The organism is Serratia montpellierensis (genome assembly GCF_020858655.1).
In the GTDB taxonomy this organism is placed as follows: Bacteria; Pseudomonadota; Gammaproteobacteria; order Enterobacterales; family Enterobacteriaceae; genus Serratia; species Serratia montpellierensis.
The window spans coordinates 244410-301290 of record NZ_VOSN01000018.1 but is presented as its reverse complement, the minus strand read 5'-3'; the positions used below and the strand labels follow the sequence as shown (position 1 = coordinate 301290).

Here is a 56881-nt window from a genome sequence, read left to right as displayed (position 1 = left end):
CAGGATCGCTTCGATCACCGCCACCATGTCCACATCGCCCTGCAGGTGCGCCCCCTCGTGGAAGCTTTTCGGGTTCTCCTCGCGGCAGGTGGCGCGCAGGTGGGTAAAGTGAATGCGATCGCCGAAGGTTTCAATCATCCGCACCAGATCGTTGTCGGCGCGCACGCCGTATGAACCGGTGCACAGGGTGAAACCGTTATAAATGCTGTCGACGGTCTGCTTCAGCCACTGCATGTCTTCAATCGTGGAGACGATGCGCGGCAGGCCGAGGATCGGCCGCGGCGGATCGTCCGGGTGCACCGCCAGCCGGATGCCGGCCTCTTCCGCCACCGGCACGATGGCACGCAGAAAGACCGCCATGTTTTCGCGCAGTTGCGCCTTATCGATGCCGTCATATTCCGCCAAGCGGCGGCGGAACTGCTCCAGCGTGTAGCCCTCTTCCGCTCCCGGCAGCCCGGCGATGATATTGCCGGTCAGCGTGGCCTTCTCCTCCTCGCTCATGGCGGCGAAATAGGCCGCCGCCTGGCTGCGCTCTTGCGGCGTATAGTCCGCCTCAGCGCCGGCGCGCTGCAGGATATGCAGCTCGAACGCGGCGAAGGCGATCTGATCGAAACGCAGCGCCTTGGCGCCGTCCGGCAGCAAATAGGCCAGATCGGTACGCGTCCAGTCGAGGATCGGCATGAAGTTGTAGCAGACGGTATCGATGCCGCAGGCCGCCAGGTTGCGCAGCGTCTGCTGGTAATGGGCGATATGCCGCTGCCAGTCCCCGCTGTGGGTTTTGATCTCCTCATGCACCGGCACGCTCTCCACCACCGACCACACCAGCCCCTTTTCCGCCAATAGCGCCTGCCGCGCGCGGATTTCGTCGATCGGCCAGACTTCGCCGTTCGCGATATGATGCAGCGCCGTCACGACTCCGGTCGCCCCAGCCTGACGCACATCATCCAAAGAAACCGGATCGTTCGGGCCATACCAACGCCATGTTTGTTCCATGTTTTGTCCTTATGCCTGTCTCGCACCGCGATGCTGTTATACCAGTTTAATTTAGATGTCAGTTATCTTTAAGGTACTCTTTCGCCCTGCGCTGTCAAAACCGAACCCCTCATTGGTTGATCCACTTCACGATTCTGGCTTATTTTGGACTGACCAATTCCTTTGGCTGGCCGACATCCTTACACTGGTCGCAGTTTTTTATCACCGGTGCCACCCTGCCTGCGCGGCGGAAAACTGGTCTGCTAACTTGGCGCAAGTGGCCCGCCAGCTGTCTTACCCGTTTTGGAGATGAGATGAAAACGATCGCCAACACCCCGCTGCCGAGCACCGTCCGGCAGCCGGACTATGACCGCCGGGCCCTGCGCAGCCGCATCGTGCACCTTGGCTTCGGCGCGTTTCACCGCGCGCATCAGGCGCTGCTGACCGATCGGGTGCTGAACGCCCACGGCGGCGATTGGGGCATTTGCGAAATCAGTCTTTCCGGCGGCGTGCCGCTGTTTGAGGCGCTACGGCAGCAGGATCATCTGTACAGCGTGCTGGAGAAAGGCGCAGACGGCCATCAGGCCATCGTGGTCGGTGCGGTGCATGAAAGCCTGCATCGCAAGCTCGAAGGCATTGCCGCGGTGCTGGAGAAACTGGCCGAGCCGCAGGTGGCGATCGTCTCGATGACCATCACCGAAAAAGGCTATTGCATCGAGCCCGGCAGCGGACGGCTGGATCGACAGCATTCGGGGATCGTCGCCGATCTGGCGTGGCCGCACCAGCCGCAGACCGTGCCCGGCATTTTGGTGGAAGCGCTGCGGCTGCGGCGCGAACGCGGCCTGCCCGCCTTCTCCCTGCTCTCTTGCGACAATATTCCGGAGAACGGCCACGTGCTACGCCGGGCGGTGCTCGATCTGGCGCAGGTGCGGGATCCAGCGCTCGCCGACTGGATCGCCACCGCCGCCACCTTCCCCTGCACCATGGTGGATCGCATCGTGCCGGCCGCCACGCCGGCCACGCTGGATGAGATTGCCGCCGCGCTGGGCGGCGTGCGCGACGAATGCGCCATCGCCTGCGAACCCTTCATCCAATGGGTGGTGGAAGACAACTTCGCCGCCGGACGCCCAGCGTGGGAGCAGGCCGGCGTCCAACTGGTCAGCGATGTGCTGCCGTTTGAACACATGAAGCTGCGCATGCTGAACGGCAGCCACTCATTCCTGGCTTATCTCGGCTACCTGGGCGGCTACCGTTACATCAACGAGTGCATGGCGGATGAGCACTACCGCCGCGCAGCCCTGCGGTTGATGCTGGACGAACAGGCCCCGACGCTGAGCGTCACCGGCATCAGCCTGCCCGACTACGCCACACAGCTTATCGCACGCTTCAGCAACCCCGCGCTGCAACACCTCACCTGGCAGATCGCCATGGACGGCTCGCAGAAGCTGCCGCAGCGCCTGCTGGACGCCGTTCGCTGGCATCTGCGGCACGGCGGCGACTATAGCGGGCTGGCGCTGGGCGTGGCGGGCTGGATGCGTTACGTCGGCGGCGTCGATGACGCCGGTCAGCCGATCGACATTCGCGATCCGCTGGCAGACGTGCTGCAACAGACTATCGCCGCCACGCCGGACGATCGGCGGCGCGTAACGGCGCTGTTGGCGCTGAAATCGGTGTTCGGCGAAACGCTGGCGGCGCATGCGGCGTTTATAGAAACGGTGACGCAAGCCTATTTGTCGCTGCGCGATCGCGGGGCGCGTGAAACGGTGAAGGAGTGGGTGATGCGGTGAGGAGCCTGCAGGAGTGAGAATAACCATGCCGGCGTAACGTTACGCCGGCATGGCGGAACGACTTAACGATAAACGACCGTCATAACAGCAAGTTTTTTCTGTTGGTCTACCCACTTCATTTCGGTTGTGCCTAGATTTAGCGGAAGTTCTTTGCGTGTAGCATCAAAACCTGACAACGCTTGCTGGGCCTGATAACGCTGGCCGTTGCGGTAACATTGCGTATTCGCCTTAGAATCTGCAATCTTGACCGTGCAAGGACTTTCAACGATAGAACCGACGAAGCGAATTACCCCGCCGGCCACTCCTGCATGACTCACTGCCGTCCATGAAAACAACATTCCTACGATCAAAAATAACCGAAAGGTATTCATGGCAACCTCATTTTTAGTTAAGCCAATTTAACCATAGAGGATCTTGTTAGGAATAATCGCAAGGAAAGGGACAGGATTTGATCGTTAATCGCGTCATTAACAATGTAAAAACAAGCTACTAACAAAAGTTAACCGCATCTAATACAGGGTTTTATCTAAGAATTTTCTTGCAAAGAAAGGTGGATTTTACCGGTTGAAAAGCGCAGGGTGACGTGCAAAATTTGCGAGATAGAGCACAAATTAAATCGCCGCCCCGGCAGCCTAACTCATTTATTAAGCAAGTTAATTTTTGCACCAGGAATGATTAATGACCAAAACCAATTTGATTACCGGCTTTCTCGGCAGCGGTAAAACCACCACCATCCGCCATTTGCTGGCTCATAAGCCCGAACAGGAACGCTGGGCGGTATTGGTCAATGAATTCGGCGAAATAGGCATCGACGGCGCGCTGCTGGCGGACAGCGGCGCGGTGCTCAAAGAGATCCCCGGCGGCTGCATGTGCTGCGTCAACGGCCTGCCGATGCAGGTGGGCTTGAATATGCTGCTGCAGCAGGCCAAACCGGATCGGCTGCTGATTGAGCCGACCGGGCTCGGACACCCGAAGCAAATCCTGTCGCTGCTGACCCAGGAGAGCTATGCCGGCTGGATCGATCTGCAGGCCACGCTGTGCCTGCTGGATGCCCGCCAGCTCAGCCAACCCCGCTACCGCGACAACGAAAACTTCCGCGATCAGCTGGCCGCGGCCGACGTTATTCTGGCCAGCAAAAGCGATACCTATCAGCCGGAAGATCGATTGGCGCTGGAAGCCTGGAGGGCACAAGATCCGCTGCAGCGGCCCTGCTACGCCATCGAGCAAGGCGAGGCGGATGTCGCGTTGTTGTCACTTCCTCGCACGAATCGTGCAGAATTACCGGACGCGCAGCATCATCATGGTCAGGCGAAAACGCAGGGGCTGGCGGCGCTGCGATTGCCGGAGCACGCCCGCTGGCGGCGAGCGTTGAACGAGGGACAAGGTTTCACCAGCTGCGGCTGGATTTTTGACGCCGACACCCAGTTCGACACCGTCGGCTTTATGGAGTGGGTGCGGCTGGCGCCGGTCGAACGCGCCAAAGGCGTGGTACGCATCCCTGAAGGCACATTGCTGATCAATCGTCAGGGGCAGGATCTCAACATCGAAACCCGCCCGTTCGCGCCGCTCGATAGCCGGATTGAACTGATCCACAGCGAAAATACCGACTGGAACGCCCTGCAATCCGCCTTGTTTAAGATTCGTTTAAGTTAAACCCCGTACCGTTGCCCCCCCGGTTTCCGCAGGGCGGCCGGGTTTGGTTTCGTTTTCATTTTTCCAACAGGTTTATGTCATGACACGCCGCAATTTACCCTTCATTCTCTTCTTTAACTTACTGGGCGTTGCGCTGTTTCTGTCCTGGTTCTTGCCGGCCAATCACGGCGGCTGGTTTACCCTGGATTCGGCGATCTTCTTTTTCTTTAATCGCCATCTGGCCACCGACCCGGCATTTTTGCATCTGGTCGCCATCACCAATAACCGCGCGTTTGATGTCATTTCGCTGCTCGCCATGGGTCTGCTGTATCTGTACTTCTACCTGAAGCAGGACGCCGCCGGCCGACGCCGCCTGGTGATCACCGGCGTGGTGATGCTGCTGACCGCCGTGGTGCTGAACCAGTTTGGTCACCTGCTGCCGGTGAAACATCCGAGCCCAACCCTGACCTTCGACAATATCAATCGCGTCAGCGCATTGACCGGCATCCCCACCAAGGACGCCTCCGGCGACAGCTTCCCCGGCGACCACGGCATGATGCTGATTATTTTTTCCTGCTTTATGCTGCGCTATTTCGGCCGCGGCGCCTTCGCCATCGCCCTACTGATTACGCTGGTCTTCTCATTGCCACGCGTGATGATTGGCGCCCACTGGTTTACCGATATCGCCGTCGGCTCGCTGTCCGTGGTGCTGGTTGGCGCCAGTTGGGTGCTGATGACGCCATGCAGCGACTGGATTATTGAACGGTTGAATCGCCTGTTGCCCGGCAAGCACCGCGCCAGCCAACCATAACTTGTATCTATGACTCATACCGGGAGGCCCGCGTCTCCCGTGCTCTCCCCCCGCGCAGCGCGCAAAATGTCTCCGCCGTCCGTTAACGGTTTGCAACCTGATTTCACGCCAGATTCATACATCGGACAATTGGCGTTTTTTATATGAAGATTTACATTATGTTACATCACAAATTCATATAAAAAAGACGGGAAAAAGGCTCGCAATCCCCTATTTGTTCCGGTAATCTCAGATGCGTTTGTGCCTGGTTTAAGTCGAATCAGTATGGAATCCGATAAAAATGTGCGTTCCCGCACGTTTTCAGCGGTAACTGATTGTCGATGCAGCAGGTGCGGACTAGGCTCGTTCCGTTTGGCATTTTTCAGGTAGCGACTTTCGTCGTTAAGGACTTCAAGGGAAAACAACAACAATGGTCAAATCTCAACCGTTTCTGAGATATTTTTTGCGGGTAGTCCCTGCAATTGCCGCTGCGGTTATGCTGTCAGCGTGCAGCTCGACTCACACTTCGAACTTGAATAACGCACAAACTGAGATGCGTGCAGTTAATGACAAAGACGGTCTTTTACTGCAAGCCTCTCAGGATGAATTCGAAGCGATGGTCCGCAACGTTGACGTCAAGTCAAAGATTATGGATCAGTACGCGGACTGGAAAGGCGTTCGCTACCGCTTAGGCGGTGACACCAAGCGCGGCATCGATTGCTCGGCGTTTGTGCAGCGCACCTTCCGCGAACAATTCGGTATGGATTTACCGCGCTCTACCTATGAACAGGAAGATCTCGGCAAGAAAATCCAGCGCACTAAGCTGCGTGCCGGCGATTTGGTGCTGTTCCGCGCCGGCTCTACCGGGCGCCATGTCGGCATCTATTTAGGCAACGATCAGTTCGTTCACGCCTCCACCAGCAGTGGTGTCATGATTTCCAAGCTGACCGATAACTATTGGGACAAACGTTATCGAGAAGCGCGCCGGGTGCTGACCAGCGGCTGACGGCGCATCGCCTTGAAGATTCTGAATACCAAACGAGCGATAAGCGCCGCCTACGGGCGGCGTTTTTTTTGGCGGTCAAACAGGTGCCATCGAAATTGATCCCTGGGTTATCGTCACCTCTCCCCCTTAACTCCGCCGCACGCCATTATTTTGATAAACTGTTGGCAGGAAATCGCGCCGTCGAGGAAAAACTCGCCTATTATCGTCAGATGACGGTAACGGCACCCCGGCGTTATTTAAAACGTTTCCGCTTAAAATAAGCGCACTCTATTTATGTCGGCGACGCCGCGTATTTAAACGGCGCCGCCGGTTGGTACGGGATAAAAAGGCAAAAATGAAAAAAAAGCCCTTGGTACAATCCATTAACTGGCAGTGCGCCCCCCCTGACGCCCTGTTGCAGAGGACTCGGTTATGGGCTTGAAACGGGCTTTCGCCCGCAGCGTATCTCACCGACAGCGCAGCCTGGCTAAAAGCGGCGTCGCCGCTCTGGTATTTTTTACGCTATTCACCGCGGTCACGCTTTCTTTGATCAACCACCAGCGCACGCAATATCAACATAAAGTCGAAGCGCGTACGCAAAAGTTCACGCTGGGTTATATCTCACACCTGACTGCAGTGATGCAGCAAATGATGCCGCTGCTGGATAAGCCTTGCCTCTCCAGCCAGTCGGACATTACCTACCAGGCGGCCTTTACCAGCGGCGTGCGCACCTTCCTGTTAGTGAAGGAGGGCTATGCCTATTGCTCCTCCGCCACCGGCGACATGATGTTGCCGATGAAAAGCCTTTATCAGGAAATCGACTGGAATCTGCCCCTGGACCTGAAGCTGCAGCAGGGCACGCCGATCGTGCCAAACAAGCCGGCGGTTGCGGTTTGGCTGCGGCATCCCGGCAAGCAGGCGACCGGCATCCTCGCTACGCTGGACATCGATCTGATGCCCTATTTACTGTTCACCTCGCATGACGAACAGGCGCCGGGCATCGCCATCGTGATGGGCAACCGCGCCCTGACCACCTTTAGCCCGAACCTGATGCCGGTCGATCAGCTACCGAAAGGCAAAGCGGATACCCTGACGCTGCCCAATCTGCCGCTGTCCATCCTGTTCTACAACGAGAAGCTGACGCCCAACGATATTCGCCTGACGCTGCTGGGCAGCCTGGTGCTGTCATTGATGATCGGCGTACTCTGCTACTACATGCTGTTGCTGCGGCAAAGCCCGGAGCGCGCGCTGCTGCGCGGCATCAAGCGCAACGAGTTCTTTATCGAATACCAGCCGGTATTCCATACCGACAGCAACAGCATCGGCGGGCTGGAAGCGCTGATCCGCTGGCAGCATCCGCTCGAGGGCCGCATCCCGCCCGATGTTTTTATCCCCTACGCCGAAAGCAACGGGCTGATCGTGCCGCTTACCCGCCATCTGTTCAGGCTGATCGCCGAAGATGCACCGCAGCTCGCCAAAGCGCTGCCACGGGGAGGCAAAGTCGGTCTCAATATTTCCCCCGCCCACCTTAGCGCGCCGTCGTTCCATCAGGACGTGTATGAACTGTTGGCGCAGCTGCCGGGCGATTACTTTACGCTGGTGTTTGAAATCACCGAGCGCGGCATGGTGGAAGAAGAGAGCGCGCTGGCGGAGTTTGACTGGCTGCACAAACAGGGCATCGAGATCGCGGTAGACGATTTTGGCACCGGCCACAGCGCATTGATCTATCTTGAACGCTTCACCATGGATTATCTGAAGATCGATCGCGGCTTCGTCAATACCATCGGCCAGGACACGGTCACCGCGCCGGTGCTGGATGCGGTGATCTCGCTGGCGAAAAAGCTGAAAATGCTGACGGTGGCCGAAGGCGTCGAAACCGCCGAGCAGATGCAGTTCCTGCAAGAACACGGCGTCAACTTCATGCAGGGGTACTACTTCAGCAAGCCGCTGAGCATCGATGATTTCGTCGCCTACTGCAATGCTCATCAGGTCTTTGATTATCAGGCAAAAAAATAGTTAATCTTTAAGCATCTTTACCCTGCGCCCGCCCGAAGAATGTTATGCTGGGCGCAGGTTGTACTTTATTCCACAGCAGGAGCTTACCGTCCGATGTCCGTGCGCATTTTCGCTGCTCTGGTGCTCTCGGCACTGAGCTTCGGTCTGCAGGCCGAAGCCCTCAACGAAAGCTACGCTTTCGCCCTTCTCGGTGAACCGAAATACGCCACCGACTTCAGCCATTTCGACTACGTCAACCCGGCGGCGCCCAAGGGCGGAGACGTACGGTTGGCGGCCATCGGCACCTACGACAACTTCAACCGCTTCGCCACCCGCGGCGTGCCCGGCGAGCGCACGATGGAGCTGTACGATACGCTGTTCACCAACTCCGACGACGAACCCGGCAGCTATTACCCGTTGATTGCCGAATCGGCCCGTTTCCCGGCCGACATGCGCTGGATGGAATTGGATATCAACGCCCGCGCTCGCTTCCAGGACGGCAGCCCGATCACCGCCGCCGACGTGGCCTTCACCTTCAATAAATTCATGACCGAAGGCGTGCCGCAGTTTCGCTCCTATTACAAAGGCGTCACGGTCAAGGCCATTTCCCGGTTGACCGTGCGCATCGAACTGCCTAAGGCGAATCGGGATCAAATCCTCAGCCTGCTCAGCCTGCGCGTATTGCCGGAAAGCTTCTGGAAGAACCATAAGCTCAATGAACCGCTCAACACGCCGCCACTCGCCAGCGGCCCGTATAAAATCAGCGATTACCGCCTCGGTCAGTACATCACCTATCAGCGAGTACGCGACTACTGGGCCGCCAACCTGCCGGTGAATCGCGGCCGTTATAACTTCGACAGCATTCGCTACGATTATTACCTGGACGATAAAGTGGCGCTGGAAGCCTTCAAGGCCGGGGCTTACGATTTCCGCATCGAGCCGTCGCCCAAGAGCTGGGCCACCCAGTATCAGGGCGGCAACTTCGCGCGCAACTACATCATCAAGCAGGACGAGACCAACCAGGCGGCGCAGAATACCCGTTGGCTGGCGTTCAACCTGCAAAAACCGCTGTTCGCCGATCGTCGGGTACGGGAAGCGATCGGCCTGGCTTTCGACTTCAACTGGATGAACAAGGCGTTGTATTACAACGCCTATCAGCGCGCCGACAGCTATTTCCAAAACACCGCCTACGCCGCCCGTAGCTACCCGGACGCCGCCGAACTGGCCTTGCTGGCACCGCTCAAAGGCCAGGTGCCGCCGGAGGTGTTCACCAGCATCTACCAGCCGCCCTCCTCCGACGGCAGCGGCAACGATCGGCAAAATCTGCTGAAAGCGACCCAACTGCTGAAAGAAGCCGGTTGGGTGGTCAAAAATCAAAAGTTAGTCAACGCCAAAACCGGCCAGCCGTTCACCTTTGAATTGATGCTGCTGAGCGGCAGCAACTTCCAATATGTGCTGCCGTTCCGCCACAACCTGCAGCGGTTGGGCATCGAGATGCAAATCCGCGAGGTCGACGCCTCGCAATATACGCGCCGCATGCGCGAGCGCGATTTCGACATGATGTCGACGGTGTACATGGCGATGCCGTTCCCCAGCGCCGATCTGCAAATCCTGTGGGATTCGCAGTACATCGATTCCAGTTACAACACGGCCGGCGTCAAAGACCCGGCGGTCGACAGCCTGGTGAGACAAATCGCCGCCCATCAAGGCGACGAAAAAGCCCTGCTGCCGCTCGGCCGCGCGCTGGACCGGGTGCTGACCTGGAACAACTACATGCTGCCGATGTGGTACTCCAACCACGATCGCTACGCCTATTGGGACAAATTCTCCACGCCGCCAATCCGCCCGGCCTATGCGATTGGCTTCGACAACTGGTGGTACGACGTCAACAAGGCGGCGCGTTTACCGGCTCAGCGGCAATAAGGAGTCGGAATGGCAGCCTATCTGATACGCAGACTGTTACTGGTGATCCCCACGCTGTGGGCGATCATCACCATCAACTTTTTTATCGTGCAAATCGCCCCTGGCGGCCCGGTCGATCAGGCCATCGCCGCCATTGAGCTCGGGCACGGCAGCGGGTTTGGCAGCGGTGGTGTCGGCGAAGGCCTGGGCCATGCCCGGGCGGGCATCGCGGCAGGCGACGGCCAATATCGCGGTTCGCGCGGCCTGGATCCGGAGGTGATCGCCGAGATCACCCAACGTTACGGCTTCGACAAACCGCTGCACGAACGCTACTTCACCATGCTGTGGAACTATATGCGCTTCGACTTCGGCGACAGCCTGTTTCGCGGCGCTTCGGTGATGCAGCTGATCGGCCAGAGCCTGCCGGTCTCCATCACGCTGGGCCTTTGGAGCACGCTGATCATCTACCTGGTGTCGATCCCGCTCGGCATCCGCAAGGCCGTCCACAACGGCAGCGCGTTCGATACCTGGAGCAGCACGCTGATCATCATCGGCTACGCCATTCCGGCTTTCCTGTTCGCCATCCTGATGATCGTGCTGTTCGCCGGCGGCAGCTACCTCGACTGGTTCCCGCTGCGCGGCCTGGTGTCCAGCAACTTCGACACCCTCTCGTGGCCGGCGAAGATCGCCGACTATCTGTGGCACATCACTCTACCGGTGCTGGCGACGGTGATCGGCGGCTTCGCTACCCTGACCATGCTGACCAAGAACTCGTTCCTCGACGAGATCCGCAAGCAGTACGTCACCACCGCCCGCGCCAAGGGGTTGGATGAGAAAAAGATCCTGTACCGCCACGTGTTCCGCAACGCCATGCTGTTGGTGATCGCCGGTTTTCCGGCCACCTTTATCAGCATGTTCTTCACCGGCTCGCTGCTGATTGAGGTGATGTTCTCGCTCAACGGCCTGGGGCTGCTGGGCTACGACGCCACGCTGCAGCGCGACTACCCGGTGATGTTCGGCACGCTGTATATCTTCACCCTGATCGGCCTGCTGTTGAATATCCTCAGCGATATCACTTACACCCTGGTCGATCCGCGCATTGACTTCGAGGCCCGCCAATGAGCTGCCTTAGCCCGATCAACCAGGCGCGCTGGGCGCGTTTTCGCCGCAATCGCCGCGGCTACTGGTCGTTGTGGATCTTTTTGGTGCTGTTCACGCTGAGCCTGGCCGCCGATCTGATCGCCAACGACAAACCGCTGTTGGTGCGTTATGAAGGCCGCTTGTACCTGCCGTTTATGATTAACTACAGCGAAACCGCCTTCGGCGGCGAGCTGAACACCGAAGCCGACTATCAGGATCCGTTCGTCCAACGGCAGATCGAACGGCACGGCTGGGCGGTTTGGGCACCGATCCGTTTCAGCTACGACACCATCAACTTCGCCACCGAGGTGCCCTTCCCCTCGCCGCCTTCGCGCCACAACCTGCTCGGCACCGACAGCAACGGCGGCGACGTGCTCGCTCGTGTTCTGTACGGTTTTCGCATCTCGATGCTGTTCGGCCTGGCGTTGACGCTGTTTTCCAGCCTGATCGGCGTGTGCGTCGGCGCGACCCAGGGGTATTACGGCGGGCGTTTCGATCTGTGGGGGCAGCGCTTTATCGAAGTGTGGTCGGGCATGCCGACGCTGTTTCTGATCATTCTGCTGTCGAGCATCGTCCAACCCAATTTCTGGTGGCTGCTCGGCATCACCATCCTGTTCGGCTGGATGAGCCTGGTCGGCGTGGTGCGCGCCGAATTCCTGCGCACCCGCAATTTTGACTACATCCGCGCCGCGCGCGCCATGGGCGTGCCGGATCGGGTGATCATGTCCCGCCATATGCTGCCCAACGCCATGGTGGCGACGCTGACCTTCCTGCCGTTTATCCTCTGCGGCTCGATCACCACCCTGACGTCGCTCGACTTCCTCGGTTTCGGTCTGCCGATCGGTTCGCCATCGCTCGGCGAATTACTGCTGCAGGGCAAAAACAATCTGCAGGCGCCGTGGCTCGGCATCACCGCCTTCCTGGTCTTGGCGGTGCTGCTGTCGTTATTAATCTTTATCGGCGAAGCGGTGCGCGACGCCTTTGACCCCAGCAAGGCGCATTGATATGGCCACTCCTTTGCTCGCTATTCAGGATCTCAGCATCGCCTTCCGCCAGGGCGACACCGTCACGCCGGTGGTCAACGCACTCTCGCTGCAAATCGCGCCGGCGGAAACGCTGGCGCTGGTAGGAGAATCCGGCTCCGGCAAAAGCGTCACCGCCCTGTCGATACTGCGCCTGCTGCCCGCGCCGCCGGTGGTTTACCCTGCCGGCGATATCCTGTTCAACGGCGACTCGTTGCTGCATGCGCCGGAAGCGGCGCTGCGCAAGGTGCGCGGCAATCAGATCGCGATGATCTTTCAGGAACCGATGGTGTCGCTTAACCCGCTGCACACCATCGAAAAACAGCTGGCGGAAGTGCTGATGCTGCACCGCGGCCTGCGGCGCGATGCCGCGCGCGCAGAGATCGTCGAATGCCTGGAGCGCGTCGGCATCCGTCAGGCCAAGAGCCGGCTGCAGGATTACCCGCATCAGCTGTCCGGCGGCGAACGCCAGCGGGTGATGATCGCCATGGCGGTGCTGACCCGCCCGAAACTGCTGATCGCCGACGAGCCCACCACCGCGCTCGACGTCACTATCCAGGCGCAGATCTTGACGCTGCTGCAAGAACTGAAGCAAGAGATGGGCATGGGGCTGCTGTTTATCACCCATAACCTGAATATCGTGCGCCGCCTGGCGGATAACGTGGCGGTAATGCGTCAGGGGCGCTGCGTAGAGCAAAACGCCCGCGCGCAGCTGTTCAGTCGGCCGCAACATCCTTACACGCAGCAGCTGCTGGCCGCCGAGGACGTCGGTGAACCGCTGCCGCTGCCTGCCGCAGCCAACGGGCGCCCCGGCGACGAGCGGCCGCTGCTCAAGGTGGAAAATCTGCAGGTGCGCTTCCCCATTCGCCGCGGCCTGCTGCGCCGCACGGTGGATTATCACTATGCCTTGAAATCATTGAGTTTCGAGCTGCGCGCCGGGGAAAGCGTGGGGCTGGTGGGGGAATCCGGCTCGGGCAAAAGCACCACCGGGCTGGCGCTCCTGCGCCTGCTGGCCTCACAGGGCGCCATCTGGTTCGACGGCGAACCGCTGCACCCGCTCACGATGAAGCAGATGCTGCCCTACCGCAGCCGGATGCAAATCGTCTTCCAGGATCCCTATTCCGCCCTGAACCCGCGCCTGAACGTACAGCAAATCATCGCCGAAGGGCTGGAAGTGCACCAGCGGCTTAGCGCCGAGCAACGGGAACAGCGCGTGATCGCGGTGTTGCAGGAAGTCGGCCTGGATCCGCAGCTGCGCCACCGCTATCCCACCGAGTTTTCCGGCGGGCAACGCCAGCGTATCGCCATCGCGCGCGCGCTGATCCTGCAGCCGCAGCTGCTGATCCTCGACGAGCCGACCTCTTCGCTGGATAAATCGGTGCAGGCGCAGATCCTGACGCTGCTGAAATCGCTGCAGCAACGCCACCGGCTGGCTTATCTGTTCATCAGCCATGACCTGCAGGTGGTGCGTTCGCTATGCCACCAGGTCATCGTGTTGCGACAGGGAGAAGTGGTTGAACAGGGAGACTGCCGGGCGATCTTCGCGGCGCCCGCCGCCGACTATACCCGTCAACTGCTGCAGTTGGCGGATTAGCGGCGAATTCTAGAAGGGGTACTGCGCGCTGAGCGGTTCGGCGATTGCGGCGCCGACGTTTTTCAGGCGGCACATGGTGGCGCTCTCGTCGCTGCGCTGCACGAACAGGCAAGGCTCGCCTTCCCATTCGACGATCGCGCAATCGACCTGAATCTCCTGCAGCGACAGATTGAGCTGTTGCATTACCTGCCAGGCCTCGGCCCCTTCATGGCTGAGTAACTTCAGCCCAATCAGGTTGTTATCTTCGTCTATTCCGTTAAACGGAATCGGTTCAACCTTCACGCCGGTGAAACCAGATAGCCAACGATAACTTTGCGGCAAGCGATGCACTACCGAAAGTTGGATACTCTCCACATGAAATCCCTAGATTGAAAAGGTGAAACACTTTTACCTGACAGGGTTACTAAGTTATAGCCGCTGACTCCCGACTCTGCCGCGCACAAATGTTATTTAAATGTAAATTTTGCCGCTAGCCATTAACTTGACCCCGTGCTTGCCGATGCCGTGCCATTTTTTGGCGCGCCGTGCGGTGTTATTTCACGGCATTTTGCGACTCAGCTCGCATTTTTGCGTTATATGTAACCCTTTCCCGCAGCGATCTCAACTCTTTTTTCTTGCAATGCGACTACTTTTCCGTCGCCATATTTTTACAATGAAGAAACATTTAGCCCACCACGTTAGCGCAGCCTCCCCTGCTAATGCCTTGATTTACATCAATCCTAATCCAAACCCTCCGCAGCGCTCAGCCGGCAGAACGCTGCGCCTCCCGAGGAATATTAGGCGATGCGGCGGTGGAATTTTTTAACAAAAAACACACAGAGGGGAAAACGGCCAGTTGATTAGCTTGCGTATATTTAGCAACAAAATTTCTATTGCCAGTTGCACCCTGAAATGGCAAGGCGCAACCCCATGACGATGCGGGGCGACACGCCCCGAATCGGGAGAACGTCAGGCCGCGCGATTGCGCGGCCGGCTGGCGTAAAAATAAAATAGCACCGCCACGATGCTGCACAGCGCCATTGAGGTGACCATGGGCCACGCGCTTTTGCCCGGCGCCATCGACAGGACCGCCCCCACCAGCGCGCCGATGCTGAAGCGCAACGTGCCGGCCAGGGAAGACGCAGTGCCCGCCATATGTGGGAAATCATCCAGGATCACCGCCATGGCGTTGGAGGAGATCATCGCGATGCACCCCAAATAGACCGCAACACCGATCACCAGCGCCCAGAAGCCCAGGCCGACGGCGCTCACCGCCACCAGCCACAGCCCCATTGCCAGCTGCACCAGCAGCCCCAGTTTGAACATCTTGACCGCACCGAACCGCCGCACGTTGCGGCTGTTGATCAGCGTCGTCAGGAACAGAAAGACGATGTTCAGCGCAAAATAGTAGCCGAAGTGCTGCGGCGAAACGTGGTTCAGTTCGATGTAGACGAACGGCCCGGCGCTGAGGAACGAAAACATGCCCGCAAACGAGAAGGCGCTGGCCAGCATGTAGCTCAGCACCCGTTTGTGGCGGAACAGCGAACCGAAGTTGCCCAGCGTGGTGCGCAGGTGGAACCGCTGTCGCCGCTCTTTCGGCAGCGTCTCCTTGATGAACAGGGCCACCAGCAGTGAACCGATCAGCGCCGCGGCGCCCATGGTCCAAAAGATGGCGTGCCAGCTGAACCACAGCAGCAACGCACCGCCGATCATCGGCGCCAGCAGCGGCGCGATGGTCATCACCAGAATGACGAACGACATCATGCGCGAGAACTCATCCTTGGTGAACATATCGCGCATCAGGGCATTGATCACCACGCTGGCGGCCGCCGCCGCCAGGCCGTGCAGGAAACGCAGTCCGATCAGCTGATCGATCGATTGCGCCATGGCGCAGGCGCAGCCGGCGATGGCGAAGATCAGCGTTCCCCACAGGATCACCGGCTTGCGGCCGATGCTGTCCGACATCGGCCCATAGAACAGCTGCCCGAAGGCAAAGCCGAGCATATAGGCGCTGAGGGTCATCTGCACGCTGCCGGACTCGACGCCAAACTGGGCGGCGATCACCGGCATGCTGGGCAGGTACATGTCGATGGCCAACGGCATCAACATGGACAGCAGGCCCAGAATGAAAATCAAACCGAGATGAGAGGTTCGGTTCTGTTGCACGTTCCACGACTCCTTAATCGGCCGCAATCAATGATCGGTTTTCAGTCCTGCAGGTGCGGCGCGCCCACGCTGGCGATCTCTTCTTCGGTCAATGGGCGGTATTCGCCCGGCGCCAGATCGTCATCCAGCACGATGGCGCCGATGCGCTCACGGTGCAACTCGATCACCCGGTTGCCGACGGCAGCGAACATCCGCTTCACCTGGTGGTAGCGCCCTTCGCTGAGGGTCAGGCGCACCAGGCGCTCGTCAACCTGCTCCAGTGTCGCCGGGCGCGTCAGGTCTTTCTCGTTGTGCAGTTGCACCCCTTCGGCGAAACGCTGCGCGGTGTCTTCCGCCAACGGATGCTCCAGCGTCACCAGATAGGTTTTCTCGCAGTGGTGGCGCGGCGACGTGACGCGGTGCGACCACTGGCCGTCGTCGGTCATCAACACCAGCCCGGTGGTGTCGATATCCAGCCGCCCGGCGGCGTGCAGCTTGTACGCGACCGGCTCATCGAGAAAATACAGCACCGTCGGATGATCGGGGTCATCGGTAGAGCAAACGTAGCCCTGCGGTTTGTTGAGCATGAAATAGCGCGGGCCGTTCTGCTGCTGCAGCGGATTGCCGTCGAACGCCACTTCTTGCTCCGGGATCAGTTTGATCGCCCCGCTCTTCACTACCTCACCGTCCACGGTGACGCGTTTAGCCCGAAGTTCGCGCGCAACCAACGCACGGCTAATGCCTAACTGCTGAGATAAAAACTTGTCCAATCGCATGGGATCTGCTTTGCCTGTCGTTGTTATGATCGCATTGATCGTATTGCCAAAATATGACGCCCGCCGTTGCACCGGGTGCAAATGGCAGGTTCAGGGGGGGAATCGCGTGGGGGAACAGCGATTGCTGTCACACGAGTATAGCGGCACAACGCGTTGCCCGACAGAGGTAATTTTCACGCTCCTCGCACCGCGCGCGCGCAGAAGGCATAATAATAGAAATTTTTCGGCTGTCCGAGGAGCAGAGTGTCACGGTTTCTGTGGGAACCGAGGTGACACAACCGCTTCCCGACGGCCCATCTCAACCCACGGCGTTCATTTATGGCCTTTACCCTACGCCCCTACCAACTGGAAGCGGTCGAAGCCACCATCAACCATTTCCGGCGGCATCCCGAACCGGCACTGATCGTGCTGCCGACCGGCGCCGGCAAAAGCCTGGTGATCGCCGAACTGGCGAAGCGCGCCCGCGGGCGGGTGCTGGTGTTGGCGCACGTCAAGGAACTGGTGGCGCAAAACCACGCCAAGTACTGCGCCTACGGCCTGGAAGCGGACATCTTCGCCGCCGGCCTGCAGCAGAAAGAGAGCGCCGGCAAGGTGGTGTTCGGCAGCGTGCAGTCGGTGGCGCGCAACCTGCCGCTGTTCGACGGCGCCTTTTCGCTGCTGATCGTCGATGAATGCCACCGCATCAGCGACGACGACGACAGCCAGTACCAGCAAATCATCCAGCATTTGCAGAAAACCAACCCGCAGCTGCGGCTGCTGGGGCTGACCGCCACGCCCTATCGCCTGGGCAAGGGCTGGATTTATCAGTATCACTACCACGGCTTCACCCGCGGCGACGGCGCCAGCCTGTTTCGCGACTGCATCTACGAGCTGCCGCTGCGCTATATGATTAAGAACGGCTTCCTGGTGCCGCCTGAGCGACTGGATATGCCGATCGTGCAGTACGATTTCAGCCGGCTGGAAGCCAGAAGCAACGGCCTGTTCAGCGAAGCGGATCTGAACCGTGAGCTGAAGCGGCAAAACCGCGTCACGCCGCATATCATCAGCCAGATCGTGGAATACGCAGAGGATCGCAAAGGCGTGATGATCTTCGCCGCCACCGTGGAGCACGCCCGCGAGATCCACGGCCTGTTGCCGAACGGCGAAGCCGCGCTGGTCAGCGCCGAAACGCCGCCCGCCGAGCGCGATGCGCTGATCGACGCGTTCAAACAGCAGCGGCTGCGCTATCTGGTCAACGTCGCGGTATTGACCACCGGCTTCGATGCGCCGCACGTCGATCTGATCGCTATCCTGCGCCCGACCGAGTCCGTCAGCCTGTATCAGCAGATCGTCGGGCGCGGGCTGCGGCTGGCGCCCGGCAAGGAGGATTGCCTGATCCTCGACTACGCCGGCAACCCGCACGACCTGTTTACGCCGGAGGTCGGCGTCAGCAAGCCGCACGGCGACAGCCAGCCGGTGCAGGTGTTCTGCCCGGCCTGCGGCTTCGCCAACCTGTTCTGGGGCAAGTGCACCGAAAATGGCGACATCATCGAGCACTACGGCCGCCGCTGTCAGGGCTGGCTGGAGGACGACGACGGCCACCGCGAGCAGTGCGATTACCGCTTCCGGTTCAAGAGCTGCCCGCACTGCGGCGCGGAGAACGATATCGCCGCGCGCCGCTGCCATCAGTGCCAGGAAGTGCTGGTCGATCCCGACGACATGCTGAAGGCGGCGCTGAAGCTGAAAGACGCGCTGGTGCTGCGCTGCGGCGGCATGGAACTGCAGAGCGGCCGCGATGACAAGGGCGAATGGCTGAAGGCCACCTATTACGACGAGGACGGCACCAGCACCAGCGAGCGCTTCCGCCTGCAGACGCCGGCGCAGCGCAAAGCGTTCGAAATGCTGTTCCTGCGCCCGCATCAGCGCGCGCCAGGCGTGCCGTTCGCCTGGCACACCGCCGCCGACGTGCTGGCGCAACAGCAGGCGCTACGCCATCCGGATTTCGTGGTGGCACGCAAACGCGGGCAGTTTTGGCAGGTGCGCGAGAAAGTGTTCGATTATCAAGGCCGTTTCCGCCGCGCCAATCAATTGGCCTGAGCGAGCGGCCCCCAATCTGGGCAGGTTTTCGTTGCCCTGCGGGCGGCTTTCCGTTAAAATGCCGCGCGCTTTACCTGGGTCAGCCCAGCGTTAAAGCGGGTTTCCGAACTTGCTACTTGGGTCGCCTGTAGCAGGGTAAATTTTCTTTTAAGAGAAAAAACAATGTTCACTATCAATGTAGAAGTACGTAAAGATCAGGGTAAAGGTGCGAGCCGCCGCCTGCGTGCAGCAAACAAATTCCCAGCTATCGTTTACGGTGGCAAAGAAGCTGCAGTTTCCATCGAATTGGACCATGATTCTGTTAAGAACATGGAAGCTAAACCAGAATTCTACAGCGAAGCAGTAACTCTGGTTATCGACGGTAAAGAAACCAAAGTTAAGGTTCAGGCTGTACAGCGTCACCCGTTCAAGCCAAAACTGGCTCACATCGACTTCGTTCGCGTTTAATCGCTACGTTTTCGAACCTTTCGGGACGCCGAAATAAAGAACGCCGCAATTGCGGCGTTTTTTATTGTCTGCACTTCGGCACGCTTACTTGCCGCTGCCGGTCCGGCGCTGCAGCTGATCGCGCAAGTTCGGCGGCGTGCCTTTGATGGTCAGCGTGTCGGTGGCTGCATCCCAGAAAATGCGCTCGCCCAGCAGCATGGCGTCGAAGTTCAGGCTGATGCCGCCGCCGCTGCCGGCGAATTTGGTCAGCTGACGCAGCGTGCCGCGATCCGCCGGGAAGCTCTCTTCCAGCTCATACCCTTGCTCGCTGGAGAACTGCATGAAGTCTTTCTCGCCGACCGGCGACAGCTCCTGCGACAGCGCCTGCAGTTCAATCTCTTCGCCCGCCTGCAGCTGTTCGTTGCAGTAGCTGTACACCTGCTGGCGCACCGACTGGCGCTCGTTCTTGTCCAGCTGCGCATCGGCGCAATAGTCGTCTACCGCCTGCAGCAGCCCGCGGTTTTGCGCCTTGGTGTCCAACCCTTCGGACGCCGCCAGGAAGTCCATGAAGAAGTCGGCGACCTTGCGGCCCACGCGCCCGCGCAGGAAGGTCAGGTAGCGGGTCGATTCCGGGTTGGTTTCCCACTCGGTCAGATCGATGCGCGCAACGATATCGGCGTTGTTGATGTCCAGATAGTGCGTGGTGTTGATATCCAGCTCTTCGTTGACGCGCATGCTGTTACGGCTGTTCAACACCGCGATCAGCAGGTACTCCACCGCCAGATAGCGGTATTGGCCGAACAGTACCACGCCGCCTTCGGCGAACGGATACTTCGCCAGTTCGTCGCGCAGGCGACCGGTGGCCGCGCGGCTGAAGGCCAGAAAGTCTTTATCGTCCTTGCGGCAGGTGCGCAGCGCTTCCGCCAGTTCGCTGCCTTCGTTGAACAGGCCTAAGGCCTTGCTCTTGGCGCTGTAGACGCGATGCAGTTCCGCCATCATTTCTTCCACCGCCGAGTTGGTGGGAAGCAAGGAATCGCGCAGCACCACGTCCAGCGTTTGCTCGTCGCGTTTCACCAACTGGTGCAGAGCAATCTGGTCGATATCCAGACTCATGGTAAATCCTCCTGTTCTTTAGGCGCGTATTCAAACACTGAAGGCCCCGCCCTGCAATACTAAAAAACCGCGGGAAACCGCAAAGGCGCAGCGAGGGCCTGCCCCGGCGCAGGTGAACAATTTCCCGAATGACAGGAAGTGATAAAAGAGCGGAAAATCACTGCCCTATACGGTAAGATAGGGCACTTTGCAGATTACTAAGCGCAATTTTATGCCACAATCATCCCGTTACAGTGACGAACACGTTGAACAACTGCTCTCAGAGCTGGTCAATGTTCTGGAAAAACACCATACCCCCACCGATCTTTCCCTGATGGTGCTGGGCAACATGGTCACTAATTTGATCAACACCAGCGTTGCCCCCGCGCAGCGGAAAACCCTGGCAAGATCGTTCGCGGAAGCCCTGCAGGCTTCTGTCCGTGAAGATAAAGCGCATTAATATTTACTTATGGTGACAAACCGTCAGCGTTATCGTGAAAAAGTCTCCCAGATGATCAGCTGGGGGCACTGGTTCGCCTTGTTCAACATTCTGCTCGCCCTTGGGCTGGGCAGCCGCTACCTGTTTGTCACCGACTGGCCCGCTTCCCTGCTGGGCCGGGTTTATGCCCTGGTCAGCCTGCTTGGGCATTTCAGCTTTATCGTGTTCGCCGGCTATTTGCTGGTGATCTTCCCGCTCACCTTCGTGGTGATGTCGCAGCGGCTGCTGCGATTTATTTCCGCCGCGCTGGCCACCGCCGGGCTCACGCTGTTGCTGGTCGACAGCGAAGTGTTCTCTCATTTCCACCTGCACCTCAATCCGGTGGTGTGGGATCTGGTGGTCAACCCGGACCAAAGCGAGCTTTCGCGCGACTGGCAGCTGATGTTTATCTGCGTGCCGGTGATCTTCCTGGTGGAGATGCTGTTCGGCACCTGGAGCTGGCAGAAGCTGCGCAGCCTGAACCGCCGCCGCTTCGGCAAACCGCTGGCGGCGCTGTTTATCAGCGCCTTTTTCGCGTCGCACCTGATTTACATTTGGGCTGACGCCAACTTCTATCGCCCAATCACCATGCAGCGGGCCAACCTGCCGCTCTCGTACCCGATGACCGCGCGCAAGTTCCTCGAAAAACACGGCCTGCTCGACCAGCAAGAGTATGAGCGCCGCCTGGTGCAACAGGGCAATCCGGAAGCGGTCGCGGTGGAATATCCGCTCAGCGATCTCAGCTACGGCGACAAAGGCAGCGGCTATAACCTGCTGATGATCGTGGTGGATGGCATTCGCGCCAAAGACGTGGCGCAGGACATGCCGGCGCTGACGCGCTTCGCCCAGGAAAACGTGCGTTTCAACGATCACTACAGCTCGGGCAACCATGCCGATACCGGGCTGTTCGGCCTGTTCTACGGCATTTCCCCGACCTATCTGGACAGCGTGCTCGCCGGGCGCAAGCCGTCGGCGCTGATCAATGCGCTCAGCGATCAGGGCTACCAATTGGGGCTGTTCTCTTCCGACGGCTTCAATGCCAGCCTGTATCGTCAGGCCCTGCTGACCGACTTCTCGCTGCCGACGCCGGCGCCGCAAAGCGACGCGCAAACCACGCAGCAATGGCAGCGCTGGCTGACGGATCAGGGCGGCAAAGAGCCGTGGTTCTCCTATATCAACTTCAGCGGCGCCGAGTCGGCCGAAGGCGACAAAACCCCGGCGCCGGCCGACTTTATCCAACGCTATCGCACCGGCGCGCAAGACGTGGATGCCCAGATAGCCCAGGTACTGGATACCCTGAAACAGCGCGGTCTGCTGGACAAAACCGTGGTGGTGATCACCGCCGAACACGGCGTCGAATTCAACGACAGCGGCAAAGGCCAATGGGGCGCCGGCACTGCCTTCAACCAGGCGCAACTGCAGGTGCCATTGGTGATCCACTGGCCGGGCACCCCGGCGCAGACCATCAGCAAGCTGACCGGCCATAACGACGTGATGCGCACCTTGATGCAACGGTTGCTGCACGTGAAAACCGCGCCGAAAGACTATTCGCAGGGCGAAGATCTGTTCACCGCCCAGCGCCGCAACGACTGGATCGCCACCGGCGATGGCAATCAGCTGGTGATCACCACGCCAACGCAAACGCTGATGCTGGACAACAGCGGTAACTATCGCGTCTACGATCAGAACGGCGATGAAATAAAAGACGAGAAACCGCAGCTTGCTCTGCTGCTGCAGGTGCTGACCGATGTAAAACGCTTTATCGCCAACTAACTGCTTAAAACTAAAGCAATCAAGTGGCGAGGCGCTTGCATTAACATCGGGAATCGGTAGTATGATTTTTCATAGCGTCGGCATGTAGCGCAGCCTGGTAGCGCACCGTCATGGGGTGTCGGGGGTCGGAGGTTCGAATCCTCTCATGCCGACCAAATTTAAGAAAACCTGCTGTTACAGCAGGTTTTTTTCGTCTGCATATTGAGAGGATTAGGCCGCACCGGTTTGGCCCATGCGCTAGCGGAGGCCTGGGCAGGGCCTCTCTCTCAGCGCGGCTGCAGGCAGTTTTCTTCTTTCCAGCCGTACAGCCATTCCATTCCGCGATAAAATTCCGCCTGAGATTTGCCTTTCCATAACAGATTACGCACCTGGCGCTCAACGCCTGCGGCGTGATAAACGCGGCCCATCTCACGGGTTGACCAGACGATGCGCGCCGTGCGTGGAATACGTACCGACTCGTACAGGGCAAGCGCTTTTGCCGCATCCCCTCCATGCTCTTCCAGCGCTTTACCCAGCGTTACCGCATCCTCCAGCGCCATGCAGGCTCCCTGCGCCATATACTGTGCCACCGGGTGCGCTGCGTCTCCCACCAGCGTGATACGGTCGTTGCCCCATTTCTCCACCGGTTCACGATCGGCGGTTGACCAGCGGCGCCACGAGGTCGGCTTATCCAGCATCTGGCGCGGACGCGGGTGAATACCGGAAAAATAGGAAAGCACCTCCTCTTTACTGCCCTCCTTCACACCCCATTCCTCCTGCTGACGGCTATGGAACGTCACCACCAGGTTATACTGCTTCCCGCCGCGCAGCGGGTAATGCACCAGATGGCAGTGCGGCCCCGCCCACAGTACCGGCGCGTTAATGCGTAAATCCTCCGGCATCTCATCGCAATTAATCACGGCGCGGTAAACCACATGTCCGGTCACCCGCGGCGCATCGCCCAGCAGGTACTGCCGCACCACCGACCTCACGCCATCGCAGCCGATAAGAATATCCGCCGTCCAGCGATTACCCTGCTCATCAAATACCGTCACATCGTCCACCGTTTGGCTGATACGCGCCACCTGCGTTGAGGTACGGTATTCCACATCCGGATGGGTCAATACCGCTTCCCAAACAGAGGCGTGGATATCCGCCCGATGGATAACCGCATAGGGACCGCCAAAGTGATCGCGAAATGCTTGCCCGGTCTCAATATGCACCACCTCCTGGGCATTGACCGCATCCATCAGGGTAATGTGATCGGTAAAGACGGCGCGCTGACGCGCTACGCCGCCCACACCCAGGCTATCCAGCGCGGAAAAGGCGTTGGGGCCGAGCTGAATACCCGCCCCAATCTCACCAATCTCGTGCGCCTTTTCCAACAACATCACTTTAATGCCCTGGCGAGCCAGCGAGAGCGCAGTCGCTGCGCCGCCAATGCCTCCCCCGACGATAATTGCGCGCATCACTTTAGCCATTGTTTTCCTCCTTTCGGGCTCAGGCTGAAATTTTGTCTTGTTGGTTTTCGGGCGCCGCGGCGATGAACGCCGGGAGACGAGTACAGGCGTCGTAAACCGCTTTACAGCGCGGGTACCCGCTCAGATCGCACCCCATCCGCAGGGCATTCGCCCACTGAGGGATCAGGCAGCAATCCGCCAACGTCGGGGTATCGCCAACGCAGAAGGGTCCTGGCGGCCGCTGGAGCAACAGCTGTTCTACGGCGCTCAGCCCTTGCCGGATCCAGTGCGCATACCAGCGTTTTTTCTCTTCCTCACTCACCTTCAGCTCTTCACTCAGGTAGCGTAAAACCCGCAGGTTATTTACCGGATGAATATCGCAGGCAATAACATAAACGATTTCCAGTATCCGGCTGCGTGCCGGATCGGCCGTCGGTAACAGCGGCGACTGAGGAAAATGGCGATCCAGCCAGTCGATAATCGCCAGCGACTGGCTGAGAGACTCACCGTCGTCCGTGAGCAGCGTCGGCACCAGCCCGACCGGGTTCATTCGCCGATATGCCAGCTCATTCTGCTGCCCGATACGAATATTGACCCCCACCGTCTGGTAATGGATGCCTTTCAGCGCCAGCGCAATGCGCACGCGGTAGGATGCTGAGCTATTAAAGAAACTGTACAGCTTCATCATTCACCTCTGAATCGGCTCAGACAATCTTCACGGCGATAGGGGTCAGTCCCTCTACATTGCCGGTAATCACATCGCCTTTCACCACCGCGCCCACCCCTTCCGGCGTCCCGGTAAAAATCAGATCGCCGGGCTGCAGCTCAAAAAAGCCGGACAGATAGCTGATGGTTTCATTTACCGACCAGATCAGATGGCGGATGTCGCTGCGCTGGCGATCGCTGCCGTTGACCTGCAGCCAGATAGGCGCGTTGTTCACGTCTGCGCTGTCGCCGGCTTTATGCAATGGCGCGATGGGCGCAGAAAGATCGAACGACTTGCCGATTTCCCATGGGCGCCCCATCTGACGCATGTCCATCTGCCGATCGCGGCGGGTCATGTCCAGGCCCGTGGCATATCCCCAGATGTATTCATGCGCCTTGTCCAACGGAATATCGCTCCCCCGTTTACCAATCGCCACCACCAGTTCGATTTCGTAGTGATAGTTATCCGTTTGCGACGGATACGGCAACGCCAGCGTTTCTCCGGCCGCCACCGGCACCACCGCATCGGCAGGCTTGCAGAAGAAGAACGGTGGCTCACGATCCGGGTCAAAGCCCATTTCACGGGCATGCGCAGCATAGTTACGCCCGACGCAGTAGACACGGCGCACGGGAAACTGTTTATCACTCCCCACAACAGGAACCGTCACAGGGGCTTGCGGTGCAAATACGTATTGCGTCATTTTGTCTCTCCCAAATTAATAACGTGCTTCGCGGAACAGTCCCAAGGCTTCCTGAACCGGCCTGTCCGAAAAACTGAATAACACGGTGTCTTCGTCCGCCTGAAACGACACGTCGAACCAGGTCGGCGCCACGAAGATATCTTTTGCTGAAAAGTGGATGGTTTCGCTGCCGATGCTGACCTGGCCGCGCCCTTCCACCACGTGGTAAATGGTGCTGTCCGTGGTGCGCGCCTTCCGTGAGGAAAAGCCTTTCGGCAGCAGCTGCAGGAAGGCGCCCATCGAGGGCATGGGATAGCCGCCGGTCACCGGGTTGGCGTAGCGCATCTTGTAGCCGTCCCACTCGTCGGCGTCCCCCATGCGGGTGAGGTCGTGCAGCGCTTCCCGGCTGCGATCGTAGCGGTAGTTGAAAATGGGCGATGAATTGCCTTTCTGATGGCGCAGCGGCAGCATATTGGCCGCATAGCGCGGTAAATAATCCCCCTCCTGGCGCGTCACGGGCTGCTGCTCTTGTGGATAGTCTTCCGCGAAACCGCAACCCAGCAGGTTCACCAGCGGCAGATCCAGCCCGTCCAGCCATACCACCGGCTCCTCGCCGGGATTACCGTGATCGTGCCAGCGCCACTGCGGCGTCAAAATGAAGTCGCCTTCATGCATTTGCGTACGTTCACCGTCAACGGCGGTAAATGCCCCTTTCCCTTCGACGATAAAACGCAATGCCGACTGATTATGGCGATGGCTCGGCGCAACTTCGCCCGGCATGATCAACTGCAATCCGGCATACAGCGTCGGGGTGATGGAGGAGTGTCCGCGCAGCATCGGGTTTTCCAGCACCAGCACGCGGCGAACCGCCTCTTTGGCGCCAATCAACTCGCCGCTGGCCAGCAGGTGCGGGCGAATCGCCTGATAGTTCCAGTAAGCCGGAGCGCAGTTTGCATTCGGCGTTTGCGGCACCAAATGGTGCAGCGACTCCCACAATGGGGTCAGGTTCTGCCCGGAAATATGCCGGTAGAACTGCTGGCGGCTGGGATTAACATCCTGATTGCGTTCAGGCATAGGGATTCTCCTTTTCATTCACGACGCTGCGCGAGGCAACGTATCAGGGGCTGGAGTAGACTGGCGAACGACAGCCGTCAGCAGAATTAACATCACCGTACTGATCGCCGCCGGCACGGCAATAATGAAAAATAGCGTATCGAATGAGAAATTCATCGCCATCATCACGCCGCCGGCAAGCGAGCCGACAATCGCGCCGCAGCGGCCAATGGCATTGGACCAGCTGACGCCGGTCGCCCGGCTTTGCGTCGGATAGAGCGTGGCGGTCAAGGCATTCAGCCCAACCTGCGAACCGCTGATGCCGATGCCGGTGCCGAAGATGGCCAGCGCCATCAGCCACAGGCCGTTCTCGCTCAGACCAATCATGACGATACACGCGGCGCCCAGGGCGTAACTCGCCGCCAACACCCGGAAGGGATTGTATTTGTCCATCAACGCGCCCAGCCCCAGCGCCCCCAGCGTTCCGCCCATCTGGAAAGCGGCGGTCACCCAAGAGGCATGCTGCAGATCTATACCGCGATGGTTAAGCAGCGTCGGCATCCAACTGGAGAGCAGATAGATAATCAACAGGCTCATAAAAAAAACCGCCCAGAGCATGAGAGTAATGCGCAGCTGGCGGCCGGCAAACAGCGGGCTGATGCTCCCTTTGGCCGCCGTAGCGGCTTCGTTGAGGTAAAAATGGGTCTCTTCATCGCACTCTCGGGTAATGCCGCTGACCGTTTTGGCAATCACCTTGTGCGGCAGTTGGCGGCGGACCTGCCAGCGCGGGGATTCCGGCAGGGCAAACAGCAGCACCACAAAGAGCATCAGCGGCAAAACGCCTCCGAGCACCAAAATGCCGTGCCACCCCATCACCGGCACCAGTTGGGCGCTGACGATCCCGCCCAGGGCTGAACCGAGCGTGAAACCGCAGAACATCAGCGTGACCAGCGCACCACGGCGGCGAGCAGGCAGATATTCAGAGGTCATCGTGATGGTGTTCGGCATCGCGCCCCCCAACCCCAGGCCGGTGAGAAAACGTAAAATGACCAGCGTTGGCATATCGGGGGAGAAGGCCGAAATCAGGCTCAGCGTGCCAAACAGCGCCACGCAAAGTTCGATGACGCGCTTGCGGCCAAAGCGGTCAGAAAGCGGGCCGCAAAGCAGTGCGCCCGCCGTCAATCCCAACAACCCCGCGCCAAACAGCGGCGCCAGTTCGCCGGCGGTCAGTTGCCATTGGGTACGGATGTCGGGTGCGATGAAACCAATGGCAGCGGTGTCAAAACCATCGAACATCACCACCAAAAAGCAGCAGATGATAACGCGCCACTGCGTCTTACCGATGGGAGCAGCATCGATCAGTGCTTGTAAATCACGCCGTTGAGTCATAGTGAGCGCCTCGGTGCAGGTAGGGAGATGTCTGTCTTGTTTTAGGTATGTTACGAATTTGTATCCTTAGCGATAAAATGTACAATGGCTTTTCAGGCAGAGACATAACCGGAGGGTTATAACAAATGGCGAACTGGGCGCAGAAAATGAAGCTGCACCATCTGCAAATGTTGGTGGCGCTGGGCGAACAGGGAAATCTGACCCACGTTGCCCGGATGATGAACATCTCCCAACCCGCTCTGTCAAAATGGTTGTCACAGCTCGAAGATGAGATTGGGATCACGCTGTTTGAGCGGCATAGCAAAGGGCTGCGCCCCTCCGAGGGGGGGAAACTGCTGCTTCAGCATGCGCAGCGCTTGGTCAATGATCTGGAACGTTCGCAGTCTGAAATCGCCCGCTTTAAGCAAGGTGGGCTGGTGGGGAGCCTGAAAATCGGCTGTTCGCCGGTCGCGACCGACTGCGTTTCGCAGGCCATATTGAGCCTGCTGCAGGAAATGCCGACGCTGCATCTCAATATTGAGGAAAAAGTGATGACTCCGCTGCTGCACGATCTGCTCGCGGGCTCCGTGGATGTCGTCGTGGGCCGCGTTGGCGGGCGGGCGCTGCAACTGCCGCTCAACTATCAAGTGCTCTACACCGAACCGGTGTGCTTTGTTGCCCGCCCTCACCATCCGCTGGCAAAATCTGCCTCCCTCACCTGGCACGATCTCACCCACTGGCGCTGGATTGTCTGGCCGACCGGCACGCCAATCCGCATCAGCATTGATAATGCGCTGGCAGATAACGGCGTGATGCTGCCTGAAAACACGATCGAATCGGCATCCATGAACGTCAGTACCAACCTGCTGCAAAGCAGCGATATGATCTCCATTCTTTCCCTACGGCTGGCGCAGCGTTATGCCAGCCAGGGGCAGTTGGCGATCCTGAATCTGCCGAAGATTGAGCAGAAAGGCAGCGTGGGCGTCTTCTGGCGCAACAGCGAACCGCCTTTTGCCGCGCTAAGCCGCTTTTTGCACCTGCTGACGCAGGCTTAACCCCCCGCGCCGTAAACCTGCTGCCACAGCAGGCCATTACGCCTGCGCCGACGCGGAAAGCTTGACGATGGTCGCCGGAATTCCCTGACGCACCGCCGCACCGGTCACCCAATCCAGCCAGGTATTCGGCACTTCACGCGTCGGATCGGCAAAGCCCAAATCGTTGAGGTTGATGCCGGCAGCGATGCGCTCATCCATCGCCAACGGTTCGCCGTCCAGGTAGTGCTGACTGGCCCCCATCTCCCGGTGGCCGTAGCCGTGTTCCACCGCGATCACGCCGGGCATCACGCCCGCCAGTAAACTGATCTGCACCTCTCGGCTGCCGCCCGGCGTGCTGATGCGCACCCGGTCGCCGTGTTGAATGCCGAAACGCGCTCCGTCTGCCGGGTTTAGCGCCACCAGGTTCACCGGTTTCACGTCGTGCAGGCGCCGAATCACTGCGGTGGAGCTGCTCATCACATTGGATTTGAAGGACATCAGCCGCAGCGGCCACTGCCGCTCAGGGTAGAGCTCTTCCACCGCGCGGCCATCCGACAAACGCGCCGGGTAGCAGGTGGGGCAGCCGCTGAAACGCTCGCCGGTGATCGCATGCCGGTGCTTCGCCACTTCCGCATTCCAGATCTGCAGCGGTTTCTCCCAACGGTTGCCCACGCTGCCGTCGCGGCGGCCGCTGTCATGATCGGCGAACCGGCCACCGCGGCTGTAGATAAACGCCACGCGGTCGATTTCATCGGCGCGCAGCGTCTGAGCAAGCTGCGGCAACAAGCGATCGACGCCGCTCAGCGTCAGTTCGTCCGCCCTCACAGCCGGCACCGGCGCCTTGCCGGCAAACGCCACGTTGGCGGCGGCGCGTAGATAATAATCCTCAGCTCGGTTGAGCGGCAGTAGCCCGCCCTGGCCGTCGCCGATAGCGCGATCGCCGAACCCCGGCAGCGCCAGGCGTTTGGCGACGGCGATGCAAAATGCCTCCATGGAGATCGGCTGCCCTAGCGCCGTTTGCGCGGTCGCCGGCGTCACTATCGGCCAGCGCGCGGTAGTGGCCTTGCTGGCGACGCCGCCCCAGGGGGCGCTGAATCCCCAACTCTCAAAGTTATGGGTGTCCGGGACGATATAGTCGGCCAACGCCGTCGTTTCGTTGATAAACGCATCGATAGCGATAAACAGCGGCAAACGCGCCGGATCCTTCAATCGTTCCTCCGCCACGCCGCGTAACCCGGCGATACCGTACAGGGGGTTGGTCATGTTCGAGATCCAGGCTTTCAGCCCGTACGGATACCCCGCCAGTGCCGATGTCAGCAGTTCGGTCAGTTGCCCGGCGACGAACGGATACCAGGGCGCCCTGGCCGGCCAGGGGGAAACACCCGCCGCCACTTTTTCGCGGTATTCGTCGGAGGCTTCATAGGCGGCCTTGCTGCGCGCGATATTCAGCCCCTTCGGTTTTACCAGGCCGGGAAACTCGACCAGGTTATAGCGCGGCCCCTCGGCGAAGCCGTTGAATTTGCCGCCGCCGACGAACACGCCCCCCGCCAGGCTCAGGTTGCCGATCAACACGTTGAGCATCATCACCGACCAGGTATTGTAAAACCCGTTCGCCGCCATCATCCCGCCATGGGCGATCACCGCCGCCTTGCGCCCGTGGGCGGTAAAAGCCTCGGCCAGCGCCGCGATGCGTGCCACCGGCACGCCGCATTGCCGGCTGTACGCCTCCGGCGACAGCTTGTCGGCGGCCTCTTTCAAACACTGGAAGCCGCTTTTCACCGTTACCTGCGCACCGTCGTGCAGCGTCACCGTGCGGGTTACCCACAGCTCGGCGCTGTCGCACGTCTCGGCCGCCACCAGCTCACCCGCGCCGTTGACCACCAGCGGCGACGCCGACTCGGCGCCGTTCAGATCGGCCAGCGTCAGATGCTGCCCCGCCCGCGGATGCTCGCTCTCGGCGATCACCAGATGCGTGGCGTTGGTCCAGCTCTTCTCGCCGGCGCGTTGCATGGCAGCCTCCGACGGGATGGCGAGATAACCGGCCTGATAACGCCGGTGGTCGAGGATCCAACGGATCATCGCCATCGCCAGCGCCGAGTCGGTACCCGGCAATATCGGGATCCAATGGCCATGATCGTCCGCCAATGTGGTGGTCAGCGGCAGCGCCGGCGCCACTACCGCGTAGCGGAACTCGCTGCGCAATCTGGCACTGGCCAACTGCCGGGCCTGCCGCTTGAACGGGTTGCCGGACTGCGCCGGCGAGGTCCCCATAAACAGCGCGAATTCGACCTGTTCCCAGTCGGGTTTTACGTGCGGATTCTTGTCCAGATCGTTCATCAACGCGCCGGAACCGGCACGGTAGGCCAGCCCGCAGTATGCGCCGTGCGCGCCGAAGTTTTTGCTGCCGAAACTGTTCTGGGCGAAGCGCCGCAGGAAGCCGTCGCGCCCGTCGTCACCGGCGTTGGTCACCAACAGCTGATTGGCTTTCGGCCCCAGCCCCGGCTGCCGGGCATCGATCGGCGTCTCCAGATCGCGGATCGCCCGCAGGCCCTCCACATGCCCCTCGCCGAACAGATCGCCGCCCTCGACCACTTCGGCAATCAGCTGCTCAAAGCTGATGCGCTGCCACTTGCCCTCGCCGCGTTTGCCGACGCGCTTCATCGGCTCCAGCACGCGCAGCGGGCTGTAAAGCCCCTCCAACAGCGTGGCGCCGCGGGCGCAGGCGGTGGAACGGGCATCGAGGCCGCTTTCGCCACCCAGCTGCGCCAACGCCTCCTGCAGCGGCAAGGCCGAGTCGACGTGCCGTTCCTGAGATAACGGATGATAAGGGTTGCCGGCAATGCGCAATACCCGGTCGGTCTGCCTGTCCACCCGAACCCGCACGCCGCATTGCGTCCAGCAGCCGAAACACTGGGTCATCGAGATGGCCTGCTGCGGATTGCCTTGCCATTCCGGCATTGCCCGCCCTTCGGGTGGCAGGGAGTTGCCGTTGATGCGATCCAGGGTCACCCGCCCTGAGGTGCCGTTAATCAAGCCGTCGATCGCCCGTTTGGCGACCTCGCGATAGCTCAGGCCAAAGGCGGACAATCCGCCGAAGGCCAGGCCCACTTTCAACCACTGACGCCGGGTGAGTTTAGCCATGTTGTTTTCTCCGCAGTAAAAACGCCTGTGCTTCACGCACCATGATCATTAACGCCAGCCACAACCCGAAAGTGCCGACGATCGCCAGCAAGCCATCGGTGCCGAGCGGCAGGCTATAGGGGGAATAAGACGCGTTGTATTTCGGGATGGTTTGCACCTCGATCAACAGCGTCCAGCGCATCAGCCAGCTCAGCCCCAGTGCGCCGGCCACCAACAGCGGTGCACCGCCGCGCGGCAAGCGCCGATAGCCGGCCCAGGCGGCGCACGCCAGCGTCAGCCCCCACAGCACAACCCATCCCGCGGCATACCGGCGCGCCATCGCCTGCGTCTGCAGCCAGTGGCGTACCGCCGCGCCAGATAACGTATCGCCGCATACCCACAACAGGATCGCCCCGCCGAGCAGCAGTAACGTCAGCAGCATCCCGCGCGCCAGCGGCGCTTGCAGGCCGGGCCGTTCGCGCAATGTCAGCAGCAGCAAGGCCAAGAGCGCCTGCAGCGCGCTGAGGAACATCACGATCGGAAATGCGTAGCTAAACCAGATGGGGCGGGCGCGCACCACGGAAACCTCACGCCCGGTGTACAACAGCAGGCCGATAGCCACCAGCGCGCAGGCGGGCGCAATCCCACGCAGCAGCGCAACCGATCTGCCCGTCAGCCGCGTAAATTCGAGTGCGAGAAACCACAGGCCGATCAGCAGGGTAAACAGCGGCAAGAACAGCGCGCCCCACGGCATCCACGACCAGGGCGTCGGGTAGGCGTAGAAATGCCAGAAGCGGGCGGTTTGATGCAGGTCGGCGGTCAGCGCCAGCGGCGCGGTGATGGCGCACGTCAGCCCGATAAACAGCGCCATGCGCTCCAGATGCGCGGCGTTGTCTCCACCGCGCCAGCGCCACACGCAGGCCAGCAGCGCGGCGCAGGCGGCGATGCCGATAAAGAAGAAATATTGTACGGCCCACGGCAGCCAGCTCACCGCCTGCGGTTGGCTCAGCACTTCTGCGATCATCAGTTGGCGATTCATCGTCCCTCCCCCCATAAGGCGACCTGCGCCCGCCCCGGCAGCGGCGTGACGAAGGCGTCATCCAGCCCCAGATAGAACACATGGGGCGCGGTTTGGTTCTCCGGCTTGAGGACTTTGATCTCGGCCTCATGGCGCCGCAGCAGCTTGCTCAGCGTGCTGTGCGGATCGCGCATGTCACCAATGATCCGCGCCCCGCCCACGCACGACTCCACGCACGCCGGCAACAATCCCGCCTCCAGCCGGTGTACGCAGAAGGTGCATTTGTCCGCCGTTTGGGTGGCGTGATTGATAAAGCGGGCATCGTACGGGCAGGCTTGCACGCAATAGGCACATCCCACGCAGCGCGTGTTGTCGACCACTACGATCCCGTCCTCGCGTTGGAAGGTGGCCTGCACCGGGCACACCGGCACGCAGGGTGGGTTGTCGCAGTGGTTGCACAGCCTGGGCAGCAGTACGTTGGTCGCGATCGCTTCGCCTTCGAGGCTGACCTGATACTGGTTTACCGTGGTGCGAAACTCGCCGTGCGGCGTCTGGTTTTCAATGGCACAGCTCACGGTACAGGCCTGGCACCCGACGCAGCGCCGCAGATCGATCAGCATCGCGTAGCGGCGGCGAGCATCCCCCTCGCGCCGCGTCGGCGCTAACGTCAGCCCGGCTTCCGCCACGGGGATCAGTGAAGCCCCCGCCGTCAACACGCCCAGCCGCTGCAAAAATTGCCGTTTACTGAAGTCCATGCGCCTCTCCCACGCCCTGGGCATCACCCCGATCACGCTATTGATGCCCGTTAGATGAATAAACAATGTCGATGATTTACAGTGTAAAAATGGCATCGATGGCGCTCTATTGTGGTTAACCACATACCGGACCTAACGTTGATCTAAAACAAGTGACAACAGGCAAATTGCCCATCAGGAGGGGCCGTGAGGGTCGTGTTATTACTGCTGTTCAGTCTCGGTTGGGGGATGGAGGCACAGGCGGGCGAGTGGTCGGTCGGCGTGCTGGCGATGCGCGGCGATGCGGCGACCGCGCGTGACTGGCAGCCGCTGATCGACAGTCTCAACGGCAGCCTCAGCGGTGAACGCTTCCGCCTGCAGCCGCTCGATCTGGCGCAGATGCGCGAGGCGGTCAATCGGGGCAGCGTGCAGTTCGTGGTCACTAATCCGGCGCAGTTCGTGCAGTTGAACAGCCACTATCATCTGCGCTGGCTGGCGTCGTTACGCGCCGCCAACGGCGATCGGGCAACGGGCAACATCATCGGCAGCGTGATTCTGGTGCGGCGCGACAGCGGCATCACGACGCCGCAGGCGCTGATGGGCAAAACGGTGGGCGCCATCGATCCGCAGGCCTTCGGCGGCTATCTGACCGGCTATAAGGCGCTCAGCGACGCCGGCATACGGCCCGAGCGCGATTTTCACCTGCGCTTTACCGGCTTTCCTGCCGATGCCCTGCTCTATCTGTTGCGCGAGCGCGCCATTCAGGCCGCCATCGTTCCCGTCTGTCTGCTGGAGAAAATGGATCGGGAAGGCCTGATCAACTCGGCGGATTTTCGCCCGCTGCTGCAACAGGCCACGTCGGTACCCTGCGTCACCAGCACGCCGCTTTACCCCAACTGGTCGTTCGCCGCCCTACCCGGCCTGGAGAACTCACTGGTGGATGCGGTGGCAAGAGCCTTGCTGACCGCACCGCCGCAGTCGCCCTTCCTGTGGGGCGCACCGGCCTCGACCAGCGAGGTGGAAGCGCTGCTGCGCGCCGTCAATCAGCACCCGGAACAGCGGCGGCTGTGGCTGGATATCAAGAGCTGGCTGATCCAGCATCAGACGGCCGTCGGCCTGTCGCTGGCGGTACTGGCGCTGTTGATCGTCAACCATATCTGGATCGCGCTGCTGGTACGCCGGCGCGGGCGACAGCTGCTCCATGCCGGAGAGCAACTGCGGCGGCAGGAGCAGGCGCTGGAGAACGCCAGGCAGCTGAACGTGCTGGGGGAAATGGCCTCCGGCTTCGCGCACGAGCTCAATCAACCGTTGGCGGCGATTCGCCTCTATGCGCAAGGATGCCTGATCCAACTGCGCAAAACGGACGCCGGGCATCCGTTGCTGGGGCCGTTGGAAAATATCGACCGACAGGCGCAGCGCGGCGGCGAGACGATTCATAACCTGCGCCAGTGGGTGCAGCCCACCGCTGAGGCGATAGACCAAACGCGCTGGCGACCCACGGCGGTAAGCGAAACCGCCGAGCGGGTGTGGACGCTGCTGCGCCTGACGCAGCGCTATCCCGACCTGAAACTGTTCAACAACGTGGCGCCTTCGCTGACGCTAACCCTGCCGCCGGCGCTGCTGGAACAGCTGCTGGCGAACCTGCTGCTGAATGCGGCGCAGGCCGGGGCCAATGCCGTCTGGCTTTCCGCGGTCCAGAGCGAACGGGCGATCGAGTTGCATCTGCAGGACAACGCGGGCGGCATGACAACGGCCGGGCTGGAACAGGCTTTTCGCCCCTTCAACACCACCAAAGCCGGCGGCATGGGGCTGGGGTTAGCCATTTGCCGGCGCCTGGCCCGCTACGGCGGCGGCGAAATCCGCCTGGCGAACCGCCCCGCCCCCGACAGCCGCAATGGGCTGTGCATAACGCTGCATTTCATATTGAACGATGAGGAAAACCATGTCGCTAATTCATCTGGTGGACGATGACGCCGCCGTCACCGACGCCTGTCATTTTTTGCTGACCAGCCTCGGCCACGACGTGCAGTGCTGGAATGACAGCGCCGACTTTTTGGCGCGGGCCGACCTGTTGCAGACCGGGATCGTCTTGCTGGACATGCGGATGCCGAAACTCGATGGGCACCAGGCCTACGCTGAGCTGCGCCGCCTCGGCAGCACGCTGGCGGTGGTGTTCCTGTCCGGCCATGGCGACGTGCCGATGGCGGTGGAGCAGATGAAGTACGGCGCGGTGGACTTCCTGCAAAAACCGATCGCTGCTGAACCGCTGATCGCCGCCCTCGAACGGGCGCAGCAGGTCTCGGCCAAAGCCCAGCAGCGCCATGAAACCCTCGGCCGTTACCGCACGCTCACGCCGAAAGAACGCGACATCGCACAGCTGGTAGTGCGAGGCATGATGAATCGGGAAATGGCGGAGCGGCTGAATATCGCCCTGCGTACCGTGGAGGTTCACCGGGCGAAAGTGATGGAGAAAATGCAGGCCGCCAGCCTGGCGGAATTGGTGATTCAGCTGCAGGCTCTGCCGCCCACGCCCCAGGAGTGAACACATAAGGCCCTCATCAAGCTAACGTCCCGTATTCCTCTTCCCATGATTGACACAGCGCGATCCAGGTAATATATTCATTAGAAATATTAATGAATTACGGTAAAGTCATCTTTTCTCAATCAACAGGCCATCAGCATTCTCCGCAAAACCCAGCGTAGCGCTTTCGCCTTCAGGAACCCCGTGTGGGAAAGAAGGGGCGTTGCCTTGAATGAAGAGAAATGATGACCATGCAACATGGCTCGAGCATCATTACGCCACTATCTGGCCGCCCGTTTGACGTTTTAAATAAGTATGGATTATGAATAACAGAAGAACACGGACTAAATAAGGAATAAAAATGCAAGGAAATCTCAAGCTCTATGGCCTTTTTGTTGGCCTGACGGTGACCATTATGATCACCTGCGACACGTTGGTTTATAAGGTCTTTGATATCTATGGTTTTAAAATAACGGCCAGCGGCATTGTATTCTCCCTATGTTTCTTGATATCCACATTGCTGACTGAGGTTTACGGCTATAAATTGTCGGTAAGAGCAATATGGATCATGGTGTTCTGCCAAAGCTTATATGTCATAATACTTAATCTCTCAGCTGTTATTCAGCCAGAAAACAATGATATCGCCACGCACTATTATTCTTTATACCATGAATTCTGGCGAGTCATGATCGGCACCTGGGTGTCTGTTCCGGTCGCTTATTTCGTCAATGGTTTTATTATTTCAAAGATGAAGATTATCTTCTCCGGCAAATACTTCTTTATCCGATATATTGTTGGCTCCATGTCTACACAGGCCGCCCTGTTGCTGACAGCCTATCCGATCAGTCTTTCAGGAAAATATACCTTCATGGAGTTGGTTAACATCATAAGCACGACGTGGTCTTATAAAGTTGTCGTCTCTATTGTCTTGCTGCCGCTCGCCATCGCCTTAGTCGAGTGGGTGAAGAAGATAGAAAACACCGATCATTATGATTGGGGCACCTCATACAATCCATTTAAGTAATATCAACAGGGTCTCGCATGAAAGTAATTCAGATTAGCGACATACATATTATGCCTAATGAAAGCGCGCTGGCTTCGAAGCATCTTGCTAATTTCGACAGGGCCATTGACTTCATTAATGCCAATGCCGATAAAATCAATGCCGACTTAATCATTGTGACGGGTGACATCTCTCATGATGGCGATATCCCCTCTTATGAGCGCTTCTTTAAGATAATGAACCGCACTTCCTTACCTTTCTATTTTTTCCCAGGCAACCACGACAACAAAAAGAACCTGGACGATACGGCCCGTAAGCAGGGTGGCAGCTACGATATAAACGCGTTTGAAGATGACGAATGGCGCATGCTCAGCATCGACTCGGTGGTCGATAACGAAGATTTCGGCAGGGTCTCGACGCAATCGCTCGACACGCTTGAAAAAGCCATCGTCGCAAGTGGCAATAAAAAGGTCGCCGTCTTCTTGCATCATCACCCTATTCCGGTAGGCACCCCGATTGTTGATAGCTGTATGTTAAACAATGCTGAGGAGCTTTTGAGCCTCTGCCAACGATTAAACGTTAAGTTTATCGGCTCAGGCCATGCGCATACGTTATTCCAAAGAAAGCTGGGGGAAACCTTAATCTCTGTTTCCCCGGCAATTTGTTCGCAATGGAAAAACGGCACAAGCGATGTCAGCACCATAGACAACTCGGCTTTCAGCGTAATTACGTTCGATGAGCATATTCACGTCGAACCCTGGTTTATTTAATCAACGTCAGTATTGTTTTTTTAGACCTGGCGCTTTTCTTTGCATTTTTCAAAGAGGCAGAGAGTGCTCTGCCTTCTTTCACCCCGGCATAAAAGGCTATTTTCGTCGCATCCAAGGACTCGGTTTTGTCGACAAGATCGCGATCCCTTAGAAAATCCGCCCCTGATATTGATATCGAGTCAACGTCGTTTTTCAACGTCCACATACAGTTTCTTTTTTCTTCATGAATCGACAGTTTGGCCGAGGCGATTTTTATTTTAGATTCGGTCTCGGCGATAAAAGCGATGTCTTTCGGGTTAACGTGCCTGAGAAAATCGCCCTCGATGAGTTGCCCCCAGTTTTTTTTCACGAAAGTATGGGTGCCAAACTCTTTGAAAAGCCAATATCCATCCGCCGTTCGGATCACGCTGCGATCTAACGTATAGAGGTAACTGGGAGAGTATATTTTTCTTAACCTTCTCATTATGTTAAATAGATCCATTTATTTCAGCCTCTTTATCGTTTTCAATAGAACACCGACGATCGCATAATCGCTATAGGACTTCACGCTGCTATCTGAATCTAATGAGATGTTTGTAAACAACAAGTCGTCGTCGGAAACAAAAACTCGCCTTAAGCATATTGGGTAATTTTTCAGCTTAACCAGGACGATATCGCCATCGCAAAATGGCTCCTTGAGGGAGATCACACAATACGTTCCACGGTCTAATTCAGGCGACAGTGAATTATTCGTTATCTCTACCACAAACAGCGAATCGTCCGTCATGTCATCGACTTCTGTCGTATAGGTATCTGCCGTTCTGATCGTGTTGGCCAGAAAACGCTCTACATCGCTGTAGCTAATGAGCGGCAGCGACCTCACATTGTGCTTAGCCTCTCCCGTGACGCTTAAATCCTTGTCAGTCAGCTCCCCTACTTTTACGCTGAAAAATTCACCAATGGACGCAAGCGTGGCGATCGTGGGATTCCCCACGCCTTTCCTCAGATTATTGATCGTGGCAATACCTATCCCTGTTTCGCTGCTCAACCGACTGGCGTCAATCCCGTGCATGCGCATGAGGTAAGTGAGGTTTTCACCTATCATTTTCAATGACATACCATTTTCTTCTGATATTTTAATGTTGTTTGGTTGCATTATAATGTTTTAAACCTATACTTTAGCGTCATTAAAGTGAATCAAAAACATTAAACCACTTACAGGGTGGGCATGACAATGGCTCGGGGCCTTTGGTATACGAAATATAAATATAATGCATTGTAATATAATTATTTTATCGTTAATCGCCGTTATTACCGAACGTGATTGGTTGCTTTTTAAATGATTCAATTTACTTATAAAATGGCTGTCTGAGCAGGCTAACTCATATCCCGTTCATCAAACATCAAAGGCGCTTTACAACGTCCGGGATAACTTCATCGCATTCACGCCATAGCTGACGCGGGAGAAACCCAAAATGCTGATCATTAACCCCGCAGCAATTTAACGTACAGAAGCCAACCTGGAGAGCAAACCGCATCCCGGTTTAATAATTTTAAAGGAAATAAGATGAATGCTTTATTCAGCGCTCATAGAGCGACCATTGCCCAACACTCGGGATTTTTTCTCTGTCAGAACGCGAAGAAGCTGCGTCAGCACCCGTAGCGCCGAGTTCCGACGTGTACCTGCGTTGATCGATATTATGCCAAGAACGGCGACCAGAAAGGTGGCGCCGGGCCCCCAACGCCAGGGAGCCCCAGCCCGACGCCACCGCCTTACGTACTGATTTGTAAGGGAGAAAAATGTAGACTGCGGGGGATAATCGTGCCCTTTGAATATTCACGCCCGAAGTGAGCGGGGAAAATGCAGACCACTGGCCAGACGTAAAGAAATGATGCCGTGGCAGGCTTGGCCGCCCGCTGCGCAAGTAAGAATAAACGCCTTATGCAAAATTGTGCCCCCCTCTTGCCAACCCGCCTTCCTCAGGCCAAAATACTGTACATTAAATCAGTGTTTACAGGTGAGTCATGTTTGTAGAATTAGTGTACGACAAGCGCAACGTCGCTGGGCTGCCCAACGCCGCCGAGATTATTCGCAACGAGCTGGAAAAACGCGTGCATGCGCTGTTCCCGGAGGCGGAGGTGCGCGTAAAACCGATGCAGGCCAACGGCCTGAATTCCGACGCTAGCAAAAGCGATCGTGAGAAGCTGAACCGAATGTTGGAAGAGATGTTCGAAGAAGCGGATCAGTGGCTGGTCACTGATATTTGACGGGCAGTAACGGTATTGACTCCCACTCAGCGGGAACCTTGCCGGGCGGAACGGGCAGCGTGTTTGCCCGAGCCTCTCGGTGATAATGCCGGCGCCGATGCAATAGGCGGCCAATAACCTTCTGCACCGGCATTATTTACCTGGCATCCACTTTATTTATGAAGCCGCGTTGGTTTCCGATGGCGCGTCATCGTTTGATACCAGCGCCTCCGGCGGCAGCACTTCCACCACTTCACGCACCGGCATGGTGAGGCGCAGATCGATCCAGCGCCCTTCAGGGATATCCATCGCTTCGCCGGCCACAACCGTCGCGGTATCGATGTCAAAACGACGTTTGCTGATTTTCACCGTAATCACGCCATCGCTGTCAGTGGCGGTTTCCACAAAGCACAGGCGGTTACCGTTCACGTCCTGCGGTACTTCGATGGTCCAGCCCTCCTTTGCCAACCCCAGCGAACCTTTCAGTTGATAAACGCCGGTGGAGATTCGCTCAGCACTTACCCCTGTCGCCTCACCGTTAACGGCGACATAGCCGGCCAGAGCAAAGCCGCCGTCCAGATAGTCAGCCTGCATATGCTCAGAAGCCGCGGACAACCTGGCGATCGGTGAGGCTTTCTTAATAAAGCCGTTGGCATCAACGGTAGTGTTGGCTTCCGACCACATCCAAACCCAGGGGGTAAACGCACTGCCATTCCAGCTGCGCACGGCGATTTTCCCTGCTTGAGCCGCATTCACGCCATAGCCGTAACAGGTTTGTACCGTCCTAAAGCTGTCGTCGGTTCCCGTCTGCGTCACTGCCCATGAGCGCGTATCGAGGAAATATGTGCCAACGTCTTTAAAGGGGTTGCCAATAGGGTCCGTGCCTACATAACCACGCCGGCTTTGCATTTGCGCATTGAAATTGCCTTTATTCGCCGCAGTCACGCCTTTACTCAATCCCCAGTCCTTCAGATTTGGAATGTCTGCGACGGTGGGTTGATCGGACGAGCTAAATAACCGCGACCAGGTGATGGTCGAAGGCAATGCGGTAGATGAACTCCCCACCCAGGCCTGCCGCGAAATCGATGTGGCAAAATACGCGCACGAAGGGCCGCCATCCACCGGCAGCGTTAATAGCCCCCCGGACACGTTGCCCGGCCGGTTGGCCGTCACGACAGTGTAGCGCTGAATAGAAGATTTATTATCCTTCGCGAATGCATCCTCAGTATGCATTGGTCCGGTACCAAAACCACCGATAGCAGATTGGGCGACAGTCGCATAATCGGGCAGCGCCTGCGATTGCGAGAACGAAACGCCTGTACGCATGTCAATTTTCATCACCCCAACCGGTTCCACCGATTGTTTTACCGCCTTATGCTCCCAGCGCAGACCGGCGGCATTCGCGTAGGTGATTTGCTCAACCGTATACCAGCAGTTGATGGTGAAGCTATTCACTTTCACATAGATATCATAATTATCGCGACTGGATTCAATAACCTGAATATCCAAGATCGGCGTTCCGGTATCATTAATAAAAGTACCGCCGATACGGTTGGCCTTATTGGTCGTATCGCTGGCGCCAAGATTACCCGTTCTCAGCATCAGGCGTGACAGGCCGGCGTTATAAACAAACCCGCTATAGCCATTCGAACCGTAGAAATTGAGCGCGATCCCAACGCCATTTTGCCCCGCATTTTTAAACTGCCCCAAAAGGAACCAGGTGGTGATATTGGTGTTATTTTCCGGTAACTTGAACCGCACATTGTCAAATGCGGTCACCACCTGAGTGGCGCTCTTCGCCGCATTTTGCTCACTGATTTTTGCCGCCGCAGCGGAGGAAGATGCCTTGCCGGCGGACGCTGCCGCTTCTGCGCGCAGGCGATCGACGGTTTGCACAATCTCAGGCGTAATATCGCTTTCCCCTGGCCGACGCAGGAAATCATTGAGCGTGCCGGGCAGTGAATCGTTATAAACCTCGATAGCCCCCACCCGCTCCGGCTGCGCGCCATACACAGAGATGATGACCTCGTAAGCGCCCGGCTCTACGGCCAAAGCGTATTTACCGCCATCATCCGTCACCGACTGGGATTTAGCCAGGCTCAAGACCGTTGACGAGGTTCTGACTGCGCGCAGAGTAATGGTTACGCCGGAGCGAGGATCGCCGTAAGGGCCTTTTAATATTCCGCTGATTAATGTCATTGTACTTTCTCCATGAGTTCTTTGATTAATTCATCCTGGCGATCGATTCTATCCAGAGCCTGATTCAGTGCGGCCAGGGCCACATATCCCAGCGTTGAATAATCGACGGATTTTACTCGCTCAACCATTTCACCGTTTTGCAATTCTAAGGAGCCGCCTTCAGCAACAACCTGAGGAAGGCTCTTTTCAATTTCTTGTGCGATACCACCGATAAAGGGCTTGCCATCGCGCTTGCCGGTATAGAGTTTTAGACCGCGAATGAGTGTTATAGGGTCTTCAATTTCTTTTACTTCAGTTTTAATTCTAAGGTCTGAGCCGGTAACCCAATTCCCGGTTAAGTTATTAAAGTCTCCGTTATTCTGTAGACGCACCTCATGCCAGACATTGGCGTAATCCTTAAATGAAATCGCGCCATAATCAGTTACGCCAATTTCGCGACGACAAAACATTTGCATGGCAGTGACAACGCCACCTGCAGTTGTCATGACCGATAGTAATGTCGGGCCATCTACAGTTCCGCTAGATCTGGTAAAAGTCTTTTCAGCACGGACATTAGATGACCCCGTATCACCAGAGTTTAAATGAATGCCATTTCGCCCCATCATGGTATCATCAAATGTCGTTGACTTGCGGAAGCGTGAATACCCACCCACATCAAGATTTGCCGCTTGCCCTGTCACCACAGATCCCTGTAAAGACAGTGAGCCTTTAATTTCCTGAGCAGTGCTAATCGTCTTGTCTAACTTATTATTGAGAGAAGCTGAAATATTATTCCAAGCCGGGCCACTATAGGTGCTGCCATCCGGCAACTTAACGGTAATATTCCCGGTATTGCTGAAGACCTGTTGCCAGTTCTCTTTATCGAGGTTCAGCCCTCGCAGGGCTTTCGCCGTCTCGGCAGCCAACTGCGCGGTGATGGCGCTCATCGCGTCGCGCGGCACGGCATACCATGCTGCGCCTGCCTGCGTTGGGCCGTCGTAGGCTTTAATCAGCGTCGCCTGAGTGGCGCTATCAACGGTTTTCACCGGCAGCGTATAGGTAACGCCACCGACAACGCTTACGATGAAATCACCGGCCTTCAGCTCGGTATTAAAGGCCGTTCCGGTACCTTTTACTATAGCTGAATTATTTGTTAGGGTAAGAGTGCCTGCTGGCATAGTGTTCTCCTGAATTTTGGCAACAAAAAAACCGGTACGATGACCGGAGTTTTCATTATTAAATGATAATCACCTTACATCGAAAGATATAAAACAATATTATCAATTTAAATTTAACCCTGTGGCATTAATAAAAGTAAAACACCCCATGAATTTTTAGTAATAGCTCCCACCAAGGAATATGAAAACTTCTTCATCAGGCGAAAGTCAACTCTGTAAATGAAATTCATTATTCACTAATAATATGTCTAAGATGGGTTAAGCGGTAAACCCTGGTACTATTTTGGCATCATAATAATTTGTCGGAAATCCATCAACATCAATAATCATGACTTGAGACCTAGTGTTTGGGTTTGCCCAACCGGCATTTGGCGGCGTCCATAAGTACTCACCACGAGGTATAAGTGAGATCGTAATTTTGTTATCCCAGTCTGAGAAGTGGAAACATTCATACATCATCCAACCTTCTCCTCTCCAGTTTGTGGTAACCCAGCCCCTCGGATTCGGCATCGCCATTGCCAGATTACCTGAGCCAGCAGCGCCTATCATTGTCCAGTTTTGTTCATTTTCTGGGTTTCCTCCATTAGGATCTCCGTGTCCGTGGTTAGGATATCCTGGATCAAGCCACATCACATTTCGGATCTTCATGAAGTTCCAACCACTATCAAAAATGATATTTCCAGAACTATCAAAAAGCTGCATTCCATGTGAAGACCTCTCTGGCGGAACCCATCTGTCAAAGATGTAATATTGAATACTACCAATATCCTTATTCCCCCACTTCATGACCTTGAACATCTTTTTTGTTGGCCCCAACTGAGATGCGTGCCAATCCCTTTCGTCGCCCGTCATGCATCCTATACGCTGATCGTTCCACATTGGCTTAAAGAACATGAGCGGAGAGTTGTACGGTGATAAGTCGACACCGCAAAACGCTGCAACACTGAGAACATTAGGCGGGTTGAACTGCCAATTATGAATCTGACCAGCGCTCCGTAAGGTATAATTTACGTCGTTGGCATTAGCGACAACGTAATTCCTATTATTAAAAAGCTCTACCCCATAACTATTAGGCATTATAAACTCCCCAATGAACTGTAAGCATGCCCAACAAAAGACCTATACCTAGGTCATCAGGGTAACTCCTTATGGTGTCATTATAAGAGAGATCGATATAGTTAGGGCCACAATAAATATCAGGAGGAGCATAAGCTGTTCCCCAACCTTCTGGCATTACGATGCCAGGTGTTGGTACAGTGTAACTGTATGGTGTCCCACCATTGAATGGTATATTTTCTATTCTGTGGCTCCAGTAATGTGGAGGGTTACCCCACCATTGAATCATTCCAATATCATAAGAGCCAAGCCAACGTGACATAATAACAGTGTGATCGGCCACCATATTTCCTCTGGAGTCTGATATCTGCCATCCATACTGTTCGCTCATTAATAAAGCCTCCCCATACGTACGCGAACGACATTATTTTCATCCGTAAATATCATATTATTATCAGGCTTGCTTATTCGCCACCCACCGTTTACCCCAAAGTTGTTAGATTGTATATAGTTACCAATCTTGGCATTACTGATTGTTCCATCCTGAATAAAGGCATTATTCATAAACACCTGCCCATCCACTACGGCAAACGGCGAATACTGATTACTGTTGTTGCCGCTCATCAGCACAAACTGGTTGGCGTTAAAGCCGACGCGGGTGGTGACTGGCCTGCCGTTTTCCGCCAATACCGCGATCGACATGCCGGCATTGTAGAAGGTGCCGTTCACCCGCACGCCCGCTTTCAGCGTATGGATGGCCGTGGCGCCGTCGGCGTCTACCGTCGCCGTCAGCTTGTCTTCCAGCACCGCCGCTACGTCGTCAATCTGCGCCTGCACCTGAGTTTTCATCTCGGCCAGCCCGCGATCGACCTCCGAGATGGTGGTTTTCACCACCATGATATCGGCGCGCACCGTGCCGTACTGCGCCCACTGGTGATCCACCGTCGCGTTGTTGGCCAGCGCATTCTGCAAGATGGCGTCGATGTTGGTGTCGATATCGCCCACCAGCCGCTCGCCGTCTTTCGCGGTCAGGAGATCGTCGCCGATGTTCTCGAGATAATCGCCGGCGTCCGCGTTCGCCTGCCCGGCGGCCCAGCCTATCCAGTCGCCCTGATTGCCGGTGCGGTCTTGCAACCGCGCGCGGAACCAGAAGGCCTGACCGGCCTTCAACCCGGTCATGGCGTGGGTGTGCAGCGGATACGGGATATCGGCCAGCAGCATCGCGTTATTCCCGGCGGCGTTGTCCGCATACTGAATTTCGGTCTTGAGCGTATCTTCAGCGCCGGTGGGGAACGCCCAGTCGAGCTGGATGCCCCACAGCAAAGGCGATGCCTTGAAGCCGACCGGCATCGGCGGCTTACCCTCTTTGCCCTTGAGGTAGGTTTCCACCGAGGTTGCCCAGACAGACGACACATTGCTGGCGTTGATGGCCCGCACGCGCACCCGATAACGACCGGCGTAAATGCCCGGCACTTCAAAGCCGAGCGCCGAGGTGCGCGGCACCGACACCCAGTTGCCGTTATCTTTGCGCCACTCGGCCTCATAGGCGATGGCATTTTCAACCGCGCCCCAGGCGGCGCGCAGAGTGGTAATGGCGATACCCTGGCTCACCGAGGAGTAACTGTCGATGGTGATGTTTTTCGGCGGCGACTGCACGCCGGGCGGAATGATGGAGATCGGCCGATCGTCGATACGCGCGCCGGTATCGATACGGGCGTACTTGTTCGGATCGTGTTCCGCCGCGTTGACGGTATAGGTGTTGTCGCCGTTATCGGCGATGCCCACCACGCGGTAAAGCTGCACCGCCAGGTCGTCCGCGTCGATGGACCAGGCCGCCTCCGGCGCCGGCGCCTCGCTGTAGGCCGTGGTGACGGTCACCACGCGTTCATTCACCGCCTGAACGGTGCGCGCCTGCGCCCGGCCGGAAGGCAGGTTGACGATCAGGCGATCGCTGGCTTTGGCGCCCGGCTTCCTGTCCAGCGTCAGTTTACGGCCGTCCACGCCGCTGAGGCGCCCGCCAATCACCCGCCCGGCCAGCATCTGGTCCGCCACGCCGACGATATGCCCCGGCATGGGGATCATGCCGTCCAGCCCCACGGAGAAGCTGACCGTACGATCCTTGCTGTTGGTCAACAACGCCCAGCGGCCGCGGCGGTTCGCTTCGCTCGGCGTGGTGCAGCCGATGGCCGTCAGTTCGGTCTGGTTCACGTCGTAGCGGCGCACCAGATCGCTGTCGAATACCGCCTCTATCGCATCGGCGTAATGGTTGCCAGGATCGGACCAGCTGACCATCGCGGTGCTGTAGCGGGTGCGTTCGCTGGCGGACGAGTAGGTAAACTTGCCGTCGATAACGTTGGCGCGGGTGTAGGTGAAGTCCATATCGCGCGGCATGTCCGCCAGGGCGACCATTTGGTTTTGCCCCCAATAGGTCATGCCGCGAAAAATGCCGGCCAAATCGCTCAGCACCGTCCAGGCCTCTTCCCGCGACTGCAGATAAACGTTGCAGGTAAAGCGCGGCTCCATGCCCTCGCCGCCACGCCCGTCCGGCACAGGCTGGTCGCAATACTGCGCGATGCGGTACAGTTCGGACTCGGAGACCTGAGACGCATCGAGGCGATCGCCGAGGCCAAAACGCTCAGCCAAAATAATGTCGTAAAACACCCACGCCGGGTTATCGCTGTAGGCCCACTTAAAGCCGCCGCTCCAGATGCCGGTATAGCTGCGCGTTTGCGGATCGTAGTTGTCCGGTACGCGGATCAGGCGGCCGCGCGGTTTACAGCTGATCTTCGGGATGTTGGGGAACTGCTTTGAGTCGAACTCCACGTAAAGCAGCGCAGTGTTCGGGTAGCGCAGCTTGGCGTCGATGATCTCGGTCAGCGCCTCGATGTTCATGCGATCGGCGATCCGGGCGCTGTTGGCGTTAGGCGTCAACCGGCGCACGCGCAGCTGCCATCCCGTGGTGGCCTTCGGCAAATTGATGCGGTGCGAGCGTTCATACAGCGAGGTGGTTTTATCGTCGATCGCCGCCGTTAGCACCTCCTGGTAGCTGCCGCCGTCGGTCGCCACGTCGATGGCATACTCGATGCGATAGCCGTTGACGTCGCCGTTGTCCGCCTGCTTTTGCAGCATGGGCCACCCCAGGCGCAGGCGAACGGCGGAAAGCTGCAGGTTCGAGACGGAACGCACCCACGACGCGCCGCTTTTCAGTTCGCTGCCAACCGAGATCTCATTCTCAACGGCGGGAATGCCCTGGATATATTCCTGCGCCTGCGAACCAGGACGGAATTCCCAGCGGAAACCGGGAAAGTTTTCCGTTCCGTCGCTGCCCAGCACCGGCGTACCGTCAATAAAAATGTTTGTGCCATCCAGCCCGCCGGCAAATTCCCCTTCGCCCAATGCGAACAACATCTTCGCTCTGGCGATCGACTGAATGCTGTCCGGCGATTCTACCGGCGTGTGGCCGCCACCGCCGCCGCCTTTTCGCCCACGGATAATTTTCTGTGCCATATTTCGCCCATAAAAAAAGCCGCTATTGCGGCTGTCTGTTCAAACGGATGTCGTTATTGCTGGTCTTCGGTATAAATGCCTGCGGAGATAATCGCCCCGCCAATTTCACGCGTGCCGTACAGCACGCCGACGGGGTTGCCCTGCGCCGTGGTATTGACCGGCCCGCCAAAGGCATAGCTCGGTTTATTTTCCGGGCCTTGCCGCATGCGCAGCCCGCCCATTTGCGGGGAAAGCATTTGGAGGATGCCGCCGAGGGCCATGGAAGCACCGGCCATCGCCGCCATGCCAGTTCCCCCACCCGCCGTAAATGCCCCCAGAGCCCCCGTCCCTGCGCCCGCAGAAACATACATAGCCACGGCAACCAGCGCCACGCCCAACACGGTCTGGAATAAGCCTGCGCGCTTGCTCCCAATCACGACGGGAACAAGATGAATCTCTTCCGACCCTTTGGTGAATGCCAGCTCATCCTGTCCGACATTGCGTTTACCAACGAAAATAGAAAATGTCAGGCCGCGTTTGTGCGCTTCAAGCATGTAGCGTTCGAAACCTGGCAATAAGTTCTTCATTGCATCAATAGCCTTGGGTACCGTCGTAGCCCGATATTTGAACTCTCTCCCAAAAGCTTTGATCAACGGTCCGTGAAACCTTACCGTTCTGAGTGGAGCTTCAATTAACGACATGTATTTTTCCTCATAAAAAAACCCACCAAATGTGGGTCTAATTGGAAATTTAATTTTTACAAGCATGATTTAATGTCAGAAATAACCTCACCATTTCTATTGGTCAGTTTACCCCAATTACTATTTGCGGCCTCACCTCTATATACTACTTGCTGTTGAGACCCTTTATCTAAAATATCGATATAACCATTGCCATTAATCAAAACCAATGCGATCCCACTCTCTCGTGTGGGCTTACTTACGGTTTCAATTCGCAATCCATTGAATGTACGCTTGTCCGATTTTTCTGCAATGCAGACAGCCAAACTATTGGCATCTTTTTGAGACGTAAACTCAGCAGTAACCTTTTTTGTTAGTTCTGGATTTGCGCAACCTGTCAGCATCAGCAACGTGATGGGTAATAGGAGTTTTTTCATCAGTATTCCCTCTGTTATTTTTTTCATCATAACAGAGAATTACATCATTTCTCTATGCCGCAACACCTTCACCGTTCGCTCTTTCCAATACCCACCGTAAGGCACCCGCTGGCTGAGCATGCCGTACATATGGTGCAGCAACAGACCATCTGCCAGCAGGATACCGGCGTGGTTGGCCACCGGCGCCGAAACCTGCATGATCGCCATATCCCCCAGCTGCGGCGGGCCATCAAACTCGCGAAAGCCGCACGCATGCCAGTTATCCAGATAGCGGTTTTCACCCCGTTCCCACCACGGATAATCAACGCGGTAATCCTGAAGCGTTATGCCGTGCTCCTGCCGGTAGTAGCTCATGACCAGCCCCCAACAATCGGTATGCCCCAGCACGAACGGGCGGCCCACCAGCGGCAGTTCGCCGCGCGGCAAGAGGGTGCGTAAATCCCCCTCCGGCCAGCTGGCTATCGCCCAAGGCAACTCCATCGTGTCGCACTGCGCCTTGTCCAGCTCACTCGGCTGCGTGGTGGCGTCCGGGTGGCTGTGCACAATGAGGGTGATGGTGCCCCATTCGGCGGCGGCCACGTAGTCTTCCGGCGCCAGATGAAACTGCTCGGTGGGGTTGTCCGCCAGGTTGCGGCACGGAAAATAGCGCTCCACGCGGGATTTTTGCGCCACCACGCCGCAGCATTCGCGCGGATACTCAGCCCTGGCGTGCGCCATAATGGCCGCCGCGGTTTTTTCTTTCATGCTCGCCCCCTACTGCCGAATTAACGCCGCGCCGGGGAAGCCGCCGAACGGCAGCGGCTCGTTCTCGCCAAAGCGTTTCTGGCAGTCGCTCAACAGCCCGCCGCAGCGATCCAGGCTCGGGTCATCCACCGGGTTGCCCTTGTCGTCAAAGTAACGGCTACCGGCGTAATCGCAGCCCTTGCCGGTGCGATAGCCGCCGCGCGAGCACCAGGTGCACAGGCTGTGGATTTGCCGGGTCGGGATGCGCAATCCCCGCAGGTCCGCCGGGCTGGAGAGCTCGAACTCCACCGCTTCGTCGCTTTCCGTCGCCTTGCGATCGATATAAAACACCTGCAGTTTTTCCTGCAGCGGATCGGCCGAAGGGTTCCCCTGCGGGAAGTTGCGGGCATCAAGGTAGTGCACCAGCGTGTCGTGGATCCGCACCTTGGCCTGCGCCATGTCCTCAAACTGCAGGCAGAGCGCGCTGATCAGGCCATTGATATTGGCGACTGACAGCTTCGGCGCATTGCCCTGGCTGTCGGCGGAGATCTCCAGCCCTTCGACGCTAAACGGCCACGGGCCGTACTCCTGCCCCTGCCACCAGACCGATTTCGCTGGCAGTTTGGTTTCATCACCGCCGGCGGCGGCCAGCTCTTGCGGCGTAAAAGGCAGGGTATCGCAATGAAAGCGCAGAATATCGGCGCCAAACCGGGTGCCGTCTACCTCAATCAGGCGGATGCGGTTGCCCGGCTCCAGCTTTTGCAAATCTGAATTCAGCATCGTCTCCCCCGGTTAAACGTGGAAGGCCTCGGTAAACGTGGCCGTCAGTGAATAGTTGTCCCCGCCCATGGCGACCGGCTTATAGCCCTCGCAGCGGTACAGGCCGGGAACTTGCGTCGGTGGCGTCCATTGGAAGGACTTCACCCCGTGATGGTTTTCCAGAAAGACGATGATCGGCGTGATGTAGTCGTACTTGCCGACAAAGGTCAGATCCCAGGAGCGCACGATCGGGTTAATGCCGTCGCCGGAGACCTGCGCATAACCGTCGCCGAACTGCGCCTTTCTGACGCGAAAACGTATATCGCCGGCGGCATTGACGCGCGCCGGAAATTCAAATGTCTGAATGCCCATTACATCCCCTTGATTGCTTTCCAAATCGGCTGGCCCGGCATCAGGTTGCGGTTGATCACCTTCTGGCTTTCCTGCGCGGCGATATTCCCCATCTGTTTACCGAACTCGCCCCATCCCGGATCGGCCTGCGAACTGACGTTGCCGCCGTTCTCGATGGTGATGTAGACATTCGGTGCCGCCGCAGACTGTTGGCCGCCGCCGATCGCCCGCACGCCGAGCGAACCGTCCGCGCCGCGTTTGAGCGGCATGATGGCCTCCGGCCCGGCCTCGCCCATCAAACCGGCGCCTCTGGCGAACGCGAACAATGTAGGATTGCTGACGATCTGGCCGCTGAATGCGCTAAGCGAAGGCGAGGCGTACACGCCGCCTTTGGCGTTGGGGACATAGCCTTGCCAACCGGTCGGCATGCCCATCGCGCCTGAACCGGCCGTGCCCGCGCCAGCGCTTGCCGCCCCGCCCAGCAAACCGCCGCCGATGTTCATAAAGGTAGAGAGAAAAGTTCTGGTTAACAGCGCCTGCATCGCCAGATCGATCAGTTGCTGAATGATGGACTGCGTCATGGAGGTCATCAAACCGAGCATGCTTTGCTTAAAGTTTTGCGTCCCGGTCAGCAGATCGAACATCATGCCGGAGGTCCGTTCCCGCGTCATATCCACCAGCCCCAGCACCATCTTGTGCACGCGGCTCTGCCCGCCGAACAGACTCAGCGCCTGCTGATACTGAGCGTCCGACGACTCTTGCGTCGCCGCCTGCATCAGCTGTTCATAGCGCTGTTTATCCAGAATGCCTTGCTGGTAGTAGGCCTGGTACTGCGCCTGCTGCTGCACCAGTTGATTGTTAAGGCGAACGGCAGGATCCACATCACCGGCAATGTTCAGGCGAGGCGCAGCGAGCGCGTCGGTTTCGGCCTTCAGCCGCTGGCGCGCCGTTTCTTGCTGCTGCATCCGGCTGGCGTTGTGGTACTCGCGTTCGGTCAACAGCCGCCCGTCATACAACGCCTTCAGCTCCTTGCCGACCTCTTGCTCTTTACGCACCGCCGCCTGCCCTGGCGCGTATTGTTCAGCGAGCTGTTGCCGCTGCCGCTGATACTTCTCGGCGTTCAGCGCCATCGCACGCTGCACATCGGCCTGCCCGGCACCGGCCGCCTTGGCCGCTGACGCCAGCTTGGCCTGTGCGCTTTGTTCATCCTGGGTGATTTTGTCGAGGCTGCTCAGATGCGCCTGCTCGATTTCCTGACGCAGCTGTTGGTACTGATCAAGAGCCTGCTGTCGCTCACGTCCAAGATTATCTGTATTTACAATATCCAATGTATAAGCGGGGGGCGGAGAGGGCATCAACTGCGCCTGCGCAGTTGCAGTAGCGGGCAAAATATTACCTGCTGGCTGATTAAAGTGACGAGCCGCCCCTGTCAAAACAAGAAGGTTAGCTTGGTCAATATGTTGCATACTAGTGCGAGTATTTTGAATCCCGATGTCTATTGACTCGAGAGCCGCTTCTGCACGCACCCGCGTAGCTCGCAGTTGCTTTTCAACACCAAATATGTCGCCCAGCCGACCTGGGTTACTCTGGACTCGTTTTATTCTCTCGTTTGCGTAATTCAACAAATTCTGCTGTTTATCTCGCTCACTAAGCTGTTCTTCGAGCTTCTCACTGAGATCTAATTTTCTCAGGGCAAGTTGCTTACTAGACAGTTTTATAAGCTCTGACGTAGTTAGAATCGCAGCATCTTTCAGACTCACTGCCGCCTCTTTGGCTTGCATTGTTTGTTCATAAAAGTATGCCATCCCCAATCCCGCCTGGATGGCGACACCGATCGGGCCACCAAGCATCCCCAGCGCGACGCGAGAGGCAGAACCGACGCCGGCCGTCGCCTGAGCCGCCCCGCGCGCCGCCGCCGCCTGATCGCGCCAGGCCGCCGCGCTGTCATTCAGGCCGCCGGCCAGTTTCAGCATCTCCTCCGCGCGGCTGCCGCCTTCGCCGGAGGCACTGCTCGCCTGGCGGGCCGCGTCGTCCAACTGCTTCATCTGCGCCGTCGCGGCGACGGTGATGGACGCAAGTTCGGTGAGCACCTGCCCATACTGGCGCGAGGTGGCGGCGAGGCCCTGCAGCGACAGCTCGACGCTGGCCAGCCCCGCCAGTTTCCCCGCCAGGCCGCCAAGCGTGCCGCCGATGCGTTGATACGACTCGTCGGTCTTCTTCGCGTCCTGCTGAGCCTGGCGGTTAAATTTGGCGGATTGTTCCCCGGCGGTACGGTAAGCCGCCGTCAGTTTGTTTTTAAAGTTGGTGTCATTCAGTTGCAACCCGACGACCAACTGTGCGGTATCAGCCATTTCCCAGCACTCGCATAACGTCAGCACACTGCATATCAATACTGCTTTGCGCAGGCTGACCGGATTGATGAACGGGGGCACTTTCCGCCGCATCGGCCGTCATGCCTTGCAGTTTGAAGTATGCCCGCCAGTGATTCAGGATGTGCGCCGGCATCGCGGCGATCTTGCGAGGATCCGACTCACCCCAGCGATCGGCCAGTTGGAACACCAACATCAGCCAGGGCGAGTCAGTCAGTTTTTTTCCGCTTCCTCCAGGCTGCCGACCGCATGGCGCTTAACGGCGCCGATGGCTTCGACCAGCGTCGGGTTGTCGTGCGCCGCCAGCAGATCGCCTACGCTCGGCAAAGCGCCGGCCGGGATGCGTTTGCCGTCCGGCGTCATCAGGCAAGACAGCAGCAGCTGCACGTTGAGCTGTGCGGCTTTGTTCATGTCACCGCTGTCGATGGCGGCCTTCATGCCGTCTTCGTTTTCCTGCAGTTCCGCCGCTTTCAAGCGGCGAATAAAGGCTTTGGCGCCAAAGATCTGCGTTTCAATCACGTGATCGTCGGATTTCAGCAACGCCGCTTTCAGCGCTTTCAGATCGTATTTCTCAGTCATCGGTTTTTCCTTGTTCATATAATGTGCTCTGCATGAAGAAAATTGCCGCAGGCCACATGGCCCGCGGCGGAAGCGATCGCGTCGAGCGCCCTCAGGCGTTAAGCCAGCGCGATCGTCGGTTCGTCACACCTTCGGGGTCACCGAGCCCCAGGTGTTGCTGTTTTGCTTGCCCTGAACGGTAATCTGAATGACTTCACTCGCCGGGGCGGTGATCTCATTCATTTTCCAGCCGGACAGCGACAGGATGGAGGTGGAAGTGCGGCCGTTCGGCAGCTCGACGTAAAACTGTACCGTTTCGCGCTTGTCCGCCGCATTCAGCAGCGCCGCGAAATCGGCGTTGGACGGATCGTCGATGAAACCGATGGATTTCTCCGCGCCTTCCGGCAGGTCGGAAATAAACTGCTTGGCGGTATCCAGCAGCGTGGTGCAATCGACAAAACCGCCGGTTTGCCCCATTTCACCTACCGCTTTACAGTTGGTCAGCGCCTTCATGGCCGTGGGCGCAGCCCCAACGGTGCCCCATTTGACGATAGTGCCGGCAGGCAGCATGGCGTATTCTGGCGAAGTTTTATCAGCCATAGTTTTTCTCTCTCTTTTTTGATGAAGGATGGTAGCGGTCGCTACCGGTTTTCGATGCCATAGCGGACGTTAGCCGCCAGGATGCGTAACACTTGGTGCTTATGGTGATCCAGCGCAGGACGAATAAACGGGGCGGCGGCTTGCGTTGCCGTGCCGTACTCTTGCGCCAGGGCTCTGTGGTAATGCTGTTTACTGGGGCCGACACGCAACGTCACCGCGTTCCATCCGGTAACGGCCGGACGTATCGCGATGCCGGCGCTCAGCGATGGCTCGCTGTTTGGCGCCCCCCGATCGGCACACTGCCGCATCGTGCTGAGTAGCGGCGCCAGCGCGGCGTGGCCGGCCTCCGGCAGAATGTGGCTGGTGACCTCGCGCCGAATCGTTTCCAATCGACGAGCCAATTCCGCCATGCCGGAAACGTTCATGGCGATCACGCCGCCACCTCGGAATGCGTGATGAGATAATCGCGCGCCATCCGGTACTGAACGCGGTTATCCGCCAGGGGCGTGGCGCTCTGCAAAAGGGTGCTGCGCGTGACCGCCTGTACCGGCCATTGGCCGATATGGCCATGCCGAACCCCTTCCCAGGCATTCAAAACCGCCTTATCCAGAGCGATCAGCCGGGAGTAATCGGCGATCACGTACAGCACGATCTGAAAACGGCTCTGTACCAGCGAACTGTCAACCAGACCGGTGTTCACTTTCAGATCGCTGATCTTCTGATAGGTCACGCCTTCTTGCTGCGGATCCGGCAAGACCAGCGGATGAACCGCCAGATGGGTTAGCGCGGCCAGCGAGCGTTGGATTTCATCTTCAATCATTTGGGCAAGGTCTCCGTCGTTTTGAGGGGGGAATCGTTCTGCAGACGCATTCGGACATCAGGACAGGAACAGCGCGCGTTCAGCCGCGCGCCGAGCAACCAACCCATCGAGCCGCACGCCGCCCGCATTCACCCAACGCCCGAACTGATCGGCCGCCCCCTGCCGATCGCCGGCGTTCAGCCGGCGCAGCAGCGTCGAGTTATCCAGCGCGCGCAGGCCCAGGTTATAGGTAAAGCTCACCAGCGCATCGAATTGCCCCTGCGTGATCGGCACCGTTACCCGCCGTTCGACGCCCTGTTCAAATTGAGCGACACCACACGCCAGCAAACGCTCGGCCGTTGCGGTGTTGATCGCCATACCGGCCCCTATTTTTCGTCCCGCTACCCGCTGGGTCCAACCGTAGCCGATGGTCCAAACGCCGACCGAGTCCTGATAAGCCTGCAACCGCAGGCCTTCGAAACGCTTGATCAGCGCCATGCCATCGTCACTTATCTTCATGGTTTCCTCCTGACGCTTTATTGAGAAATCGGCGTTCCAATGCCTTGATCAGCGATGCTCCCGACCACCCCGCCATGCCGCATACGCCGCCCATCACCTCCGAAGGCCAGTCGTAATGCAGCGCAATCATCACCATGGTCAAACCGGCGAAAATAGAGACGAACAGCTGCAAGAACAGCGTCCTCCAGCTAAAGGTTTCGCCGTTCAAGACCTTGAAGGAATAGCTGGCGATCGCCCCCAGCAGCGTCATGCCGAAAGCAAGCAGCATTGAAAGGATGTTTGGTTCATTTTTCCAAGGCATAATCATCACCCTCCCCTTACCGGGGCATAGCCCGATGTTCGGGAGTTATGGAAAAGAGTGGCTAAATGCGGCGCACCTCCCCGTCATTCCTCTTCCATTGAAAAAGCGGCCATTTACGCTGTCGAAAATGACTTATCCGTTCTGCTTAACCTGGGCAGATAAATAAAGATTGCGCTATTTCATAAAGAAGAGGAATTAGCCTCCCGTCGTGGTCATTCAACGACAGTCATTATTCAGTGAGTGATTGACCGTTTTGACAAGGAGGCTAAAAATGAAAAACCCCGCCAGAGCTAGGTTTATCTATCGTGCGGCGGCGCCGGCAACAATTCAGTTTTATCAGATTACTCGCTTATTTGCGTACGCGTGAGTCTTTTATAAAAAAAATAAACCCCGCCGGAGCGAGGTTTATCTATCGTGCGGCGGCGCCGGCAACGACTCAGTTTTAGCAGATTACCGGTTTATTTGCGTACGCGTGAGTCTTTTGTGATAAAAAATGAAAAACCCACCAGAGCGAGGTTTATCTATCGTGCGGCGGCGCCGGCAACAATTCAGTCTTATCAGATTACCGGCCTATTTGCGTACGCGTGAGTCTTTTATGATAAAAAATAAAACCCCGCCGGAGCGAGGTTTATCTATTGTGCGGCGACGCCGG

General features: G+C 57.9%; 54 protein-coding genes and 1 tRNA gene (1 of these 55 running past the window's edge). 21 read left to right on the top strand and 34 right to left on the bottom strand.

Annotated elements, in window-relative coordinates; all coding sequences use genetic code 11:
* On the bottom strand, positions 1–993 hold the 5' portion of the coding sequence (gene uxuA, locus FUU19_RS19770; RefSeq protein WP_197834686.1) for a mannonate dehydratase. Its footprint begins 198 nt before the window's first position; 993 of the gene's 1191 nt are visible here — the first part of the coding sequence; it begins with the start codon at positions 991–993; its stop codon lies beyond the left edge, outside the window.
* 293 nt (positions 994–1286) lie between these two features.
* Here uxuA and FUU19_RS19765 point away from each other — a divergent pair, with 293 nt between their 5' ends.
* The gene (locus FUU19_RS19765; protein WP_197834685.1) at positions 1287–2759 is read left to right on the top strand and encodes a mannitol dehydrogenase family protein; all 1473 of its coding nucleotides are present in this window, start codon (positions 1287–1289) and stop codon (positions 2757–2759) included.
* Between the two features lie 62 nt (positions 2760–2821).
* On the opposite strand, the gene FUU19_RS19760 is transcribed toward FUU19_RS19765, so the two are convergent.
* Positions 2822–3130, bottom strand: coding sequence for a type 1 fimbrial protein (locus FUU19_RS19760; RefSeq protein WP_141967690.1), 309 nt, complete (start codon positions 3128–3130; stop codon positions 2822–2824).
* Between the two features lie 307 nt (positions 3131–3437).
* Between FUU19_RS19760 and FUU19_RS19755 the strand changes: the two genes are divergently transcribed.
* The 9 genes from FUU19_RS19755 to yejF all read left to right on the top strand — a co-directional run bounded on the left by FUU19_RS19755 (position 3438) and on the right by yejF (position 13819).
* Positions 3438–4412, top strand: a complete 975-nt coding sequence (locus FUU19_RS19755) for a CobW family GTP-binding protein (RefSeq protein ID WP_230490688.1) — start codon at positions 3438–3440, stop codon at positions 4410–4412.
* A gap of 79 nt (positions 4413–4491) precedes the next feature.
* On the top strand, positions 4492–5202 hold the full coding sequence (locus FUU19_RS19750; RefSeq protein ID WP_197834683.1) for a phosphatase PAP2 family protein: 711 nt from the start codon (positions 4492–4494) through the stop codon (positions 5200–5202).
* A 409-nt stretch (positions 5203–5611) separates the two neighbouring features.
* Positions 5612–6187, top strand: coding sequence for a bifunctional murein DD-endopeptidase/murein LD-carboxypeptidase (gene mepS, locus FUU19_RS19745; RefSeq protein WP_038876300.1), 576 nt, complete (start codon positions 5612–5614; stop codon positions 6185–6187).
* Complete coding sequence (locus tag FUU19_RS19740) at positions 6139–6447, top strand: hypothetical protein (RefSeq protein ID WP_230490946.1); 309 nt, start codon at positions 6139–6141, stop codon at positions 6445–6447. Before mepS ends, FUU19_RS19740 begins: the two co-directional genes overlap by 49 nt.
* Before the next feature lie 151 nt (positions 6448–6598).
* A complete protein-coding gene (locus FUU19_RS19735; RefSeq protein ID WP_230490687.1) occupies positions 6599–8182 on the top strand; it encodes a cyclic di-GMP phosphodiesterase in 1584 nt (527 codons plus the stop codon).
* A 93-nt stretch (positions 8183–8275) separates the two neighbouring features.
* The gene (locus FUU19_RS19730; RefSeq protein ID WP_197834681.1) at positions 8276–10084 is read left to right on the top strand and encodes an extracellular solute-binding protein; all 1809 of its coding nucleotides are present in this window, start codon (positions 8276–8278) and stop codon (positions 10082–10084) included.
* A gap of 9 nt (positions 10085–10093) precedes the next feature.
* Positions 10094–11185 carry a microcin C ABC transporter permease YejB gene (locus FUU19_RS19725; protein WP_141967679.1) on the top strand — a complete coding sequence of 364 codons (1092 nt, stop codon included), beginning with the start codon at positions 10094–10096 and terminating at the stop codon, positions 11183–11185.
* Positions 11182–12207 (top strand): ABC transporter permease, encoded by a 1026-nt coding sequence (locus FUU19_RS19720; RefSeq protein ID WP_230490686.1) that lies wholly within the window; start codon positions 11182–11184, stop codon positions 12205–12207. Before FUU19_RS19725 ends, FUU19_RS19720 begins: the two co-directional genes overlap by 4 nt.
* 1 nt (position 12208) lies before the next feature.
* Entirely contained in the window at positions 12209–13819 is a 1611-nt protein-coding gene (yejF, locus tag FUU19_RS19715) for a microcin C ABC transporter ATP-binding protein YejF (protein WP_141967675.1), read from the top strand.
* Positions 13820–13828: 9 nt separating this feature from the next.
* Here yejF and FUU19_RS19710 read toward each other — a convergent pair whose 3' ends face one another.
* The 3 genes from FUU19_RS19710 to rsuA form a co-directional block, all read right to left on the bottom strand.
* Positions 13829–14173 carry a YejG family protein gene (locus FUU19_RS19710; RefSeq protein WP_004935763.1) on the bottom strand — a complete coding sequence of 115 codons (345 nt, stop codon included), beginning with the start codon at positions 14171–14173 and terminating at the stop codon, positions 13829–13831.
* Between the two features lie 594 nt (positions 14174–14767).
* The gene (locus tag FUU19_RS19705) at positions 14768–15964 is read right to left on the bottom strand and encodes a Bcr/CflA family multidrug efflux MFS transporter (protein ID WP_141967673.1); all 1197 of its coding nucleotides are present in this window, start codon (positions 15962–15964) and stop codon (positions 14768–14770) included.
* Between the two features lie 41 nt (positions 15965–16005).
* On the bottom strand, positions 16006–16719 hold the full coding sequence (gene rsuA, locus FUU19_RS19700) for a 16S rRNA pseudouridine(516) synthase RsuA (RefSeq protein WP_230490685.1): 714 nt from the start codon (positions 16717–16719) through the stop codon (positions 16006–16008).
* A gap of 318 nt (positions 16720–17037) precedes the next feature.
* On the opposite strand from rsuA, the gene radD reads away from it, so the two are divergent.
* Together radD and rplY are read left to right on the top strand one after the other, a co-directional pair.
* Positions 17038–18795, top strand: coding sequence for a DNA repair helicase RadD (gene radD, locus FUU19_RS19695; protein WP_197834676.1), 1758 nt, complete (start codon positions 17038–17040; stop codon positions 18793–18795).
* A 162-nt stretch (positions 18796–18957) separates the two neighbouring features.
* Positions 18958–19242 (top strand): 50S ribosomal protein L25, encoded by a 285-nt coding sequence (gene rplY, locus FUU19_RS19690; RefSeq protein WP_019453645.1) that lies wholly within the window; start codon positions 18958–18960, stop codon positions 19240–19242.
* 84 nt (positions 19243–19326) lie between these two features.
* On the opposite strand, the gene yejK is transcribed toward rplY, so the two are convergent.
* Positions 19327–20334 (bottom strand): nucleoid-associated protein YejK, encoded by a 1008-nt coding sequence (yejK, locus tag FUU19_RS19685; RefSeq protein ID WP_197834675.1) that lies wholly within the window; start codon positions 20332–20334, stop codon positions 19327–19329.
* 211 nt (positions 20335–20545) lie between these two features.
* Here yejK and FUU19_RS19680 point away from each other — a divergent pair, with 211 nt between their 5' ends.
* From FUU19_RS19680 to FUU19_RS19670, 3 genes are all read left to right on the top strand, one after another.
* Positions 20546–20773, top strand: coding sequence for a YejL family protein (locus FUU19_RS19680; RefSeq protein WP_004935782.1), 228 nt, complete (start codon positions 20546–20548; stop codon positions 20771–20773).
* Between the two features lie 9 nt (positions 20774–20782).
* A complete protein-coding gene (yejM, locus tag FUU19_RS19675) occupies positions 20783–22564 on the top strand; it encodes an LPS biosynthesis-modulating metalloenzyme YejM (RefSeq protein ID WP_197834674.1) in 1782 nt (593 codons plus the stop codon).
* Positions 22565–22642: 78 nt separating this feature from the next.
* Positions 22643–22719: transfer RNA gene (locus FUU19_RS19670), tRNA-Pro, on the top strand.
* Positions 22720–22830: 111 nt separating this feature from the next.
* On the opposite strand, the gene FUU19_RS19665 is transcribed toward FUU19_RS19670, so the two are convergent.
* From FUU19_RS19665 to mhbT, 5 genes are read right to left on the bottom strand one after another with little or no spacing between them, the layout of a single operon-like run.
* Positions 22831–24024 carry a 3-hydroxybenzoate 6-monooxygenase gene (locus tag FUU19_RS19665; protein WP_230490684.1) on the bottom strand — a complete coding sequence of 398 codons (1194 nt, stop codon included), beginning with the start codon at positions 24022–24024 and terminating at the stop codon, positions 22831–22833.
* 19 nt (positions 24025–24043) lie between these two features.
* Positions 24044–24688, bottom strand: a complete 645-nt coding sequence (gene maiA, locus FUU19_RS19660) for a maleylacetoacetate isomerase (RefSeq protein ID WP_142591668.1) — start codon at positions 24686–24688, stop codon at positions 24044–24046.
* 19 nt (positions 24689–24707) lie between these two features.
* A complete protein-coding gene (locus FUU19_RS19655; RefSeq protein ID WP_060447936.1) occupies positions 24708–25409 on the bottom strand; it encodes a fumarylacetoacetate hydrolase family protein in 702 nt (233 codons plus the stop codon).
* A 15-nt stretch (positions 25410–25424) separates the two neighbouring features.
* Positions 25425–26462: a gentisate 1,2-dioxygenase gene (gtdA, locus tag FUU19_RS19650; RefSeq protein WP_202669877.1), complete on the bottom strand. Its 1038-nt coding sequence runs from the start codon at positions 26460–26462 to the stop codon at positions 25425–25427.
* A gap of 18 nt (positions 26463–26480) precedes the next feature.
* Entirely contained in the window at positions 26481–27830 is a 1350-nt protein-coding gene (gene mhbT / locus FUU19_RS19645) for a 3-hydroxybenzoate transporter MhbT (RefSeq protein WP_230490683.1), read from the bottom strand.
* Positions 27831–27955: 125 nt separating this feature from the next.
* Between mhbT and FUU19_RS19640 the strand changes: the two genes are divergently transcribed.
* Complete coding sequence (locus FUU19_RS19640) at positions 27956–28864, top strand: LysR family transcriptional regulator (RefSeq protein WP_141967657.1); 909 nt, start codon at positions 27956–27958, stop codon at positions 28862–28864.
* A 36-nt stretch (positions 28865–28900) separates the two neighbouring features.
* On the opposite strand, the gene ttrA is transcribed toward FUU19_RS19640, so the two are convergent.
* The 3 genes from ttrA to ttrB are packed head-to-tail and all read right to left on the bottom strand — an operon-like array spanning position 28901 to position 33736.
* Positions 28901–31984, bottom strand: coding sequence for a tetrathionate reductase subunit TtrA (gene ttrA / locus FUU19_RS19635; protein WP_230490682.1), 3084 nt, complete (start codon positions 31982–31984; stop codon positions 28901–28903).
* Entirely contained in the window at positions 31977–33002 is a 1026-nt protein-coding gene (gene ttrC, locus FUU19_RS19630) for a tetrathionate reductase subunit TtrC (protein WP_230507321.1), read from the bottom strand. The genes ttrA and ttrC overlap by 8 nt, the downstream gene beginning before the upstream one ends.
* Entirely contained in the window at positions 32999–33736 is a 738-nt protein-coding gene (gene ttrB / locus FUU19_RS19625) for a tetrathionate reductase subunit TtrB (RefSeq protein ID WP_202669881.1), read from the bottom strand. The genes ttrC and ttrB overlap by 4 nt, the downstream gene beginning before the upstream one ends.
* Positions 33737–33964: 228 nt before the next feature.
* On the opposite strand from ttrB, the gene ttrS reads away from it, so the two are divergent.
* The 4 genes from ttrS to FUU19_RS19605 all read left to right on the top strand — a co-directional run bounded on the left by ttrS (position 33965) and on the right by FUU19_RS19605 (position 38009).
* Positions 33965–35686, top strand: coding sequence for a tetrathionate respiration histidine kinase TtrS (gene ttrS, locus FUU19_RS19620; RefSeq protein WP_230490930.1), 1722 nt, complete (start codon positions 33965–33967; stop codon positions 35684–35686).
* Positions 35658–36257 carry a tetrathionate respiration response regulator TtrR gene (ttrR, locus tag FUU19_RS19615; protein WP_230490680.1) on the top strand — a complete coding sequence of 200 codons (600 nt, stop codon included), beginning with the start codon at positions 35658–35660 and terminating at the stop codon, positions 36255–36257. The genes ttrS and ttrR overlap by 29 nt, the downstream gene beginning before the upstream one ends.
* 340 nt (positions 36258–36597) lie before the next feature.
* On the top strand, positions 36598–37260 hold the full coding sequence (locus FUU19_RS19610; RefSeq protein ID WP_025303625.1) for a VUT family protein: 663 nt from the start codon (positions 36598–36600) through the stop codon (positions 37258–37260).
* Positions 37261–37277: 17 nt separating this feature from the next.
* Positions 37278–38009 (top strand): metallophosphoesterase family protein, encoded by a 732-nt coding sequence (locus FUU19_RS19605; RefSeq protein ID WP_230490679.1) that lies wholly within the window; start codon positions 37278–37280, stop codon positions 38007–38009.
* Here the strand turns inward: FUU19_RS19605 and FUU19_RS19600 are convergent.
* Together FUU19_RS19600 and FUU19_RS19595 are read right to left on the bottom strand one after the other, a co-directional pair.
* Positions 38002–38490 carry an ATP synthase subunit B family protein gene (locus FUU19_RS19600; protein ID WP_197834097.1) on the bottom strand — a complete coding sequence of 163 codons (489 nt, stop codon included), beginning with the start codon at positions 38488–38490 and terminating at the stop codon, positions 38002–38004. The genes FUU19_RS19605 and FUU19_RS19600 overlap by 8 nt on opposite strands.
* The gene (locus FUU19_RS19595) at positions 38491–39144 is read right to left on the bottom strand and encodes a helix-turn-helix domain-containing protein (protein WP_230490678.1); all 654 of its coding nucleotides are present in this window, start codon (positions 39142–39144) and stop codon (positions 38491–38493) included. It abuts the gene before it with no gap.
* An 869-nt stretch (positions 39145–40013) separates the two neighbouring features.
* On the opposite strand from FUU19_RS19595, the gene FUU19_RS19590 reads away from it, so the two are divergent.
* Positions 40014–40256 carry a DinI family protein gene (locus tag FUU19_RS19590; RefSeq protein WP_047730213.1) on the top strand — a complete coding sequence of 81 codons (243 nt, stop codon included), beginning with the start codon at positions 40014–40016 and terminating at the stop codon, positions 40254–40256.
* 156 nt (positions 40257–40412) lie between these two features.
* Here the strand turns inward: FUU19_RS19590 and FUU19_RS19585 are convergent, their stop codons facing one another.
* The 18 genes from FUU19_RS19585 to FUU19_RS19500 form a co-directional block, all read right to left on the bottom strand.
* On the bottom strand, positions 40413–42434 hold the full coding sequence (locus FUU19_RS19585; protein ID WP_230490677.1) for a phage tail fiber protein: 2022 nt from the start codon (positions 42432–42434) through the stop codon (positions 40413–40415).
* Complete coding sequence (locus tag FUU19_RS19580; RefSeq protein ID WP_230490676.1) at positions 42431–43591, bottom strand: tail fiber domain-containing protein; 1161 nt, start codon at positions 43589–43591, stop codon at positions 42431–42433. Before FUU19_RS19580 ends, FUU19_RS19585 begins: the two co-directional genes overlap by 4 nt.
* A gap of 258 nt (positions 43592–43849) precedes the next feature.
* Positions 43850–44668: a hypothetical protein gene (locus FUU19_RS19575; protein WP_230490675.1), complete on the bottom strand. Its 819-nt coding sequence runs from the start codon at positions 44666–44668 to the stop codon at positions 43850–43852.
* Positions 44661–45038: a hypothetical protein gene (locus FUU19_RS19570; RefSeq protein WP_230490674.1), complete on the bottom strand. Its 378-nt coding sequence runs from the start codon at positions 45036–45038 to the stop codon at positions 44661–44663. The genes FUU19_RS19575 and FUU19_RS19570 overlap by 8 nt, the downstream gene beginning before the upstream one ends.
* Positions 45038–48154, bottom strand: coding sequence for a TipJ family phage tail tip protein (locus FUU19_RS19565; protein ID WP_230490673.1), 3117 nt, complete (start codon positions 48152–48154; stop codon positions 45038–45040). Before FUU19_RS19565 ends, FUU19_RS19570 begins: the two co-directional genes overlap by 1 nt.
* Positions 48155–48207: 53 nt before the next feature.
* On the bottom strand, positions 48208–48834 hold the full coding sequence (locus tag FUU19_RS19560; protein WP_230490672.1) for a tail assembly protein: 627 nt from the start codon (positions 48832–48834) through the stop codon (positions 48208–48210).
* A gap of 56 nt (positions 48835–48890) precedes the next feature.
* Entirely contained in the window at positions 48891–49250 is a 360-nt protein-coding gene (locus tag FUU19_RS19555; protein WP_230490671.1) for a hypothetical protein, read from the bottom strand.
* Positions 49251–49289: 39 nt separating this feature from the next.
* A complete protein-coding gene (locus FUU19_RS19550; RefSeq protein ID WP_230490670.1) occupies positions 49290–49994 on the bottom strand; it encodes a C40 family peptidase in 705 nt (234 codons plus the stop codon).
* Between the two features lie 9 nt (positions 49995–50003).
* Complete coding sequence (locus FUU19_RS19545; RefSeq protein ID WP_230490669.1) at positions 50004–50753, bottom strand: phage minor tail protein L; 750 nt, start codon at positions 50751–50753, stop codon at positions 50004–50006.
* A 12-nt stretch (positions 50754–50765) separates the two neighbouring features.
* On the bottom strand, positions 50766–51104 hold the full coding sequence (locus FUU19_RS19540; RefSeq protein ID WP_193160410.1) for a phage tail protein: 339 nt from the start codon (positions 51102–51104) through the stop codon (positions 50766–50768).
* On the bottom strand, positions 51104–53434 hold the full coding sequence (locus tag FUU19_RS19535; protein WP_230490668.1) for a phage tail tape measure protein: 2331 nt from the start codon (positions 53432–53434) through the stop codon (positions 51104–51106). Before FUU19_RS19535 ends, FUU19_RS19540 begins: the two co-directional genes overlap by 1 nt.
* A complete protein-coding gene (locus FUU19_RS19530) occupies positions 53427–53648 on the bottom strand; it encodes a hypothetical protein (protein ID WP_004935830.1) in 222 nt (73 codons plus the stop codon). The genes FUU19_RS19535 and FUU19_RS19530 overlap by 8 nt, the downstream gene beginning before the upstream one ends.
* Positions 53649–53665: 17 nt before the next feature.
* Positions 53666–54031, bottom strand: a complete 366-nt coding sequence (locus FUU19_RS19525) for a phage tail protein (RefSeq protein WP_197834090.1) — start codon at positions 54029–54031, stop codon at positions 53666–53668.
* Between the two features lie 123 nt (positions 54032–54154).
* On the bottom strand, positions 54155–54610 hold the full coding sequence (locus FUU19_RS19520) for a major tail shaft subunit (RefSeq protein WP_016926946.1): 456 nt from the start codon (positions 54608–54610) through the stop codon (positions 54155–54157).
* 41 nt (positions 54611–54651) lie between these two features.
* Entirely contained in the window at positions 54652–55035 is a 384-nt protein-coding gene (locus tag FUU19_RS19515) for an HK97-gp10 family putative phage morphogenesis protein (RefSeq protein WP_230490929.1), read from the bottom strand.
* A 5-nt stretch (positions 55036–55040) separates the two neighbouring features.
* Entirely contained in the window at positions 55041–55430 is a 390-nt protein-coding gene (locus FUU19_RS19510; RefSeq protein ID WP_230490667.1) for a hypothetical protein, read from the bottom strand.
* Between the two features lie 57 nt (positions 55431–55487).
* Positions 55488–55928, bottom strand: coding sequence for a lysozyme (locus tag FUU19_RS19505; protein WP_230490666.1), 441 nt, complete (start codon positions 55926–55928; stop codon positions 55488–55490).
* A complete protein-coding gene (locus tag FUU19_RS19500) occupies positions 55915–56235 on the bottom strand; it encodes a phage holin family protein (protein ID WP_019453678.1) in 321 nt (106 codons plus the stop codon). Before FUU19_RS19500 ends, FUU19_RS19505 begins: the two co-directional genes overlap by 14 nt.
* Between the last annotated feature and the right edge of the window lie 646 nt (positions 56236–56881).

Bases quoted from the DNA above. Each gene is read 5' to 3' on its own strand.
- FUU19_RS19535 (WP_230490668.1), bottom strand. From the start codon at position 53,434: ATGGCTGATACCGCACAGTTGGTCGTCGGGTTGCAACTGAATGACACC.
- ttrC (WP_230507321.1), bottom strand. From the start codon at position 33,002: ATGAATCGCCAACTGATGATCGCAGAAGTGCTGAGCCAACCGCAGGCG.
- FUU19_RS19595 (WP_230490678.1), bottom strand. From the start codon at position 39,144: ATGCAACCAAACAACATTAAAATATCAGAAGAAAATGGTATGTCATTG.
- yejF (WP_141967675.1), top strand. From the start codon at position 12,209: ATGGCCACTCCTTTGCTCGCTATTCAGGATCTCAGCATCGCCTTCCGC.
- FUU19_RS19585 (WP_230490677.1), bottom strand. From the start codon at position 42,434: ATGACATTAATCAGCGGAATATTAAAAGGCCCTTACGGCGATCCTCGC.
- FUU19_RS19525 (WP_197834090.1), bottom strand. From the start codon at position 54,031: ATGACTGAGAAATACGATCTGAAAGCGCTGAAAGCGGCGTTGCTGAAA.
- FUU19_RS19550 (WP_230490670.1), bottom strand. From the start codon at position 49,994: ATGAAAGAAAAAACCGCGGCGGCCATTATGGCGCACGCCAGGGCTGAG.
- FUU19_RS19640 (WP_141967657.1), top strand. From the start codon at position 27,956: ATGGCGAACTGGGCGCAGAAAATGAAGCTGCACCATCTGCAAATGTTG.
- FUU19_RS19500 (WP_019453678.1), bottom strand. From the start codon at position 56,235: ATGATTATGCCTTGGAAAAATGAACCAAACATCCTTTCAATGCTGCTT.
- maiA (WP_142591668.1), bottom strand. From the start codon at position 24,688: ATGAAGCTGTACAGTTTCTTTAATAGCTCAGCATCCTACCGCGTGCGC.
- FUU19_RS19505 (WP_230490666.1), bottom strand. From the start codon at position 55,928: ATGAAGATAAGTGACGATGGCATGGCGCTGATCAAGCGTTTCGAAGGC.
- FUU19_RS19755 (WP_230490688.1), top strand. From the start codon at position 3,438: ATGACCAAAACCAATTTGATTACCGGCTTTCTCGGCAGCGGTAAAACC.
- FUU19_RS19575 (WP_230490675.1), bottom strand. From the start codon at position 44,668: ATGCCTAATAGTTATGGGGTAGAGCTTTTTAATAATAGGAATTACGTT.
- FUU19_RS19720 (WP_230490686.1), top strand. From the start codon at position 11,182: ATGAGCTGCCTTAGCCCGATCAACCAGGCGCGCTGGGCGCGTTTTCGC.
- FUU19_RS19665 (WP_230490684.1), bottom strand. From the start codon at position 24,024: ATGGCTAAAGTGATGCGCGCAATTATCGTCGGGGGAGGCATTGGCGGC.
- FUU19_RS19545 (WP_230490669.1), bottom strand. From the start codon at position 50,753: ATGCTGAATTCAGATTTGCAAAAGCTGGAGCCGGGCAACCGCATCCGC.
- rplY (WP_019453645.1), top strand. From the start codon at position 18,958: ATGTTCACTATCAATGTAGAAGTACGTAAAGATCAGGGTAAAGGTGCG.
- gtdA (WP_202669877.1), bottom strand. From the start codon at position 26,462: ATGCCTGAACGCAATCAGGATGTTAATCCCAGCCGCCAGCAGTTCTAC.
- FUU19_RS19750 (WP_197834683.1), top strand. From the start codon at position 4,492: ATGACACGCCGCAATTTACCCTTCATTCTCTTCTTTAACTTACTGGGC.
- FUU19_RS19765 (WP_197834685.1), top strand. From the start codon at position 1,287: ATGAAAACGATCGCCAACACCCCGCTGCCGAGCACCGTCCGGCAGCCG.
- FUU19_RS19530 (WP_004935830.1), bottom strand. From the start codon at position 53,648: ATGTTGGTGTTCCAACTGGCCGATCGCTGGGGTGAGTCGGATCCTCGC.
- FUU19_RS19555 (WP_230490671.1), bottom strand. From the start codon at position 49,250: ATGAAAAAACTCCTATTACCCATCACGTTGCTGATGCTGACAGGTTGC.
- ttrA (WP_230490682.1), bottom strand. From the start codon at position 31,984: ATGGCTAAACTCACCCGGCGTCAGTGGTTGAAAGTGGGCCTGGCCTTC.
- FUU19_RS19730 (WP_197834681.1), top strand. From the start codon at position 8,276: ATGTCCGTGCGCATTTTCGCTGCTCTGGTGCTCTCGGCACTGAGCTTC.
- FUU19_RS19680 (WP_004935782.1), top strand. From the start codon at position 20,546: ATGCCACAATCATCCCGTTACAGTGACGAACACGTTGAACAACTGCTC.
- FUU19_RS19520 (WP_016926946.1), bottom strand. From the start codon at position 54,610: ATGGCTGATAAAACTTCGCCAGAATACGCCATGCTGCCTGCCGGCACT.
- FUU19_RS19565 (WP_230490673.1), bottom strand. From the start codon at position 48,154: ATGGCACAGAAAATTATCCGTGGGCGAAAAGGCGGCGGCGGTGGCGGC.
- FUU19_RS19655 (WP_060447936.1), bottom strand. From the start codon at position 25,409: ATGACGCAATACGTATTTGCACCGCAAGCCCCTGTGACGGTTCCTGTT.
- radD (WP_197834676.1), top strand. From the start codon at position 17,038: ATGGCCTTTACCCTACGCCCCTACCAACTGGAAGCGGTCGAAGCCACC.
- FUU19_RS19735 (WP_230490687.1), top strand. From the start codon at position 6,599: ATGGGCTTGAAACGGGCTTTCGCCCGCAGCGTATCTCACCGACAGCGC.
- FUU19_RS19560 (WP_230490672.1), bottom strand. From the start codon at position 48,834: ATGTCGTTAATTGAAGCTCCACTCAGAACGGTAAGGTTTCACGGACCG.
- FUU19_RS19760 (WP_141967690.1), bottom strand. From the start codon at position 3,130: ATGAATACCTTTCGGTTATTTTTGATCGTAGGAATGTTGTTTTCATGG.
- FUU19_RS19590 (WP_047730213.1), top strand. From the start codon at position 40,014: ATGTTTGTAGAATTAGTGTACGACAAGCGCAACGTCGCTGGGCTGCCC.
- FUU19_RS19605 (WP_230490679.1), top strand. From the start codon at position 37,278: ATGAAAGTAATTCAGATTAGCGACATACATATTATGCCTAATGAAAGC.
- FUU19_RS19515 (WP_230490929.1), bottom strand. From the start codon at position 55,035: ATGAACGTTTCCGGCATGGCGGAATTGGCTCGTCGATTGGAAACGATT.
- ttrR (WP_230490680.1), top strand. From the start codon at position 35,658: ATGTCGCTAATTCATCTGGTGGACGATGACGCCGCCGTCACCGACGCC.
- mhbT (WP_230490683.1), bottom strand. From the start codon at position 27,830: ATGACTCAACGGCGTGATTTACAAGCACTGATCGATGCTGCTCCCATC.
- ttrB (WP_202669881.1), bottom strand. From the start codon at position 33,736: ATGGACTTCAGTAAACGGCAATTTTTGCAGCGGCTGGGCGTGTTGACG.
- FUU19_RS19600 (WP_197834097.1), bottom strand. From the start codon at position 38,490: ATGGATCTATTTAACATAATGAGAAGGTTAAGAAAAATATACTCTCCC.
- FUU19_RS19580 (WP_230490676.1), bottom strand. From the start codon at position 43,591: ATGCCAGCAGGCACTCTTACCCTAACAAATAATTCAGCTATAGTAAAA.
- FUU19_RS19610 (WP_025303625.1), top strand. From the start codon at position 36,598: ATGCAAGGAAATCTCAAGCTCTATGGCCTTTTTGTTGGCCTGACGGTG.
- rsuA (WP_230490685.1), bottom strand. From the start codon at position 16,719: ATGCGATTGGACAAGTTTTTATCTCAGCAGTTAGGCATTAGCCGTGCG.
- FUU19_RS19725 (WP_141967679.1), top strand. From the start codon at position 10,094: ATGGCAGCCTATCTGATACGCAGACTGTTACTGGTGATCCCCACGCTG.
- FUU19_RS19510 (WP_230490667.1), bottom strand. From the start codon at position 55,430: ATGATTGAAGATGAAATCCAACGCTCGCTGGCCGCGCTAACCCATCTG.
- FUU19_RS19540 (WP_193160410.1), bottom strand. From the start codon at position 51,104: ATGGGCATTCAGACATTTGAATTTCCGGCGCGCGTCAATGCCGCCGGC.
- FUU19_RS19570 (WP_230490674.1), bottom strand. From the start codon at position 45,038: ATGAGCGAACAGTATGGATGGCAGATATCAGACTCCAGAGGAAATATG.
- yejK (WP_197834675.1), bottom strand. From the start codon at position 20,334: ATGAGTCTGGATATCGACCAGATTGCTCTGCACCAGTTGGTGAAACGC.
- mepS (WP_038876300.1), top strand. From the start codon at position 5,612: ATGGTCAAATCTCAACCGTTTCTGAGATATTTTTTGCGGGTAGTCCCT.
- ttrS (WP_230490930.1), top strand. From the start codon at position 33,965: ATGGAGGCACAGGCGGGCGAGTGGTCGGTCGGCGTGCTGGCGATGCGC.
- yejM (WP_197834674.1), top strand. From the start codon at position 20,783: ATGGTGACAAACCGTCAGCGTTATCGTGAAAAAGTCTCCCAGATGATC.